This window comes from Armatimonadota bacterium (assembly GCA_031081585.1).
GTDB classification, from domain to species: domain Bacteria; phylum Sysuimicrobiota; class Sysuimicrobiia; order Sysuimicrobiales; family Humicultoraceae; genus Geohabitans; species Geohabitans tengchongensis.
Map to the genome: position 1 here is coordinate 1 of JAVHLY010000001.1, position 57,671 is coordinate 57,671.

Annotated in this window: 51 protein-coding genes and 3 tRNA genes (1 of these 54 running past the window's edge); 47 read left to right on the forward strand and 7 right to left on the reverse strand. The window is 73.4% G+C overall.

Annotation, left to right across the window (positions count from 1 at the left end; translation table 11 throughout):
* On the reverse strand, positions 1–755 hold a 755-nt coding region (locus RB146_00005; GenBank protein MDQ7827365.1), incomplete at its 3' end, for a PfkB family carbohydrate kinase.
* A 1-nt stretch (position 756) separates the two neighbouring features.
* Entirely contained in the window at positions 757–1,953 is a 1,197-nt protein-coding gene (locus tag RB146_00010) for an MFS transporter (GenBank protein ID MDQ7827366.1), read from the reverse strand.
* Between the two features lie 60 nt (positions 1,954–2,013).
* Between RB146_00010 and RB146_00015 the strand changes: the two genes are divergently transcribed.
* From RB146_00015 to RB146_00135, 25 genes are all read left to right on the forward strand, one after another.
* A complete protein-coding gene (locus RB146_00015) occupies positions 2,014–3,105 on the forward strand; it encodes a PfkB family carbohydrate kinase (protein MDQ7827367.1) in 1,092 nt (363 codons plus the stop codon).
* Positions 3,102–4,442 (forward strand): amidohydrolase family protein, encoded by a 1,341-nt coding sequence (locus RB146_00020; protein ID MDQ7827368.1) that lies wholly within the window; start codon positions 3,102–3,104, stop codon positions 4,440–4,442. The genes RB146_00015 and RB146_00020 overlap by 4 nt, the downstream gene beginning before the upstream one ends.
* 896 nt (positions 4,443–5,338) lie before the next feature.
* Positions 5,339–5,731 carry an amidohydrolase family protein gene (locus RB146_00025; protein MDQ7827369.1) on the forward strand — a complete coding sequence of 131 codons (393 nt, stop codon included), beginning with the start codon at positions 5,339–5,341 and terminating at the stop codon, positions 5,729–5,731.
* A gap of 59 nt (positions 5,732–5,790) precedes the next feature.
* Positions 5,791–6,717, forward strand: coding sequence for a nucleoside hydrolase (locus RB146_00030; protein MDQ7827370.1), 927 nt, complete (start codon positions 5,791–5,793; stop codon positions 6,715–6,717).
* Between the two features lie 210 nt (positions 6,718–6,927).
* Complete coding sequence (rpsF, locus tag RB146_00035) at positions 6,928–7,365, forward strand: 30S ribosomal protein S6 (GenBank protein MDQ7827371.1); 438 nt, start codon at positions 6,928–6,930, stop codon at positions 7,363–7,365.
* A 37-nt stretch (positions 7,366–7,402) separates the two neighbouring features.
* Complete coding sequence (gene ssb / locus RB146_00040) at positions 7,403–7,801, forward strand: single-stranded DNA-binding protein (GenBank protein MDQ7827372.1); 399 nt, start codon at positions 7,403–7,405, stop codon at positions 7,799–7,801.
* Positions 7,802–7,838: 37 nt separating this feature from the next.
* Positions 7,839–8,093 carry a 30S ribosomal protein S18 gene (gene rpsR, locus RB146_00045; protein MDQ7827373.1) on the forward strand — a complete coding sequence of 85 codons (255 nt, stop codon included), beginning with the start codon at positions 7,839–7,841 and terminating at the stop codon, positions 8,091–8,093.
* A 277-nt stretch (positions 8,094–8,370) separates the two neighbouring features.
* Positions 8,371–9,339 carry a YybS family protein gene (locus RB146_00050; GenBank protein MDQ7827374.1) on the forward strand — a complete coding sequence of 323 codons (969 nt, stop codon included), beginning with the start codon at positions 8,371–8,373 and terminating at the stop codon, positions 9,337–9,339.
* A 34-nt stretch (positions 9,340–9,373) separates the two neighbouring features.
* Positions 9,374–9,823: a 50S ribosomal protein L9 gene (rplI, locus tag RB146_00055; protein MDQ7827375.1), complete on the forward strand. Its 450-nt coding sequence runs from the start codon at positions 9,374–9,376 to the stop codon at positions 9,821–9,823.
* Positions 9,824–9,830: 7 nt separating this feature from the next.
* Positions 9,831–11,726 (forward strand): Lon family ATP-dependent protease, encoded by a 1,896-nt coding sequence (gene lonC / locus RB146_00060; protein ID MDQ7827376.1) that lies wholly within the window; start codon positions 9,831–9,833, stop codon positions 11,724–11,726.
* 228 nt (positions 11,727–11,954) lie between these two features.
* Entirely contained in the window at positions 11,955–14,396 is a 2,442-nt protein-coding gene (gene dnaB / locus RB146_00065; protein ID MDQ7827377.1) for a replicative DNA helicase, read from the forward strand.
* A 22-nt stretch (positions 14,397–14,418) separates the two neighbouring features.
* Positions 14,419–15,822, forward strand: a complete 1,404-nt coding sequence (locus RB146_00070; GenBank protein MDQ7827378.1) for a family 10 glycosylhydrolase — start codon at positions 14,419–14,421, stop codon at positions 15,820–15,822.
* Positions 15,823–15,854: 32 nt separating this feature from the next.
* Positions 15,855–17,402 carry a carboxypeptidase M32 gene (locus tag RB146_00075; GenBank protein ID MDQ7827379.1) on the forward strand — a complete coding sequence of 516 codons (1,548 nt, stop codon included), beginning with the start codon at positions 15,855–15,857 and terminating at the stop codon, positions 17,400–17,402.
* On the forward strand, positions 17,399–21,238 hold the full coding sequence (locus tag RB146_00080; protein MDQ7827380.1) for a PAS domain S-box protein: 3,840 nt from the start codon (positions 17,399–17,401) through the stop codon (positions 21,236–21,238). The genes RB146_00075 and RB146_00080 overlap by 4 nt, the downstream gene beginning before the upstream one ends.
* A 64-nt stretch (positions 21,239–21,302) precedes the next feature.
* A complete protein-coding gene (locus RB146_00085) occupies positions 21,303–21,662 on the forward strand; it encodes an STAS domain-containing protein (protein ID MDQ7827381.1) in 360 nt (119 codons plus the stop codon).
* Between the two features lie 60 nt (positions 21,663–21,722).
* On the forward strand, positions 21,723–22,979 hold the full coding sequence (hisD, locus tag RB146_00090; protein MDQ7827382.1) for a histidinol dehydrogenase: 1,257 nt from the start codon (positions 21,723–21,725) through the stop codon (positions 22,977–22,979).
* Between the two features lie 286 nt (positions 22,980–23,265).
* Positions 23,266–24,327, forward strand: a complete 1,062-nt coding sequence (locus RB146_00095) for a radical SAM protein (protein ID MDQ7827383.1) — start codon at positions 23,266–23,268, stop codon at positions 24,325–24,327.
* A gap of 117 nt (positions 24,328–24,444) precedes the next feature.
* The gene (locus RB146_00100) at positions 24,445–25,581 is read left to right on the forward strand and encodes a citrate synthase (GenBank protein MDQ7827384.1); all 1,137 of its coding nucleotides are present in this window, start codon (positions 24,445–24,447) and stop codon (positions 25,579–25,581) included.
* A gap of 208 nt (positions 25,582–25,789) precedes the next feature.
* On the forward strand, positions 25,790–27,976 hold the full coding sequence (locus RB146_00105) for a histidine kinase (protein MDQ7827385.1): 2,187 nt from the start codon (positions 25,790–25,792) through the stop codon (positions 27,974–27,976).
* On the forward strand, positions 27,954–28,622 hold the full coding sequence (locus RB146_00110; protein ID MDQ7827386.1) for a response regulator transcription factor: 669 nt from the start codon (positions 27,954–27,956) through the stop codon (positions 28,620–28,622). Before RB146_00105 ends, RB146_00110 begins: the two co-directional genes overlap by 23 nt.
* A 196-nt stretch (positions 28,623–28,818) precedes the next feature.
* Positions 28,819–29,301, forward strand: a complete 483-nt coding sequence (locus tag RB146_00115) for a plastocyanin/azurin family copper-binding protein (GenBank protein MDQ7827387.1) — start codon at positions 28,819–28,821, stop codon at positions 29,299–29,301.
* Between the two features lie 15 nt (positions 29,302–29,316).
* Complete coding sequence (locus tag RB146_00120) at positions 29,317–29,766, forward strand: cupredoxin domain-containing protein (protein ID MDQ7827388.1); 450 nt, start codon at positions 29,317–29,319, stop codon at positions 29,764–29,766.
* Complete coding sequence (locus tag RB146_00125) at positions 29,763–30,665, forward strand: 4Fe-4S dicluster domain-containing protein (protein ID MDQ7827389.1); 903 nt, start codon at positions 29,763–29,765, stop codon at positions 30,663–30,665. The genes RB146_00120 and RB146_00125 overlap by 4 nt, the downstream gene beginning before the upstream one ends.
* Positions 30,662–32,230, forward strand: a complete 1,569-nt coding sequence (gene nrfD, locus RB146_00130; protein ID MDQ7827390.1) for an NrfD/PsrC family molybdoenzyme membrane anchor subunit — start codon at positions 30,662–30,664, stop codon at positions 32,228–32,230. The genes RB146_00125 and nrfD overlap by 4 nt, the downstream gene beginning before the upstream one ends.
* A complete protein-coding gene (locus tag RB146_00135; protein ID MDQ7827391.1) occupies positions 32,214–32,867 on the forward strand; it encodes a carboxypeptidase-like regulatory domain-containing protein in 654 nt (217 codons plus the stop codon). Before nrfD ends, RB146_00135 begins: the two co-directional genes overlap by 17 nt.
* Here the strand turns inward: RB146_00135 and RB146_00140 are convergent.
* Entirely contained in the window at positions 32,818–33,612 is a 795-nt protein-coding gene (locus RB146_00140; protein MDQ7827392.1) for an alpha/beta fold hydrolase, read from the reverse strand. The two genes, RB146_00135 and RB146_00140, sit on opposite strands and share 50 nt — an antisense overlap.
* A gap of 53 nt (positions 33,613–33,665) precedes the next feature.
* Here RB146_00140 and RB146_00145 point away from each other — a divergent pair, with 53 nt between their 5' ends.
* From RB146_00145 to RB146_00195, 11 genes are all read left to right on the forward strand, one after another.
* Positions 33,666–34,232: a metallophosphoesterase gene (locus tag RB146_00145; GenBank protein ID MDQ7827393.1), complete on the forward strand. Its 567-nt coding sequence runs from the start codon at positions 33,666–33,668 to the stop codon at positions 34,230–34,232.
* Positions 34,233–34,402: 170 nt separating this feature from the next.
* Complete coding sequence (locus RB146_00150; GenBank protein MDQ7827394.1) at positions 34,403–35,116, forward strand: sigma-70 family RNA polymerase sigma factor; 714 nt, start codon at positions 34,403–34,405, stop codon at positions 35,114–35,116.
* Between the two features lie 43 nt (positions 35,117–35,159).
* Positions 35,160–35,936, forward strand: a complete 777-nt coding sequence (locus RB146_00155; GenBank protein MDQ7827395.1) for a histidine kinase — start codon at positions 35,160–35,162, stop codon at positions 35,934–35,936.
* A complete protein-coding gene (locus tag RB146_00160; GenBank protein ID MDQ7827396.1) occupies positions 35,911–36,621 on the forward strand; it encodes a LytTR family DNA-binding domain-containing protein in 711 nt (236 codons plus the stop codon). The genes RB146_00155 and RB146_00160 overlap by 26 nt, the downstream gene beginning before the upstream one ends.
* Before the next feature lie 100 nt (positions 36,622–36,721).
* Entirely contained in the window at positions 36,722–37,510 is a 789-nt protein-coding gene (locus RB146_00165) for an SDR family oxidoreductase (protein MDQ7827397.1), read from the forward strand.
* A gap of 49 nt (positions 37,511–37,559) precedes the next feature.
* On the forward strand, positions 37,560–38,243 hold the full coding sequence (locus RB146_00170; GenBank protein ID MDQ7827398.1) for an alpha/beta fold hydrolase: 684 nt from the start codon (positions 37,560–37,562) through the stop codon (positions 38,241–38,243).
* A 164-nt stretch (positions 38,244–38,407) separates the two neighbouring features.
* Positions 38,408–38,485 (forward strand) — tRNA-Glu (locus RB146_00175).
* A 214-nt stretch (positions 38,486–38,699) separates the two neighbouring features.
* The gene (locus RB146_00180) at positions 38,700–40,166 is read left to right on the forward strand and encodes an ABC transporter substrate-binding protein (protein ID MDQ7827399.1); all 1,467 of its coding nucleotides are present in this window, start codon (positions 38,700–38,702) and stop codon (positions 40,164–40,166) included.
* 177 nt (positions 40,167–40,343) lie between these two features.
* On the forward strand, positions 40,344–41,381 hold the full coding sequence (locus tag RB146_00185) for an ABC transporter ATP-binding protein (GenBank protein ID MDQ7827400.1): 1,038 nt from the start codon (positions 40,344–40,346) through the stop codon (positions 41,379–41,381).
* 3 nt (positions 41,382–41,384) lie between these two features.
* Entirely contained in the window at positions 41,385–42,332 is a 948-nt protein-coding gene (locus RB146_00190) for a sugar ABC transporter permease (GenBank protein MDQ7827401.1), read from the forward strand.
* Entirely contained in the window at positions 42,329–43,276 is a 948-nt protein-coding gene (locus RB146_00195) for a carbohydrate ABC transporter permease (protein MDQ7827402.1), read from the forward strand. The genes RB146_00190 and RB146_00195 overlap by 4 nt, the downstream gene beginning before the upstream one ends.
* A 78-nt stretch (positions 43,277–43,354) precedes the next feature.
* On the opposite strand, the gene RB146_00200 is transcribed toward RB146_00195, so the two are convergent.
* The gene (locus RB146_00200) at positions 43,355–44,602 is read right to left on the reverse strand and encodes a DUF1343 domain-containing protein (protein MDQ7827403.1); all 1,248 of its coding nucleotides are present in this window, start codon (positions 44,600–44,602) and stop codon (positions 43,355–43,357) included.
* A gap of 145 nt (positions 44,603–44,747) precedes the next feature.
* Here RB146_00200 and RB146_00205 point away from each other — a divergent pair, with 145 nt between their 5' ends.
* Entirely contained in the window at positions 44,748–45,251 is a 504-nt protein-coding gene (locus RB146_00205) for a hypothetical protein (protein ID MDQ7827404.1), read from the forward strand.
* Positions 45,252–45,260: 9 nt separating this feature from the next.
* Here the strand turns inward: RB146_00205 and RB146_00210 are convergent, their stop codons facing one another.
* Together RB146_00210 and RB146_00215 are read right to left on the reverse strand one after the other, a co-directional pair.
* Positions 45,261–46,622 carry a glycosyltransferase family 39 protein gene (locus tag RB146_00210; GenBank protein ID MDQ7827405.1) on the reverse strand — a complete coding sequence of 454 codons (1,362 nt, stop codon included), beginning with the start codon at positions 46,620–46,622 and terminating at the stop codon, positions 45,261–45,263.
* Positions 46,623–46,699: 77 nt separating this feature from the next.
* Positions 46,700–47,407: a uracil-DNA glycosylase gene (locus RB146_00215; protein ID MDQ7827406.1), complete on the reverse strand. Its 708-nt coding sequence runs from the start codon at positions 47,405–47,407 to the stop codon at positions 46,700–46,702.
* A 54-nt stretch (positions 47,408–47,461) separates the two neighbouring features.
* On the opposite strand from RB146_00215, the gene RB146_00220 reads away from it, so the two are divergent.
* From RB146_00220 to RB146_00240, 5 genes are all read left to right on the forward strand, one after another.
* Positions 47,462–47,536: transfer RNA gene (locus RB146_00220), tRNA-Val, on the forward strand.
* A gap of 280 nt (positions 47,537–47,816) precedes the next feature.
* Complete coding sequence (locus RB146_00225; protein ID MDQ7827407.1) at positions 47,817–49,394, forward strand: ABC transporter substrate-binding protein; 1,578 nt, start codon at positions 47,817–47,819, stop codon at positions 49,392–49,394.
* Positions 49,395–49,397: 3 nt separating this feature from the next.
* A complete protein-coding gene (locus tag RB146_00230) occupies positions 49,398–50,405 on the forward strand; it encodes an ABC transporter permease (protein MDQ7827408.1) in 1,008 nt (335 codons plus the stop codon).
* A gap of 79 nt (positions 50,406–50,484) precedes the next feature.
* Positions 50,485–51,297: an ABC transporter permease gene (locus RB146_00235; GenBank protein MDQ7827409.1), complete on the forward strand. Its 813-nt coding sequence runs from the start codon at positions 50,485–50,487 to the stop codon at positions 51,295–51,297.
* Positions 51,298–51,651: 354 nt separating this feature from the next.
* Entirely contained in the window at positions 51,652–52,755 is a 1,104-nt protein-coding gene (locus RB146_00240) for an aminopeptidase (protein MDQ7827410.1), read from the forward strand.
* A gap of 96 nt (positions 52,756–52,851) precedes the next feature.
* On the opposite strand, the gene RB146_00245 is transcribed toward RB146_00240, so the two are convergent.
* A complete protein-coding gene (locus RB146_00245; protein ID MDQ7827411.1) occupies positions 52,852–53,124 on the reverse strand; it encodes a hypothetical protein in 273 nt (90 codons plus the stop codon).
* A gap of 688 nt (positions 53,125–53,812) precedes the next feature.
* Between RB146_00245 and RB146_00250 the strand changes: the two genes are divergently transcribed.
* From RB146_00250 to RB146_00270, 5 genes are all read left to right on the forward strand, one after another.
* Positions 53,813–53,935, forward strand: coding sequence for a hypothetical protein (locus tag RB146_00250; GenBank protein ID MDQ7827412.1), 123 nt, complete (start codon positions 53,813–53,815; stop codon positions 53,933–53,935).
* Between the two features lie 100 nt (positions 53,936–54,035).
* A tRNA-Thr gene (locus RB146_00255) sits at positions 54,036–54,111 on the forward strand.
* Between the two features lie 167 nt (positions 54,112–54,278).
* Complete coding sequence (locus RB146_00260) at positions 54,279–55,121, forward strand: TetR/AcrR family transcriptional regulator (protein ID MDQ7827413.1); 843 nt, start codon at positions 54,279–54,281, stop codon at positions 55,119–55,121.
* A gap of 34 nt (positions 55,122–55,155) precedes the next feature.
* Complete coding sequence (locus RB146_00265) at positions 55,156–56,748, forward strand: efflux RND transporter periplasmic adaptor subunit (GenBank protein MDQ7827414.1); 1,593 nt, start codon at positions 55,156–55,158, stop codon at positions 56,746–56,748.
* On the forward strand, positions 56,748–57,671 hold the 5' end (the start) of the coding sequence (locus tag RB146_00270; protein MDQ7827415.1) for an efflux RND transporter permease subunit. Its footprint extends 2,271 nt past the window's final position; the window shows 924 of its 3,195 coding nt (coding positions 1–924); it begins with the start codon at positions 56,748–56,750; its stop codon lies beyond the right edge, outside the window. The genes RB146_00265 and RB146_00270 overlap by 1 nt, the downstream gene beginning before the upstream one ends.

Genomic DNA, 57,671 nt, shown 5'->3' on the forward strand with positions numbered 1-57,671 from the left:
GCCCACCCCACGAGCAGCCCGCCGCCGTAGGCGTTCCCCGCCCCCGTGACGTCGACCACCGGTCCCAGGGCGACGGCCGGCACGTGCACTGGGGCGGCGTCCCCCCGCGCCTGCACGAGCGACCCCGCGCGTCCCAGGCGGACCGCCGCCAGGGCGGCGCCGGCCTCCAGGAAGGCGGTGAGCCACGCCTCGGGCGGCTGCGGGCCGAGCAGCGTGCGGCACTCCTCGCCGTTGGGGCAGACGATGTCCACCCGGCGCAGGAGCGCCAGCACGGTGCGGCGGTGCTCCGGCACCATGTGCCAGGGTGCGGGCTCCCAGCAGACGGCGGCGCGGCGGGCCCGCATGGCGGTGAGGAGCGCGTCCACGTGATCGAGCTGGGCGGTGTGCAGGTGGAAGCCGCGCGCGTCCACGAAGGGGGCGAGCTGGTCGGGGGTCGGCAGGAAGGCGGGGAACTCGTCCCGGGGCGAGCGGAAGATCTCCGTGCGGTGCTCGTCCGCGTCGTAGAGCTGCCAGGCTCTCGGCGTGGCGCGGTCGAGGCGGCGGATGGCGTGCAGGTTCAGGCCCAGCGCCTCCAGCGCGGCCCAGTGCTCCGGGGGGAAGTCCCGGCCAATGCTGCCGACCAGCGCGACGTCGGGGCCCCACAGGCACATCCCGGCCGCGGCGTGCGTGGCGCCGCCGCCCAGCACGCCCTCGAAGAGCCGCCCGTCCGCCGCCCGGATGTCGTCCACGATGATCGAGCCGACGGCGACGAACACGCTACCCTCCCGGGGTGCCGTCTCCGGCGCGCAGCGTCCGCGATGCCCGGGCGGGCGACGAGGCGGCGCCGATCGGGCCCGCGCGGGGGAGCCGCAGGAAGATCAGGCAGCTCACCCCCGCGGCGAGCGCGCTGGCGGCGAAGACGGTTGACGCCCCTCCCCATCCGTACACCGCCCCGGCCAGTGCCGTGCCGATACCCGGCCCGAGGCCCATCAGCGCGGCGCCGTACAGCGCCTGTCCGGTCGTGGCCCAGCCCGGGGGCGTCAGGGTGCGCACCAGCACCACGCCGGCCACTTCCAGCCCCGCGATGGTCACGCTGTGGAGGAGTTGCAGCGGGAGGATGGGCCACGGGGACGCCAGGAGCGCGTAGAGCGTCCAGCGGATGGGCAGGGCCAGGAACCCGGTGCCCACCATGGCGGACAGCCCGAAGCGTTCGATGAGGCGGTGCATGCCGGCCATGAGCGGCACCTCGCCGAGGGCCGCGACGGCAAAGGCGGCCCCGACGGTCCAGGCCGGACTGCCCAGGTCGCGGAGGAAGACGGCGAGGAAGGTGTTGTTCACGCCCAGGCCGGCGCCGGCCAGCACGGCGGCGGCACAGAGTCGCCACAGGCGCGGGTCGGCGGCGCCGCGCAGGGCCAGGCGCGGCGCGGTGAGCCGGCCGGGGGGCGCAGGCAGGGCGAGGGAGAGCGCCGCGGCGGCGAGCATGACGACGGCATGGACCGGCAGCACGTGCTGGGGATGGCTGCGCACCACGGTCGCCCCCAGCGCGAAGACCGCCAGGGCGAACCCCAGAGAGCCCCACAGGCGGATCCGTCCATACACGGCTTCCTGGGCCCTCAGGTGGGCGAGCGCCATGGCGACGGCGATCGGCAGCACGGCCGCCCGACAGGCAGCGAACGCCACCGTGGCGGCGAGCAGCGTGGCGGAGGTCGAGGCGGTCCACAGGGCGAGGGAGGCCGCCGCGGTGCCCAGGCAGGCCGAGGTGAGGAGCGCCCGGGGCCGCTCGGTGAGGTCGGCGAGCAGGCCCCACAGCGGCTGGGCGACGACCTGGACCACCGGCAGCAGGCCGAGCAGCCAGCCGGTCGCAGCGGGGGTGAGGCCGCGGTCGAGGAGGGCCACGGCGATGAAGGTGATCGCGGCGATCCCCGTGTAGACGGTGGCGAAGAAGGCCCAGAAGGCGGCGGACGACGCCCGCATCGAGCGCACTGTTCCACCGGAGGTGCAGAGGTTCCTGGACGCCGTGGGGTGGGAGCGGTCATGAGGGCGACGCAGCGCTCCGGGTCGCGCCCGGTGGACGTGGTGGCGGTCGGCGCCGCCGCGGTGGACCTGGTGATCCGCACGCCCCGCCTGCCCCGGTTCGACGAGAAGGTGACCGGGGCGCTGGTGGGATGGTTGCCGGGCGGGACGATGGCCAACGTCGCCTGCGCCCTCAGCCGGCTGGGCGGACGGGCCGTCTGGGTCGGGACGGTGGGCGCGGACCGCGGCGGCCGGCTCCTCCTGGAGGACTTCCGCCGCCACCGGGTCGACGCGCGCCTGGCCGTCGTCGATCGGCGTCAAGCGACGAACATGACGGTGATCTTCCTCCCCTCCCCCCATGAGGGATCACCCGATGCAGGATCATCGCGCCCGTCCCGCGGCTCGGCGCCGGCACAGGCCCGGTCCGGCGCCGTGGCCCCCGTGTCCGGGGCCGAGCGGGCCATCGTGGTGCTCTCCACCGCCCGCGACCGCCTGCCGCCCCCGGATCGGTGGCGCCGTCTGCTGGCGCGCGCGCAGTTCGTATACCTCTCCCCGCACGACGCGGCACTCGCTCGGCGCGTGGTCGCCACGGCGCGGCAGCAGGGGTGCGCGGTGGCGCTGGAGGTGGAGCCCACTGCCGCCCGCGCCCTTCCGGCCATCGACCCGTTGCTGTCCCGCGCGGACCTCCTGGTGTGCAACCGCGGCGGTCTGGCCCTGCTCGTCGGGTGCCGCCTCCGCAGCCGGCGCGATGCGGCGGCGGAGGCGGCGCACCTGCGCGCGCGGGGCCCGGCCCTGGTGGCGGTGACCCTGGGGGCGGAGGGGGCGCTGCTGGCCACCGCGGAGGGTGTCCTCGTCCAGGCAGGCTTCGCCGTCCCGGCCGTGGACACCACCGGCGCAGGTGACTGCTTCGGTGCCGCCCTGCTGCTGGCGCTGGCGCGACGGTGGCCGCCCGCACGGGCCCTGACGTTCGCCACCGCCGCCGGCGCCCTGGCCACGACGGGCGTCGGCCCGCGCGGCCACCTGCCGACGCGCGGCGAGGTCCGCCGGCTGGCCGAACGCGGCGCCCCGCCGCGCCTGATCCCCGTGGGATTCGGGCCGCGGCGTCGACCATGACCCGCGATCCGGCCCGACCGTACCGCACCCACCCGCCCGCAGCGCCGGTGCCGCTGGCGGCGCGACCGGCCCGGCGGCTCGTCCTGCGCGGAGGGCGCGTCGTCGATCCGGCGACGGGCCGCGACGGCGTCGCCGACGTGGCCATGGTGGCGGGGCGCGTCGCGGCGGTGGCCTCCGACATCCCCCTGGAGCGCGACGACCGGGTCGTGGACGCCGAAGGCCTGCTCGTGCTCCCCGGGCTAGTGGACCTGCACTGCCACCTGCACGACCTCTTCGACGTCTCCACCCGGCCGATCGAGGAGGCCGTGGTCCACGGCACCGTGCTGGCCCTCTCTCCCGGGGCCGGCAACACTTTCATGGCGCCGGCGCTGCTCGGGGCGGAGGTGGACCGCGGCCTGCCGCTCCACGTGGGGTGCTACCTGGGCATACCCGCCGTGCTGGGGACGCGGGCGCGTGTCGGCGACCTGGTGGCCTACTTCCGCGGAGAGCTCCCGGCCGACGCGCAGAGCGCCCTCATCACCCGAAATCCCCTGACGAATGCGCTGGGCCGCCTGGCCGTCGGGCTGAAAGACCACATGGGCCACGCCATCCTCACCGACGAGGCGCTGGAGGCGGCGTTCACCGTGGCTGCCGGCGCCGGGCTCGTCCTCATGTCCCACTGCCAGGATCCGGAGCACGCCGAGCGCGTGGTGGCCGTCGCCAGTGGCCGGCCCGTGCTCCTCACTCACGCCACTGCGGCCGGGGGAGGCACCCACGGCGAGGCCCGGGAGAGCCTGGCCCGCGTGCTGGCTCTGGCGGCTCGCCCCGGCGTGGCGCTGGACTTCACCACGGCCCACCTGCGGGCGGGCGGCGGCCTGCGCGACGGCCTCCTCATCGATGAAGGGGCGCGACGCGTGGCCCTGGAGGCGCTCGCCCGGGGCGAGGTGGCTATCCTGACCTCCGACGGCCCGTGCAATGCCACGATGAAAGGGTTCGGAGACAGCTCTGCCAACATTCCGTGCCTGCTCGATCTGGTCGCTGAGGGCGTCCTCTCCCTCCCGCAGGCGGTGGCGACCATGACCGCCAACCCGGCCGCGCTACTGGCGCGCCTGACGGGGCAGACGTGGTGGGTCGAGGAGCTGGGGCACCTGGGCGTGGGGGCGCGGGCCAACGCGGTCCTGGTCCACCCGCGCGAACGCCACGCGGTGATGACGGTCGTCGAGGGCACGGTGGCGGCCTTCGAGGGGCGGGTGGTGCGCAGCGCCGCCGGCGTGGGCGGGTGGGCCGCCCGCACCGGCCTCCTCCCGCGCCTGGGGGTGGGCGACCTGCCGATCTTTCGCCGGATGCCGGTCCAGTGAGATGCCTGCGGGCGCGATGAGGGACTTACATGCGTGAGGTCAACATCGCTGGTCTGCTGCGCGACGGGTGCGACCTGCTCATTCGCGACGTGACGGTCGTGGACCCGGGACCACCGGGCTCTGTCAGAGACGCGCTCCGCATCCTGCCCCGCCACGACGTGGCCGTGCGCGGCCGCCACATCGCGGCCGGTCTCCCGACCGGTGCGGTCCCCCCCTGCCGCGGCCCGGCAGGTCGTCGACCCGCCGGCTGGATCGGCGCTCCTGCCCGGGCTGGTGAACGCCCACGCCCACATGACCATGGTGCTCCTCAGGGGCGCCGCCGAGGACGTGCCCGTGGAGGCATGGTTCAACGAGCACATCTGGCCGATGGAGAGCGCGCTCACCCCGGACGACGTGGCCTGGGGTGCCCGTCTGGCCGCGATCGAGCTGCTGGAGGGCGGCGTCACCACCGTGGCCGACCACTATTTCGCCATGGACCGCATTGCCGAGGTGGTCGCCGAGAGCGGGCTGCGGGCGCACCTGGCCTGGACGATGTTCGGGCGGGACGTTCGGGCGGGACCCGGTGGGGGAGCTCCGGCAGAGCGAGGAGTTCGCACAGCGCTGGCAGGGCGGGGCCGCAGGGCGCATCGCCGTCTGGCTGGGACCGCACGCGCCCTACACCTGCCCGCCCCCGTTCCTGCGACAGGTGCCCAGTGCGGCACGGCGGCTGGGGCTTGGCTGCCACATCCACGTGGCGGAGACGCCGGACCAGGTGGCGCGGAGCCTCCAGGAGCACGGCATGAGCCCGGTGCGCCTGCTCGAGGCGGTGGGCCTGATGGAGGGTCCCCTCCTCTGCGCCCACGCCGTCCACGTCACCGACGAGGAGATCGGGCTCCTGGCCCGCACGGAGAGCGGCTGTGGCCCACTGTCCCAAGACCTTCCTCAAGCTGGCCGCGGGGATCGCGCCGGTCGTCAGGATGCGCCGCGCCGGAGTGACGGTGGCGCTCGGCAGCGACGGTGCCGCCAGCAACAACACGCTCGACCTCCTGGAACAGATGCGCCTGGCCGTGCTCCTCCAGAAGCACCAAGGGGAGGACGCCACCGCACTGCCGGTGGCGGAGGCCCTGGCGCTGGTCTACGCCACCCGAGCCTCGGACGTCCACACGGTCGTCGTGGACGGGCGCGTCGTGGTGGAGGACGGACGCATCCGCACGCTGGACCGGGAGGACGTCCTGCGCCAGGTCGAGACCCGCGCGCAGCGGCTGGCCCGGCGGGAGGGGCGCCGCCCGCACCAGACCTACCAGGCCTGAACGGCCGGAGCGGCGACCCACCGCACGAGCCGATGAGTCGGGAAGAGCGGGAGGGCATCATGGAGCGATTGATCATCGACACGGACACCGCCTCGGACGACGCGGTGGCGCTGCTGATGGCCCTGCGCTGGCCGCAGGTCCACGTGGAGGCCATCACCGTGGTGGCCGGCAACGTGCCGCTGGAGATGGGCAGCCGCAACGCCCGGTACACCGTGGAGCTGTGCGACCGCGAGACGCCGGTCTACGAGGGCGCCGCCCGCCCCCTGCTGCGGGAGCCGTCGTGGGCCTTCTTCTTCCACGGCACCGACGGCCTGGGGGACGTGGGCTACCCGCCCCCGACGCGCCCTCCCGCGCCGGGGCACGCGGTCGACGCCCTCATCCGCCTGATCCGCGCCGCCCCCGGCGCCTACACCCTGGTGACGCTGGGCCCGCTGACCAACATCGCTCTGGCGCTGCGCCAAGCTCCCGACCTGGCCGCTGCGGTCCGCCAGTGCGTCGTCATGGGCGGAGCGGCCTGCACCGTGGGGAACATCACGCCCGCCGCCGAGTACAATATCTGGGTCGACCCCGAGGCGGCCCGGATTGTCTTCCACTCGGGGATGCCCATCCTGATGGTGGGATGGGAACACTGCCGGGGCGCCGCCGCCCTGGACGACGCGGACATGGCGCGCCTCCGCGCCATCGCCACCCCTTATGCCGCCTTCGCGCTCGACTGCAACCGAACCGCCCTGCGGGCCAGTCGGGAGTGGCTGGGCGAGCCCGGGCTGACCCTGCCCGACCCGGTGACGATGGCCATCGTCCTCGACCCGGCCGTCTGCACGGCGCGCAGCCGTCACTACGTGGACGTGGAGACCCAGAGCGAGCTGACCCGGGGGATGACCGTCGTGGACCGCCTTGGAGTCACCCGTCGCCCGCCGAACGTGGAAGTCTGCTGGGCGATCGACCCCCAGCGCTGGAAGGCCGTGCTGGAGGCGGCGCTGCGCTGAGGTCCTCGTCCGAGATCTTCCGGCGACGCCCCAGCGGTCCGGCTGGGGGTCTCGTGCGGGCATGGGAATTTTTCTTGTGCCCCCCGTACAAGGGGCAACGGATGCCGATGCTATAATTGGCTGTCAATCGAGACTCCTGCCCTCGCCGCCCCGGAGGGGTTCGGCAGGGCCTCACGGCGCCCGGGCGCCGGAGTCCAGAGGAGGGATGGCATGCGGCAGTATGAGCTGATCGGGATCGTGCGTCCCGACCTCGAGCCCGACGCCGTCCAGGCCGTGGTGGAGCGCATCGGCCGACGGGTCGCCGAGGCCGGCGGCACCGTGGACGTCGTCGACGTCTGGGGGAAGCGGCGGCTGGCCTACGCCATCGGCCGGTACCGGGAAGGGATCTACTTCCTGCTCCGGTTCACGGTGCCGAAGGAGGCCGTACCCGAGCTGAAGCGCCTGACGCGCATTATGGACGAGGTGATGCGCGCCCTGATCGTCGTGGCGCAGGGACCGCTGCCGGCGCCGAAGGCTGCGCCCGAGCGGGGCACTGAGCCGGTGCGGGCCGGCGAACCGGGACGGGCCGGCGCCGACCGGGGGACCGAACCTAGCCGGGCGGCCAAGACGGCGGAGCCCGCTGGAGAGGCGGTCCGGCCTCCGGCATGAGTGGAGCGCCGTCAGCACGGCGCGAGGGGGGAGGACCATGTTGAACCGCATCATCCTGATCGGCCGGCTGACGCGCGACCCCGAGCTGCGCTACGTGCCGAGCGGCCAGCCGGTGGCGTCGTTCACCCTGGCGGTGGACCGCCCGTTCACCAACCAGGCCGGCGAGCGGGAGACCGACTTCATCGACGTGGTGGCCTGGCGCAAGCTGGCCGACCAGGTGGCGCAGCACCTGACCAAAGGCCGGCTGGTCGCGGTCGAAGGGCGGCTGCAGATCCGCAGCTACGAGACCCAGGAGGGGCAGAAGCGCAAGGTGGCCGAGGTGGTGGCCGACGCGGTACGCTTCCTCGACCGGAAGGCGGCGCCGGTAGCAGCCGGGGCCGTCGCCGCTGCCGAGGAGGGGGAGGAGTTTGGGGGGGCCGACGACGTGCCCTTCTAGCCGCCCTCAGAGGTGAACCAGGGAGGAGCATCGATTCATGGCTGAACGTGAGGAGCGGGCGCGGAAGCCCTGGCGCGGCCGGCGCCCGCGGCGAAAGGTGTGCGCCTTCTGTGCGGAGAGGGCGACCTTCATCGACTACAAGGACGCCGGAAAGCTCCGCCGCTATGTGACGGAGCGGGGGAAGATCGTGCCCCGACGGGTCTCGGGTACCTGCGCCCGGCACCAGCGGGCGCTGGCGGTGGCCATCAAGCGGGCCAGGGAGCTGGCGATGTTGCCCTACACCAGCGAATAGGGGCGATGGGCGGAACCGTCCTAGGGCGCTGGTCAAGTATTCGAACAAAAGTTCGTATATCTGGGCGCAGAGAGCCTGGCCGAGTGTTCGGATAGCCGGGCTCCCAGGGGCGGGCTACCATGAGGAGGCGGGGGATGACCCCCGCCTCCCGTGCGTTGACCCGAGGGCCATGTCCAGGATCCGCAGTGAAGCGAGCGTCTCCGTCAGGGGGGCTTCCACTCCCGCCAGGGGGACGTCCACCCGCGGCCTGACCGAGGGGGCCATCCAGGCGGCGCTGGTGACCGTCCTCGCGCTGGGTGCGCGGTACGTCCCGCTGCTCGCGGTCGTCACGACCTTCCTCATCCCGCTGCCGCTGGCCGTGCTGGTCATCCGCCACGGGATCCGCCCCGCCGTGCTGGCCGCCGTCGTGGCGGGCCTCATCGCCGGGGCGCTCGCGGGCCCGCTGACCGGGTTCGGGATCCTCGCCACGGTGGCGCCATTGGGCATCGTGCTCGGGCTGGGCGCGCGTGCCGGCCGCTCGGCGCCGGCGCTCCTCGGGATGCTCACGCTGGTCTCCGTGGCCGCCCTCCTCCTCAACCTGGTGCTGACCCTGGCGCTGGCCGACGTCAACCCCTACCAGGTCATGATCGAGTCGATGCGGCGAGGACAGGAGGCGAGCGAGGCCTTCTACCGCCGCCTGGGCATCCCACCGGAACAGCTCGAGGCCACCAGCCGGCAGGTCAGGCAGGTCCTGGCGCTGATGCCCCGCCTCATCCCCGTGCTGATCGTGCTCGGTGGGGTGATGAGCGCCTGGATCAACTACCAGGTGGCCCGGGCCGTCCTGGGCCGGCTGGGCTACACCTTGCCGGCACTGCCGCCGGCCTCCACCTGGCGCCTCCCGGCCTATGTGCTGTGGCTCCTCCCGGCGGGCCTCCTCTTGACGGCCACCGCCGGCCCGGTGCGGCCCCCGGAGGGCGAGACGGCTCCGCCGATGGCGATCCCAGCCGTGGTGGGGCTCAACATCCTCTACGGGGTGCAGATGGCCTTCGCCGTCCAGGGCATCCTGGTGGCCTGGGTGGCCCTGCGGCGGTACATCCTCCTGCCGTTCCTGCGGGTGGTGATCCTGCTCTTCGTGGTGCTGAACCCCGTGCTGGGGGTCGTCGTCACCCTGGCCGGCATGGCGGACTCGGTCTTCCGCCTGCGGGAGCGGCTCGACCCGAGCCTGGCCCGCAGCACACCGGCTGCGGGCGCGGAGGTCCGGTCGTGAACCGCGCGGGCCTGATGCGAGGCGAGGTTTGGCCGTGAAGGTGATCCTGCTGCGCGAAGTCCCGTCCCTGGGGGCGGCGGGGGCGCTCGTCGAGGTCAAGGAGGGCTACGCCCGCAACTACCTCTTCCCGCGCGGGCTGGCGCGCGAGGCCACCGAGGGGGCCATCCGGGCACAGGAGCAGGCGGCGCGCGCGGCGCAGGAGCGCCGAGCCCGCGAGGCCCGGGAAGCGGACGCCCTGGCCCGGGCCCTGGAGGCGCTCGTCCTGGAGGTGCCGGCCAAGGCGGGCGCGGAGGGGCGGCTCTTCGGCGCCGTCACCGCGCAGCAGATCGCGCAGGCCCTGGCGGCCCGCGGACACGCGGTGGACCGGCGGCAGGTCGTCCTCCCCCATCCGGTCAAGACCCTGGGGATCCACCACGTGGAGGTGCGCCTCCCGCACGGGCGCACGGTCACCCTGACCGTGAACGTCGTCCCGCTCGGACGGTGATGGCGTCATGCCCCGTCGATTTGCCCGTCGCCAGACCCTGCCGCAGAAGCTCCGCGGCACCGAACACCTGAAGCGCCAGGTCCAGGCCCTCTACGGGGTGCTCGCCAGCGTCTACGGCCAGGAGGCCCTGGCCGCCCGCGCCGCCGAGACCCAGAGCGACGCGCTGATGCGCAGCCCCCGCCTGCGCGACCGCATCCTGGCGCTGCAGCGGCTGGTGGGCCACGACGGGCAGACACCCCCGGCGGACGAGGCCGACCTCTCGGCGGCGCTGGAGGCGGTGGAGGATCGGGTAGCCGACCTCATCGCCCGCAAGAACCTCACCGCCGAGCTGGAGCGGCGGGTACAGGAGCGACTGGAGGAGCAGCGGCAGGCGCTCATCCGCGAGTTGCGGCTGGAGCTGCTGCGGGAGGCGGAGGGGGTCGAGACGCCGCTCACCGAGCGGAAGCTCCAGGACCTCGAGCGCCTCGACCGGATCAGCCTGGCCCGCTCGGTCCTCGAGCAGCTGCGGCCGCGCACGCTCGGCCAGGTGGTCGGCCAGGAGCGGGCCATCCGGGCGCTGCTGAGCAAGCTGGCGGTCCCCTTCCCCCAGCACGTCATCCTCTACGGTCCGCCGGGGGTGGGCAAGACGACGGTGGCGCGGCTGGTGCTGGAGGCGGCGAAGCGGATGCGCACCACCCCCTTCGGTCCCGACGCCCCCTTCGTCGAGGTGGACGGCTCCGCGCTGCGCTGGGACGGCCGGGACGCCACCGACCCGCTGCTGGGGGCCGTGCACGACCCCATCTACCTGGGCGGGCGGCGCGACCTGGCCGAGAGCGGCATCCCCGAGCCCAAGCTCGGCCTGGTCACCAAGGCCCACGGGGGCGTGCTCTTCATCGACGAGATCGGCGAGCTCGACCCGATCCTGCAGGCGAAGCTGCTCAAGGTGCTGGAGGACAAACGAGTCTTCTTCGAGTCAGCGTACTACGACCCCTCCGACCCCCACCTGCCGCAGTACGTGCGCCGCCTCTTCGAGCGCGGGGCCCCCGCGGACTTCATCCTCATCGGGGCCACCACCCGCGAGCCGGACGAGATCAGCCCGATGATCCGCTCGCGCTGCGCCGAGATCTTCTTCGACCCGCTCTCGCCGGAGCACATCCGGCGCATCGTGCGCCAGGCGGCGCGGCGGCTGGGCGTGGAGATCGCGCGTCAGATCCCCGACCTGATCAGCGAGTACACGGTGGAGGGGCGCAAGGCGGTGAACCTGCTGGCGGATGCCTACGGCATGGCCCTCCACCGCCGGGGCGGCCGCGGGCGCGTGCGCATCACCCGGGAGGACCTCCTGGAGGTGGTGCGGACGAGCCGGCTGGCCCTCTCCGCCCCGGTGCGCGGGCAGGAGCGCACCGAGGTGGGGCGGGCCTTCGCGCTGGGGGTGGTGCACTACGTCGGCTCGATCATCGAGATCGAGGCCAGCGCCTTCCCCGCCGCACGCAAGGGCCAGGGGACGATCCGCTTCAACGAGACCGCGGGGACGATGGCCAAGGACGCCGTCTTCAACGCCGCCTCGGTGCTGCGCCGCATGGCCAACATCGACATCGCCCACTACGACCTGCACGTGAACGTCGTGGGCGGCGGCCTCATCGACGGCCCCAGTGCCGGGCTGGCCATGCTGGTGGCGATGATGAGCGCCATCCAGCAGCGGCCGCTGCGCCAGGACGTGGCCATGACCGGCGAGGTGAGCATCCAGGGGAAGGTCCGGCAGGTGGGGGCCATCCCGGAGAAACTCTACGGGGCCCGCCAGGCCGGCATGCGCAAGGTCCTCATCCCGGCCGAGAACGCCCAGGACGTCGGGCAGCCCCCGCGCGGGCTCGAGGTGGTGCCGGTGGCCACGGCCGCCGACGCCCTCCCGCACGTCTTCGCGAAGTAGTTGTCCCCAGCCGTCCACAGGTTGTCCACCGGGTTATCCCCTCAACACCCCCCTGAAATCCCGTAGTTGTCCCCAGAGATTCCCTCATCATCCACAAGGGAATCCCCAGGGCCAGGAGGCAATCCCCTAGCCCGGAGTACTCCCCTCGCCGCAGGCAGAAGGAGGACCCCGTAAAAGCGCGAACATGTGTTCGATTACAGGGACGAGACAACCCGGAGGCCGTCCTCGATGCGCGTCATGCCGCTGGAGCGCATTCCCCCCCAGAGCCTCGAGGCCGAGCAGAGCGTGCTCGGCTCAATGCTCCTGGAGCGGGATGCCATTGCCAAGGTCGTGGAGATGCTGCGGGGGGAGGACTTCTACCGCGACGCCCACCGCCGGATCTTCGAGGCGATCACCGACCTCTTCGAGCGGGGAGAGCCGGTGGACCTGATCACCGTCACCGATCGCCTGCGCGCGCGGGGGCAGCTGGAGGACGTGGGCGGCGCCGCCTACCTGACCGCGCTGCTCGACGCCGTGCCGACGGCGGCCAACGTCGAGTACTACGCCCGCATCGTCCTGCAGAAGGCGCTGCTGCGCCAGCTCATCCACGCCGGCACCGAGATCGTCGGGCTGGGCTACCGCGAGGAGCAGGACGTCGAGGTCCTGGTCGACCAGGCCGAGAAGCTCGTCTTCGCCATCGCCAACCGGCGCATGCAGGTCGACTTCGTCCCCATCCGGGACGTCCTGCGGGAGTCCTTCGACCGCATCGACCGCCGCTACCAGGACAAGGGGACGGTTACCGGGGTCCCCACCGGGTTCACCGACCTCGACCGGCTCACCGCCGGGTTGCAACCCGCCGACCTGGTGATCGTGGCCGCCCGGCCCGGCATGGGCAAGTGTTTGAAGTACGATGCCGAGGTCGTCGACCCGTCCACCGGCGCGCTGCGCACCATCCAGGAGATCGTGGGGGCGCGCCAGGCTTCGCTCCTCACCCTCGACGACACCATGCACCTCACCGCCGCCGCCCCCGGCGCCTTCGTCGACGACGGGATCAAGCCGGTCTTCCGCGTCACGACGGGCAGCGGGCGGATGGTGGAGACCACCCTCACCCACCCCTTCCTCACCCCGCACGGCTGGCGCGCCCTCCACGACCTCGTCCCCGGCACGCTCATCGCCGTCCCGCGGCGCCTGCCGGTCTCCGGCACCCTCGACCTGCCGGCCTATGAGGTCTGCCTGCTGGCCTACCTGACCAGCGGCCGGCTGCCGCTCTCCCCCAGGCTGGCCACCGACTTCACCGACGCCCTGGCAGCGGGAGAGGCCCTGCTGGCCCGGCCGGCGCCCCTGCCCGTCCCGCCGGTGCCCCCGCCCGCCGCCGTTGGGCCGGACCCGACGGCGGGGGCGCCGCGGGACGGTGGCGCTCGCGAGCAGGAGGAGGGTCCCGGGCGCCGGCCGGGGGTGGGGTCCAGGCGCGGCGCGGCCGCCATCGCCGGCGGCGCGGATGCTGCGGCGGTGGTGGAGGTGCTCTACGCGCGCTACCCGACGCTCCGCGGCGAGGCGGGGCAGCGGGCCGTCCCGCCGGAGGTCTTCCTCCTGCGCCGGGAGAAGCTCGCCCTCTTCCTCAACCGCCTGCTGGCGTCGGCCGGCACGGTGACGGTCGAGGGGGAGGCGGTGAGCCTCACCGCCGTCCTCCCCTCCGTGCGCGCGGCCCGGCAGGTCCAGCACCTGCTGCTGCGCTTCGGCGTGCCCGCCGCGGTGAGCGGCACGGAGGTGCGGGTGGGGCCGGCGGCGATGCCGGTGCTCCTGCGCGAGGTGGGGCTCCTGGGGCAGGAGCGGCTGCGCCGCTGGGCCCGGAACCAGCAGCGGGCCCTGCTGGACGACGTCGACGTGATGTGGGATCCCATCGTGGCCATCGAGGAAGTGGGCTCCTTCCAGGTGTACGACCTCACCGTCCCCGGTACCCACAACTTCGTGGCCAACGACGTCTGCGTCCACAACACCACCTTCTGCCTGAACGTGGCGGTGGAGGCGGCGGAGCGCGCCGGGCCGGTGGCCATCTTCAGCCTGGAGACCAGCACCGAGCAGCTGGTGCAGCGGCTGCTCTGCGCCACGGCCCGCGTCGACGGCTCGAAGCTGCGCACGGGGTTCCTGTCGGAGGCGGACTTCCAGCGGATCGGGCGGGCCATCGCCGAACTGGACGACCTGCCGATCTTCATCGACGACAGCCCCGGGATCACGGCCATCGAGATGCGCGCCAAGGCCCGCAAGCTCATGGCCGAGCACGGCCTCAGCCTGGTGATCATCGACTACCTGCAGATGATCCAGTCCTACCGGCGCACGGAGAACCGCACCCAGGAGATGTCGGAGATCGCCCGCGCCACGAAGTCGCTGGCCAAGGAGCTGAACGTCCCGGTCATCGGCATCTCCCAGCTCTCCCGGGCGGTGGAGATGAGCGCGGACAAGCGCCCCCAGCTCTCCCACCTGCGGGAGACGGGGGAACTGGAACAGGTGGCGGACCTCGTCCTCTTCATCTACCGGGAGGACTACTACAACGAGCACACCGACCGGAAGAACATTGCCGAGATCCGGGTGGAGAAGCACCGCAACGGCCCCACCGGCAAGGTGGAGCTCTACTTCCAGAAGGAGTTCAACCGCTTCGAAGACCTGGCCCGTCGCCGGGGAGGGCCGCCGTGACGGCGGGGCCCGAGTCCGGACGATGGCCACCGGTCCCCCGGGGCGGCGGGCGCCGCGTCTCCGCCTGTTCCTCCTGCCCTGCGGCCCCCTCGCGCTGGTCCTCGCCTTGTCGCTCCCGCCATCCACCGCCGCCCCGGGGCCGCTGCCGCGCCGCGCGCTGTGGATCGAGGTCTCGGCCAACCTTTGGGCGCTGAGCACCGTCGAGGGGATCCGGGCCATCGTGGCCCGGGCGCAGGCGGCGGGGTTCGACACGCTCATCCCGGAAGCGAAGAACGCCTGGGGCTTCGTCCTCTACGACTCGGCTTTCGCCCCCCACATCCGCGCCTCGCACCTGCCGCGCGCGGGCTACCCGCCGCCGGCGACGTGGTACCCCGCCGACCACGACGCCCTGGCGGTGCTGGTCCGCGAGGCGCACGCCGCGGGGCTGCGGGTGCACGCGGCGGTGAACGCCTTCGGGGAGGGGCTGACCTGGACCGGGCAGGGGCCGGCGCTGGAACGCCCGGGGTGGCAAGCGGTGCACGTCCAGCCGGGGCCGGACGGCACCCGCTTCGTCCCCGCGGCGGAGGCGGGCGAGGCCATCGTCTTCGCCAACCCGGCCCACCCCGAGGTGCAGCTCTACGAGCTCGCCGTGATTTGGGAGGTCCTCAGCCGCTACCCGGTGGACGGGCTGGTGCTCGACCGGGCGCGCTACCCCGACCTCACCGCCGACTTCTCCGACCTCTCCAGAGAGCGCTTCGAGGCCGCCACCGGCCGTCCGGTGGCGCGCTGGCCCGACGAGGTGCTGACCTGGCAGGCGGGCCCCTCCACAGACCCGTCCGGATTCCGCCTCATCCCCGGCCCACGCTTTGCCGAGTGGGTGGCGTGGCGGGCGGGGGTCATCGCGGCGTTCGTCCGGGCGGCGCGGGCCCTGGCCAGGGCGCTGCGGCCGGACATCCCCGTGGGCTACTACGTGGGGGCCTGGTATCCGGAGGCCTACCGCACGGGACAGAACTGGGGGAGCGGCCCCGCGGCCCGTCCTACCGGCCGGACCGATTGGTGGAGTCCCGCCTGGGAGGCGGCCACCCTCCTGCCGCACCTCGACTACGTCCTGGCCGGGCTCTACTCTCGCCCCGTCTCCCCCTGGGAAGCGCGGCGGCAGGGGGGCGCCTGGTGGCGCTCGGTAACCGGCGGGGCCCGGCTGGCGCGGGCGGTCGCCGGCCTGGTGCCGGTGATCGGCAGCGTGTGGCTGGACCTCTACCGGGACGATCCCGCCGCGGGTGAGGCGGCGCTGCGGGCGGCGCTCCGCCACACCGCCGGGCTCATGGTCTTCGACCTCTCCGACGTCGAGGGGGGCGGATGGTGGGAGCGCCTGCGGGCGGTTGCAGGGATCGTGCCTGCAGGGCATCCTGAGGCGGGGCCGGCTGCGCCCTCCCCGGACGACCGTTGACGGTCCCCCGCACACTGGACAGGAGCAGAGTCATGCCTGAGGCCACATCTGCCGTCCAGCGCTTGCGCGAGCACCTGGCGCCGATCGTCGACATCCACGGGGCGCTGGCCATCCTGGGGTGGGACCAGCAGACCTGCATGCCGCCCGCGGCGGGTCGGACCCGGGCGGAGCAACGTGCCACGCTGGGGCGGCTGGCCCACGAGCTCTTCACCAGCGCGCAGACGCGCGAGCTACTGACCGCGGCGGAGCGCGAGGTCGACGGGCTCGACCCCGACAGCGACGAGGCGCGGCTGGTGCGGGTGGTCCGGCGCGACCTGGACCGGGCGCTGCGCCTGCCTGCGGAGTTCGTAGCGGAGCGTGCGCGAGCGGCGGCCCTCAGCGTGGAGGCGTGGCGCCGGGCCCGGCCGGCGAACGACTTCGCCGCGTTTGCGCCGTGGCTGGAGCAGATGGTCACCTACGCCCGGCGCACCGCCGACTACGTGGGCTACCAGGACCACCCGTACGACGCCCTCCTCGACTCCTACGAGCCGGGCATGACCGCCGCCGAGGTGCGCGCGCTCTTCCACCGGCTGCGCGAGGCCACAGTGCCCCTCGTGCGGGCCATCGACCGGCGCGGGGCCACGGTCGACGCCGCGTTCCTGCGGCGGGAGTACGACGAGGCACGTCAGGAGGCGTTCGGGCGGGAGGTGGCCGCCGCCTTCGGCTACGACTGGGATCGGGGCCGGCTGGACCGGGCCCCCCACCCCTTCGCCAGCGGCGCCGGGCGCGACGACGTGCGCATCACGGCCCGGTACCATCGCCGCTACCTGCCCACGGGGATCTTCAGCATCTTCCACGAGACCGGCCACGCCCTCTACGAGCAGGGGACCGACCCCACCCTGGCCCGCACCCCGCTCGCCCGCGGGGCCAGCCTGGGGATGCACGAGTCGCAGTCGCGGTTGTGGGAGAACCTGGTGGGGCGCAGCCGGGCCTTCTGGCGCCGCTACTTCCCCACCCTCCGGGAGCTCTTCCCGGAGGCGCTGCGGGACGTCGACGTGGAGACCTTCTATCGGGCGGTGAACCTGGTCGAGCCGGGCCTCATCCGCACCGAGGCGGACGAGGTCACCTACAACCTGCACATCATCCTGCGCTTCGACCTGGAGGTGGCGCTGCTGGAGGGCGCCGTGCGCACCGCGGAGCTGCCGGAGGCGTGGCGGGCCAAGATGCTCGAGTACCTGGGGCGCGCGCCGGCGACCGACGCCGACGGTGTCCTCCAGGACATCCACTGGGCGCAGGGTTCGATCGGCTACTTCCCCACCTACACCCTGGGGAACGTCATCTCCGCGCAGCTCTTCGCCGCCGCGCGCGCCGCGCTGCCCGACCTGGAGGCGCAGATCGAGCAGGGCGCGTTCGCCCCGCTGCTCGGCTGGCTGCGGGAGCACGTCCACCGTCACGGGCGCAAGTTCCTGCCGCGGGAACTCCTGGAGCGGGCCACCGGCCAGGCGGTCACCCTGGAGCCGTACCTGGAGTATCTCTGGAGCAAGTACGGCGACATCTACGGCGTGGCCCGCGTGCCCGAGCCCAGCGGTGCTCCCGCATGAGCGTCCGGCGCCGAGACCTCCGGCTCTCGCTCCCCTGGCAGCTCCTGGCCGGGCTGATGACCGCTGGCGCCGCGGGGTTTGGGGTGGGCGAACTCCGCGAGCTGGTCCCGTCGACAGGCCTCCTCTTCCTCTTCATGCCGCCCGTGGCCGCCGTGGCCTACGCGCTGGGCGTCTGGGCCGGTCTCGCGGCGGCCCTGACCTCGGCCGTGGCCGCCGCGGTGCTGGTCCTGCCGCCGGGCGGCGCCATCGCGGGGTCGGGGGCGCTCCCCCTGCTGGGGACCTACCTCGCCGTCACCGGGGCAAGCGCCGTCGTGGCCGCGCTCGCCCGACACATCGTGCGGCAGCGGTCGGGGCTGCTCGCCCTCGAGCAGGAGCGGCGCCGTCAGCAGAGCGCGCTGGTGGAGCTGAGCCAGCGCGCCCTGGTCGGTGGAGCACTGGACGGCCTCCTCCAGGCTGCGGCCGAGCTCCTGGCCCGGGCGCTGGACGTCCAGTACGTCGAGGTCCTGGAACGGCTCCCCGACGGCCAGGCTCTGCGCCGGCGGGCCGGCCTGGGGTGGCGCCCGGAGCTGGCGGGGGAGGTCACGGTGGACGCGGGGCCCGGGACCCAGGCCGGGTTCACCCTGCTCGCCGGTGACGCCGTGGTCGTCGAAGACTACGCTGGTGAGAGCCGCTTCGCCCCTGCGCCGCTCCTGCGGGCACACGGGGTGTGCAGCGGGATGAGCGTCCCCATTCCCGGGCTGGAGCGTCCCTTCGGCGTGCTCGGCGTCTACACCGCGCGCCCGCGCCGCTTCACCCTGGACGAGGTGCACGTACTGCGCAGCGCCGCCTACGTGCTCGCTGCTGCGGTCGACCGCGAGGCCGCCGCTCAGGCGCTCCGCCGCAGCGAGGAGTGGTTCCGGGACCTGGTGGAGAACGCCACCGACGCCGTCTACACCCACGACCTCACCGGCACGATCCTCTCGGTGAACGCCGCGGGGGCGCGCATGCTGGGCGCCCAACCGGAGGAGCTCGTCGCGCGCGACATCTTCGAGGTCGTGGCCCCCGAGCACCGCCAGCGGGCCCGCGAGATGCTGCAGCAGAAGCTGGCCGTGGGAGGGACGACACGCTACGAAGTCGACGTCCTGGCCCGCGACGGACGGCGCGTCACCCTGGAGGTGCACACGCGCCTCGTCACCGGGCCGGAGGGCGTCCTGGCGGTGGCGGGCATCGCCCGCGACATCGGAGAGCGCAAGCGCGCCGAGGAGGCGCTGCGCCGCCAGACCGAGCTGTACGAGGCGCTGCTGCGGGCCCTCGGGGAAGTGGGCGAGGGCTTCCTCATCCTGGAGGGCGAGCGCGTCGTCTACGCCAACGAGGCGTGTGTCCGACTCAGCGGGTATACCGTCGAGGAGCTCCTGGCCCTCCCGTCGGTCCTGTCCCTGGCCGCTCCCGACCAGCGATCGGTGCTGGAGGCGCGCCTGGCCCGGGCGCTGGCCGACCGGCCCACCGAGGACCACTACGAGACGGCCATCCTGCGGAAGGACGGCCGGCGCGTGGAGCTCGAGGTGGGGGTCCGGCGGCTGCGTGCGGGGAGCACCGTGCGCTTCATCGTGGTCGTGCGCGACGTCACGGACCGCAAGCAGGGCGAGGCGGCGCAGCGCTTCCTGGCCGACGCGTCGGGGTTGCTGGCCGGGTCGCTCAACTACCGCAAGACGCTGGCCCGTCTGGCGGACCTGGTCGTCCCGTACCTGGCTGACTGGTGCAGCGTCTACATCCTCGAGCCCGGCACGGAACGTCCCCAGCGCCTGGCGGTGGCCCACGCCGACTCCGCGCGGCGCGCCGTGGCGCAGCAGCTGCTCCACACCCGGATGGCGCCCAAGGCGCCGGTGGTGGAGGCGATCCAGCGCGGCGAACCGGTCCTCCTCCCCCACGCCACCGCAGAGGCGGTCGTCCAGGCGACGGCCGGCAGCGAAGAGGTCGCCCTCTTCCGGGCGCTCGGCACGCGTTCCCTTCTGACCGTCCCGCTGCGCGCCCGCGGCCGGACCTTCGGGGTCATCGCCTTCGTCTTCGGCGACTCGGGGCGCACCTACACCCCGGCGGAGCTGGCAGTGGCCCGGCAGCTGGCCGAGCGCGCCGCCGTGGCGGTGGACAACGCCCGGCTCTACCGGGAGGCGCGCCGGGCGGCCCGGCGGGAGCGCGAGACCCGGGTGGCGGTCGAGCAGGCCCGGGCGCGCCTGGCCTTCCTCGCCGAGGCGAGCAGTCTGCTGGCCACCTCGCTCGACTACGCCACGACCCTGCGCCGGCTGGCACGCCTGGTCGTGCCGCAGGTGGCCGACTGGTGCGTCGTCCACGCCCTCGAGGAGGACGGGACGGTGCGGCGCCTGGATGTCGCCCATCGCGACCCGCAGCGGGAGGAACGGGTGCGCAGCTTCCTGAGCCGCGATCCGGCCATCGCCCCTCCCGCCGCCTCGCCCCTCGCCAGGGTCATCGCCTCCGGCCGCACGGTGCTGGTGCCCGAGGTCACGGAGGAGTGGCTGCGCACCGTTGCCCCAAACGAGGCGGCCCTGCAGCTCGCCCGCGACCTGGACCTCCGCGCCGTCCTCGCCGTCCCCCTCATCGCCCGCGGCCGGGTGTTGGGCGCCATCACCCTGGCCATGGCGGAGTCGGGGAGGAGCTTTGCGGACGAGGACGTCGCGCTGGCCGAAGAGCTGGCCCGCCGGGCCGGCATCGCCGTCGACAACGCCCGCCTCTTCGAGCGCGAGCGCTTCATCGCCCGCACCCTGCAGCAGGCCTTCCTGCCGGCGGAGCTCCCCCAGGTGCCTGGCCTGTGGCTGCACGCCGCCTACCTGCCGGGGGGCACCGCCGCCGAGGTCGGCGGGGACTGGTACGACGCCTTCTGGCTGCCGAACGGCGGGCTGGCGCTCTCCATTGGCGACGTGACCGGACAGGGCGTCGAGGCCGCGGTGACGATGGGCCAGGTCCGCCAGGCCATCCGCGCGGCCGCCTGGGACGAGGAGCGTCCCTCCGCCGTCCTGGCCCGTGCCGCCCGCCTCCTCTCCCTGAGCAGCCCGGAGAGCATGGCCACCGTCCTGTTCGGAGTGCTCGACCCGGTGACCCGCACCCTGACCTACGCCTCGGCCGGCCACCCCGGGCCGGTGCTGGCGAGCGCCTCGGGTGTGCGCCTCCTCCCCGCCAGCGGGCTCCCGCTGGGGATCCGCCTGGGCGGGCGGTTCCGGGACCACCAGGTGGTGCTCGAGCCGGGAGACCTGCTCGTGGTCTACACCGACGGCCTCATCGAGCTGGACCGCAACGCGGTCGACGGCGAGCAGGCACTCCTCCGTGCGGCGGCGGCGGCGCGTGACGACCCGGCCGCCGACCGGGCCCGCCGCATCGTGACCCAGGTCCTCGGCGACCGCCGGCCGCCCGACGACATCGCGCTGGTGGCCCTCACCGTGGCGCAGGTCCCGCTCTCGCACTTCACCCTGACCCTGCCGGCCATCCCCGGCGCCGTCCCGCTGGTGCGCCAGGCGCTGAAGCAACTGGCCGAAGCGATCCGCCTCCCGCCGGAGCGCAGCGGGGCGCTGCAGATCGCCGTCGGCGAGGCGGTGAACAACGTCGTCGAGCACGCCTACGGCATCACCCCCGGCCCGCTGCGCGTCCAGGCGACGGTCGAGGCGGGAGCGCTGCATGTGGTCGTGGAAGACGAGGGGCGGTGGCGCCCGGCCCGCGCGGACGGGGGCGGCCGCGGCCTCGCCGTCATGCGGGCGCTGGTGGACCGGGCGGAGGTGGCACCGAGTGCGCAGGGGACGCGGGTGCACGTGGTGCTGGCGCTCGCCGGCGCCCCCACGCCGGCCCCCTAGCCGAGGTCGGTGTGGGGAGCGGGGCGGTGGCGGTGGGCGGTGTGCGAGGCGGGGGAGGGCGGGGATGACGGCGCAGGGGGAGTTCGGCGTCGAGCACGAGCGGGGCGTGCCGGTGGTGCAGGTGAGCGGCGAGGTCGACCTGACCAACGCGCACGAGCTCGAGGCGGCGCTCGACCGCGCCGCCCGGGCCGAGTACGGCGCGGTGGTGGTCTCGCTCGTGCAGGCGGTCTACTTCGACAGCAAAGGGGTGCGGGCGCTGCTGCGCGCCGCCGACCGCCTGGCCACGATGCGCCAGCGCCTGCTGGTGGTGGCGCCTTCGGGGAGCGTGCTGCGGCGAATCCTGGAGATCGCCGGAGCGCCCGAGGCCCTGCCCACCTTCGACTCCCTGGAGGAGGCCCTCGCCTCGGCCACCGGCGAGGCGTGAGCCCGTGAGCCGGCCGGCCCGGCCGCATCCGGGCGGGTAGCGAGGGCCGGCCGCCGAGCGATGAGCCCGGTCTGGTACAAAGCCCCCGACCCCCATCCGGGTCCCGACGAGGTCGCGCAGGTTGTGGCCGGCATCCTGGCGGATGTCCGCGCCCGCGGGGATGCAGCGGTGCGCGAACACACGCGGCGCTTCGACGGCGTCGACCGTCCCTCGCCGGTCGTCCCCCGCCAGGCGGCCCTGGCCGCGCTGGACGGGCTCGACCCCCTCACCCGCGAGGCCCTGCAGTGGGCGCACGACCACATCGCCGCCTTCGCCCGGGCCCAGCGCGACGCGCTGCATCCCCTGGAGGTCGAGGTGGAGCCCGGCGTGCGGGCGGGCCACCGCCTCCTCCCGGTCGGGGCGGCCGGGTGCTACGTCCCGGGCGGACGCCATCCGCTCCCCTCCACCGCGCTCATGACCATCGTGCCGGCGCGCGTCGCCGGGGTGCGGCGGGTGGCGGCCTGCGCCCCACCCGGCCCGGACGGCCAGATCCACCCCGTGACCCTCGCCGCCATGGCCCTCGCCGGCGCCGACGAGATCTACTGCATGGGCGGCGCGCAGGCGGTGGCCGCGTTGGCCTTCGGCACGGCCACGGTCGCCCCGGTCGACGTCGTCGTGGGTCCGGGCAACCGCTACGTGGTGGAGGCGAAGCGGCAGGTCTACGGCACCGTCGGTGTGGACCTCCTCGCCGGCCCCTCCGAGGTGTGCGTGGTGGCCGACGGGAGCGCGGCCCCCGAGCTCGTCGTCGCCGACCTGCTGGCCCAGGCGGAGCACGACCCCGACGCCCGGGCGGTCCTGGTCACCACCGAGGAGCGGCTGGCGCAGGTGGTAGTGGAGGTGGTCGCCGCGCGCCTCCGCACGATGCCCGCCCAGGCGGCGGCCCGCCGGGCCTGGGAGGGGCGCGGAGAGGTCATCCTGGTGGCCGACATTGTGGAGGCCGCGAGCGTCGTGGACCGCCTGGCTCCCGAGCACGTCCTGCTCCACCTGCGCGACCCGGCCCCGCTGGCGGAGCGGCTCACCGCCTACGGGGCCCTCTTCGTCGGACCGAACAGTGCGGAGGTCTTCGGGGACTACGGCGTCGGTCCCACCCACGTCCTGCCCACCGGGGGGGCGGCCCGCTTCGCCTCGGGCCTCTGGGTGGGGCACTTCCTGCGGGTCGCCCCCTACCTCGAGGTCTCTCCTGCGGGGGCCGCCGCGCTGGTCCCCGTGGCGACCCGCCTGGCTGAGATCGAGGGGTTACCCGGCCACGCCTACGCGGCCCGGCTGCGCCTGCCCTGAAATCGGGCCTGGGCTTGACTACGAACATATGTTCGCGCTAGGGTGGTGCTGAGGGAGATCCACTTCGGCTCTGCGATCCGTCCCGGGCGTCCAGTGTGGAGGACGGGTTTTGGCGTGGAAGCTCACCGATCGTACGCCGCCGAGCTGCGGTCGCGCGGGGAAGAGGCTGAGTGATTGGGTGATGATACACGGCGCTGCGGCAGAGCCTCACGGACTCCCGCTCATTGCGGCCGCGGCGGAGGCGGCGCTGAACAGGCTCGCGGCAGAGGCAGGCCCGCCGGTCGCCGTGAGTGCCCCGTCGACGGTCACGCCTCGCCTCTTCCACCCTGTCGGCGAGCGGTCGACTCCAAGGGTGCAGTGGGTCGAGGTCAGGGTCAGGTCCGTCCTCAACCGCGTCCGCGGCATGCCCTTCCGCTGGTCCATCAACCCCTACCGGGGATGCCAGATGGCCTGCACCTACTGCTTTGCGCGGGTCACCCACTGGTACCTCGACCAGGACGGCGTGGGGCAGTGGTCCTCGCGCATCTTCGTGAAGGTGAACGCCCCGGAGGTCCTGCGCCGGGAGCTGGCACGTCCCACGTGGCGGCGGGAACAGGTGCACATCGGCACCGCCACCGACCCGTACCAGCCCGCTGAGGGCGCCTACCGCCTCACCCGGCGCATCCTGGAAGCCCTGCGCGACTCCGACACCCCCGCGGCGCTGGTGACGAAGTCGACGATGGCCGTGCGGGACGTGGACGTCCTGGGGCAGCTGGCCGCCGGGCCGGGTGCCTTCGTCTACTTCACCGTGACGACCGTCGACCCGGTCCTGGCCCGGGAGCTGGAACCCGACGCGCCCCCGCCCCAGCGGCGGCTAGAGGCCATGGCACGCCTGGCCGACGCCGGCATCCCGGTGGGCGTGCTCCTCGCCCCGGTGCTCCCCGGCATCACCGACCGCGAGGAGCAGCTGGCCGCGGTGGTCGAGGCCGCGCGGCACTACGGGGCCAGGGCGCTCTCCACCAACACGCTCTACCTGGGGGAGGTGACGCGCGAGGCCTTCTTCGCCTACCTGACGCAGCGGCGGCCGGCGCTGGTCCCGGAGTACGAGCGGCTCTACCGCGGGACGTACGCACCCCGGAGCTACCAGCGGCGCGTGCGCGAGGTCGTGGCTGCGCTGAAGGCGCGCGCCGGGTTCAGCACGTCCCCGCAGGCGTCAGCCCGTCCCGGGCCCACTGCGGGCCGCGGAGCGCGCATGCGCAAGGGGGCGCCTGGGCGTCCTGAGGCGGTGCTGCTGCGTTCGGCAGACGGCCGGGTGCGCCAGACGGCCCCGGCGCTCGAGGTGCGCCAGACCGTGCTGGCGCTCGGGTGACTCCGGCCGGGTGCCCACCCCGGTGCGCCCGCGCCGGCGGCCGATCCCGCCGGCGGCACTTCCGTTGACAGCCCCAGAGACCCTCCCTACGCTAGATTCGCCAAGGAGGGACACCGCGTGTCGCAGGGGGCGCGTCCGCAGGTTCAGGCCGGGCTGGAAGGGGTCGTCGCGGCGGCCTCCGCCATCTCCTTCGTCGACGGTCAGGAAGGCCGGCTCCTCTACCGCGGGTACGACATCCACGACCTCGCCGAGCACAGCACCTTCGAGGAGGTCGTCTACCTCCTCTGGCACGGCGAGCTGCCCACCCGGGCCCAGCTCACGGCGCTGCGTCGCGAGCTGGGGGAGGCCCGGGCCCTCCCCGACGGGGCGCTGCGGGTGCTGCGGGTCCTGCCGGCCAACGCCGACCCCATGGACGCGCTGCGCACGGCCACCTCGGCGCTCGGTGCCCTGGATCCGGACGGGCGTGCGCCGGCGGTGGAGGCGGCGCGGCGCATCGCCGGGCGGCTGGTGGCGCAGTTCCCCACGGTGGTGGCCGCTTTCCACCGGTTGCGCCAAGGACTCGACCCGGTCGCTCCCACCCCCACCCGCGGGCACGCCGCCGACTTCCTGGCCATGCTCTTCGGCCGTGAGCCCGAGCCGGAGCTGGCACGGGCGATGGACGTCGCCCTCATCCTCCACGCCGACCACGAGCTGAACGCCAGCACCTTCGCCGCGCGCGTCACCGCCGCCACCCTCTCCGACATGTACGCCGCCGTCACCTCGGCGGTGGGGACGCTCAAGGGGCCGCTCCACGGCGGGGCCAACGAGGACGTCATGCGCGTGCTGCAGGAGATCGGCCGCCTGGAGCGGGTGCGCCAGGTCGTCCACGCGAAGCTGGAGCGCAAGGAGAAGATCCCCGGCTTCGGCCACCGCGTCTACCGCACCGAGGACCCGCGGGTCCGGCACCTCCGCCGCCTGGCCCGGGAACTGGGAGCGCGGGCCGGCGACCTGACCTGGTTCGAGCTGACCCGGGCGCTGGAGGAGGTGGTGCGGGAGGAGAAGGGCCTCTACCCCAACGTCGACCTCTACTCCGCCGCCACCTACCAGGCCATGGGGATCCCCATGGACCTGTTCACCTCGGTCTTCGCGGTCAGCCGCATCAGCGGCTGGACCGCCCACGTGCTGGAGCAGTACGGCGACAACCGCCTCATCCGGCCGCGCGCCGAGTACATCGGGCCGCAGCGCCGGGCCTACGTCCCGCTCGACCTGCGCTAGCCGCTGCCGCCGCCATCTGCCTGCCGGACGACCGGTGGCGGGGTGCGCCTCCATGGCTGCCAGGCCGGGAGAGGCCCGAGGCGAGTGGTCGGGCGCCGGCCGGATGGACGCATCGGTCCAGGGTCCGATAGTCCGATCCCGGTGTGGGCCGTAGGCTGGAGGTAGGCCGTGACGTTGGCCTTCGGGATGGGCGACGGCCGGGGGCGCGATGAGCCTGCGCCGACGGATCATGGTGCTGGCGGCCATCGGGATGGTGGCCGCCACTGCGCCGTTGGGGCTCATGGGCGTCGGGATGCTCCGTGCCGCCACCGAGCGCGTCCTGGCCGAACGGCTCGCCCTGACGCGGGTGACGGCGGAGCACCTCGACGGGCGGCTGAGCCGGAGCCGGGACCACCTGGTGGTCCTGGCGCGCCTGGTGGCGGCCGCGCGGGCGCGCGGCCGTCTCGGGGAGATGCGCCCCGTCCTCGCGGCCATCACCCTCGAGTCCACAGTGTTCACTGGCGGAGTCCTCCTGACGGACGCCGCGGGTGAGCTGGTCTTCCAGGAACCCGGCACCGACGCTCTGGCGTTGTCCCGTCAGGACCTGCGCCCGGTGATCCACCAGACCCTGAGCACGGGGCGACCGGCCGTCAGCACGCTGCTCCGCACGGCCGGCAGCCTCCCCGTCGTCGTCATGACGGTGCCGGTTCCCGGTCCGGGACCCCGGCCGGCGGGAGTGCTGGCCGGAGTGATCAACCTGGCGGACCCTGCCCTGCAGACGTTCGTGGAGGGCATGGCCGTCGGCACCACGGGGCACGCCGTCGTCGTGGATGCGGACGGCGTCGTCCTGATGAGCACCGACCGCAGGGAACTCTTCACGCGGGGCGAGCACCCGGAGTTCTTCATCCGGCACATGCGGGCACGGAAGGCCGCCGTGGGGCCGACGGAGGACCGCGAGGGGCACGCCATGGCCTTCGTGCCCCTGACGACGGTGCCCTGGGGCGTCGCGGCCGGCCAGGACGAAGAGGAGACCTTCGGCCCGATCCGGCGGCTGCGCGACCGCATCGTGCTCTTCGGGCTGGCGGTGCTGGCCGCCGCCCTCCTCTTCGCGTGGGTGGACACCGGGGCGGTCGCCGCCCCGCTGCGGTTGCTGCAGGAGAACGCCGAGCGCATTGCCCGCGGCGACCTGGGGCGTCCCGTGGACGTGCAGCGGGGCGACGAGATCGGCGCGCTGGCGCGGAGCTTCGAGACGATGCGGGTCAGGCTCCTGGCCTCTCTGGAAGAGATCCAGCGCCGGGCCGTCGCCTCCCAGGCCCTCTACGAGGTGGGCACCGAGGTGTTGAGTCTGCGGGACCGGGATGCGGTGCTGCGTTCTGTCGCCGCCCGTGCCGCCTCGCTCCTCCGGGCCGACGTCGCCGTCGTGTGCCTGTTCGCCGGGCGGGGCGACCGGGCCGTCGTGCGCGCGGCGTCCGGCCCGGCGGCCGGCGCCGTCGCCCGGGGGAGCACCTTCCCGGTGCCGGCCGGTGATCTCCAGCAGGGCTGCGTGACCTGTGCCAACATCGACGCGGCGCTCCGCTCGTCGCACCTGGCGGTGCCGCTCACCGTCGGTCGCCGCACGGTGGGTGCGCTCTGTGTCGCCTCCTCCACTCCACGGACCTTCTCCCCGGAGGACCGCGAGATCCTCAACGGCCTGGCCAACCTGGCCGCTATCGCCGTGGAGAATGCACGGCTGCAGGGGCAGGTGCGGTCACTGGCGGTCGCTGAGGAGCGCGAGCGCATCGCGCGGGAACTCCACGACAGTGTTGGCCAGGTGTTGGGCTACGTCAACACCAAGGTCCAGGCAGTGAAGCTCCTGCTGGAGGCCGGGAAACTGCCGGAGGCCCTGGCACAGCTGGGGCAGCTGGAGGACGCGGCGCGCACGAGCTACGCTGACCTGCGGGAGGCCATCCTGGGGCTGCGCACCGAGATCTCGCCCCACTGCCGGCTGGTGGACGCCTTGCGGGAGTATGTCAGCCGTTTCAGTGAGCTGAGCGGTGTGGAGACCCGGTTGCTCGTCGAGGGCGATCCTGCCGCATACCTCGTGGACCCGCCCGTCGAGCTCCACCTGATCCGCATCGTCCAGGAAGCGCTGGCCAACGTCCGCAAGCACGCGCGGGCCCGGCGCGCCTGGGTCTGGTTGGTGGAGCGGGGAGGGACCCTGATGGTGTCCGTCAGCGACGACGGCGTGGGGTTCGACCCGGCCCGCGTCGGCGGGGGGCTGTGGCCGCGGTTCGGCTTGCAGACCATGCGCGAGCGGGCGGAAGCCATCGGCGGTTCGTTCGCGGTTCGCCGCCGCGACGGCGGGGGTACGGTGGTGAGCGTCTCCCTGCCCGTGCATCGCGGGGGACCTGTGGATGCGCGTGCTGCTGGTGGATGACCATCCCCTCTTCCGCGACGGCCTCCGAAGCCTGCTCCAGGCCCGGGGCGTTCAGGTCGTCGGCGAAGCCAGCGACGGGCAGGAAGCGCTCGAGCGCGCCTGGCAGCTTCGGCCCGACGTGGTCCTGATGGACATCACCATGCCCCGGATGGATGGCCTGGAGGCCACGCGGCTCATCAAAGCCCGGATGCCCGACGTCAAAGTCGTCATCCTGACCGTCTCTGACGAGGACCGGATGCTCTTCGAGGCGATCAAGAGCGGGGCGCAGGGCTACCTGCTCAAGAACCTGCGGGCTGACGAGTTCTTCGACCTGCTGAGTGGGATCGAGCGAGGCGAGGCTCCCATCACCCGCCGCCTGGCCAGCCGCATCCTGGAGGAGTTCGCCCGGGAACCCGGCGGCCCGAGCCGACCCGGGACGCACGACGCGCTCACCGAACGGGAGCGCGACGTGCTCCGCTGCGTCAGCCAGGGCGCTTCCAACCGCGAGATCGCCGTCATGCTTCGCATCTCGGAGAACACGGTCAAATACCACATGAGGAACATCCTGGAAAAGCTGCACCTGCGGAACCGCGCCGAAGTGGTGGCCTACGCGGCCCGGCGGGGATGGCTCCCGCCGGAGCGGCCCCCGGACTCCGACCCGCCCTAACCCCGGCGCGGGAGGGCCCCGCCGGGTCCGGCCCCGCCCTACCCGAACGGGTAGGGAGCTTGCCCACCTGCCTGGAGGGTCTGCACCACCCGTCCCCCTGCCCACTGGTGCGTTGTGGGCGGCGACGCGACCGCCTACCGTCGAAGCGGGCCGGCGCAGGAGCGCCGTCCACGTACCTCAGCGGAGGTGAGCAACGATGGGGCGTGCAGTGGGGCTCGCCACCATGGTGCTCGTCCTGGCTCTCCTCGTGGGTGCTGCCACCGCGGGCGGCGGGCGGCAGGTGACCGTCACCATGGGCGAAGACGGCCCGCGCATGTTCTTCCGCCCGGCTCGGATCGTGCTGGCGTCGGGCGTCGAGACGGAGCTCGTCCTGGTGAACCGCGGCAGGCTGAAGCACGAGTTCATGGTGTACGCGCCGCCGAAGCCCGGCATGTCGCGGGACGCCCTGCACGAGTGGGCCGAGGACAACAACTACTTCAAGGGCCTTGAGGTCACCGTGGAGGGTAGCGGGCTGGAAGTGGAGACCAGGGAGCTGATCGAGATCGAAGTCGCCGCGGGGAAATCCGCGGAAGTGAAGTTCACGCCGAAGAAGACCGGAACGTTTGAGATGGCCTGCCTGATCAAGGATCCGGTGGACCACTACCAGGCGGGGATGCGAGGCACGCTCGTGGTGAAGTAGTGGAGGTGCGGCGCCATGGGGCAGAGAGCGGTCACCGCCAGCGCGGTCTTCGTGGCGGTCCTGGCGACGGCGGCGGCCATCTATCTGGTGGATCAAGGGTACCGCCCGCCCATCTCGGCCGCGCCGCCGGTGACGCCGGAAATCCGCCGGTTCGACCTCTACCTGCACGCCTTCGAGGTGGGGGACCGCCCCGTCTATCACTGGATGCCGCCGACGCTGGTCGTCAATGCTGGCGACCCGGTGATGCTGCGGGTGATCAACGCCGACCCTGACAGTGCCCACGGGTTCGCCCTGGGCGCCTTCAACCTCGCGGTCCCCAGCATCCCGCCCGGGCAGGCCACCACCCTCCGCTTCCGGGCCACGCGGCCCGGTGTGTACCACTTCGGCTGCGCCCTCACCGGCTGCGCTGCGGATCACGCCAGCCAGGTGGGCCAGCTCGTCGTCCTGGGCGACACGCCGCCGTGAGGGTCTCGCGACGGTCCTTCCTCAAGCTTGCCGCCGCCGCCGGGATGGTCGCGGCATGGGCGGTGGGCGAGCCGGCGGCTCCGGTGCGCCGCCCGTGGGTGGGGGCGGGCCGCGGCGTGCCGGCCCTCGCCCGCAGCACGGGCCAGGCCGGTCGGCCACGTCGCTGGGTCATGGTGGTGGACCTGGCCAAGTGTGACGGCTGCCAGGAGTGCACCCGGGCGTGCACCGCCATGCACCGCGTCCCGCCAGGACAGGAGTGGATTCGGGTCTACGAGATGCGGGACGAGGCCACCGGCCTGGCCTACTGGCTGCCGCGTCCCTGCATGCAGTGCGACAACCCGCCGTGCGTGAAGGTCTGCCCGGTCAGCGCCACGTGGAAGCGCGACGACGGCATCGTCATGCAGGACACCAGCCGGTGCATCGGCTGTCGGTACTGCATCGCCGCGTGTCCCTACCAGGCCCGGGCCTTCAACTGGCTCGAGCCGGCCGCCACCCCCGAGCGGACCGGGGAGGCGTACGACCCCGAGTGGAACCGCGTGCATTTCAAGGGCACCACGGAGAAGTGCATCTTCTGCCCCGCCCTGATCAAGGAGGGGAAGCTTCCCGCCTGCGTGGCAGCCTGTCCCATGGGTGCCATCTATTTCGGCGACCGTGAGGAAGACGCCGTGACCAACTCCCAGGGCGAGACGGTCCGCTTCTCGGCGCTGGTGACCGAGCAGGCCGGCTACCGCCTGTTGGAGGAGCTGGGCACCGAGCCGCGCGTCTACTACCTGCCGCCGCGCCAGCGCCTCTACCCCGCGCCGCCGGCGGAGCCGGCGGCGGCACCTGTGCCGGCGGCGGCGCCGCGACGGACCGTTCCGCCGGACCGGCCTGGCGCCGTCGGAGGTGCGGTGCCATGAGCAGGCCGCCTCACCACGGGTTCTCGGACCGCGAGGAGCGCCTGCTCGCCTCGCTGTCGGCGGGCGGAACGGGCTTCTCCGCCTTGATCGGGGGGCTGCTGGCGGTGGTCGTCTGGGGCCTGGTGGCGTATGCCACGCAGCTGCGCCACGGCCTGGGCGTCACCGGTCTGCGCGACCACGTCCTGTGGGGCGTCTACATCGCCAACTTCGTCTTCTTCATCGGCGTCAGCCACGTGGGCGCCCTGATGTCGGCCATCCTGCGTCTGACGGGCGCCGAGTGGCGGCGCCCCATCACCCGCATGGCGGAGGCCATCACCTTTGCCTCCCTCCTGATGGGAGCCCTGATGCCGGTGGTGGACATGGGGCGACCAGACCGGTTGCTGACCCTCATCGGGCATGGCCGACTGCAGTCCCCGATCCTGTGGGACATCCTGTCCATCACGACCTACCTGACCGGCAGTACGCTCTTCCTCTACGTGCCCATGATCCCCGACCTCGCCCTCCTGCGCCACCGCTACGCCGGGGGCCCCGCCTGGCGCCGGCGGCTGTACACCCTCCTGAGCCTCGGGTGGCAGGACACCCCCGCCCAGCGCCACGCCCTGGAGACCATCATGCGGGTGCTGGCGGTGATGATCATCCCGATCGCCGTCTCCGTGCACACCGTCGTCTCCTGGATCTTCGGCATGACGCTGCGCGCAGGCTGGAACAGCACCATCTTCGGTCCCTACTTCGTCTCGGGGGCCCTGTTCAGCGGGGCCGCGGCGGTCGTGACAGCCATGGCGACGTTTCGGTGGGCCTACCACCTGGAGGACTACATCACCGAGGCGCACTTCCGGCGCATGGGCTACTTGCTCATCGCGCTGGGGCTGGCGTACGGCTACTTCACGTTCGCGGAGTACCTGACGCCCGCCTACAAGATGGCGACCGCCGAGCGGGGGTACCTCACGGCCGTCTTCAGCGGTCCCTTGGCGCGGCTGTTCTGGTTCACGCAGCTGACTGGCATCTTGCTCCCGGTGCTCCTCCTCACCCTGCCGCGGATCGCCTGGGTGCCTCGGCTGCACAGGGTACCGCTGTTGCGACCGCGGCCGGCGCTGGCGGCAGCCGTCACGTACGCCGTCGCCACCGTGGTCCTGTCCGCCGCCGGCCCGCGCATGACGATGGCCCGCGTGAACCTGACCGCGCTGATCCCACCGTGGGCGCTGCCGGCGCTGGTCCTCTGGCTCTTCCTGGCCTGGCTCCCCGTCTTCCACGTCCGGCCCATCGCGGCCGCCGTGGTCGCTTCGCTGCTGGTGAACGTCGGCGCATGGCTCAAGCGCTACCTCATCATCGTCCCGACGCTGCTCAACCCCTTCCTGCCCATCCAGCGTGCACCGACTGGGTGGGCCGCCTACCAGCCCACCTGGGTGGAGTGGTCGATCACGGCCGGCGCGCTGGCGGGTTTCGCGCTCATCTACATCGGGTTCAGCAAGGTGTTCCCCATCATCCCCATCTGGGAGACGCGCCAGGAGCCCGCGCCGCTCCGCCCGGCCGGCCAGGAGGGGGTCCCCGGTGTCCCGGCGCTTTAGCGCTAGCGCGCTGATCGCCGGCCCGGGGGGGGTCTGGCTGGGCCTGGCGGTGGCGGCGCTGTTCGCCTGCCCGGCGTGGGCCGCCGAGCCGGCCCGCATCACCCTGGAGGTGGCGGGCCTCGAGGACGCGCGGTGGATCATGGCCGTGGTCACCGACGCGACAGGCGCGCCGGTGCCCGAGGCGCTCATCGTGTTCAAGGCCCGCACGACCTTCGGCTGGCTCCTCCTGGAGGAGCGATCGACGGACGCCGCCGGCCGGGCGCGGATGGGCCTTCCCGCCGGCGTGCGGGCGACGGCGATCCGAGCGGAGAGCGCGGACATCGGGCAGGTGCACGCGACCGTGCGCGTGGGTGGACCGTCCCCGGCCACTCCGCGGGTGCGACCGGACCGCGACGTGCTCAGGGCCCTGAGCCCGCAGCCGGGCGTGATCAGTCCCTATCCCGTGCCGGCGCAGGTGGCGCTGCTCGCGGCGGTCCTGGGCGGGATCTGGGCGACGTATGGGTATGTGGCCTGGCTCCTGTGGCGCATCCGCACGTCCGGTCGGTCGCAGGGCGTGAGGGCGCCGGCGTCCCCGGAGCGGGAACCGCTCACTGCTCGGCTTGGGTGGCCTCCAGGAAGGCGTGCAGGGCTGTCGTGAACGCTTCCGGCGTCTCCAGGTTGCTCAGGTGGCCCGCCTCCGGCAGCACGATCAGCCGGCTGTTCGGGATGGCTGCGGCCATGGCCCGCGCGACCTCCGGCGGGGTGACCGAGTCCTCCTCCCCGACGAGGACCAGGGTGGGCACGGTGATCTGGGACAGGAGGGGACGGCTGTCGGGACGGGCCGCCAGCGCCCGCAGGGTGGCCGCCAGCGCCCGCGGATCCGCCGTCGCCGCCAGTGCCTCCACGGTGGCGACGACGTGAGGACGGCGGGCGCGGGTCGTAGGACCCACCAGCCCGCCGACGAAGTCGCGCAGGGCCTCGCACCCCTCCTGCGCGACGCGCGCGGCCAGCGCCAGGCGGCGCGCCCGGCCCTCCTCCGTGTCCGGCTCGGCTCGCGTGTCGGCAAGGACGAGCCGGGTGGCGAAGGTCGGCGCCTGCTCCAGCAGCCGGAAGGCCACGTAGCCGCCCATGGAGAGACCGATCACGGTGGCCCGGGCGATGCCCAGTGACGCTGCCAGCGCCCTCACGTCGGCGGCGAGCTGCGCCAGCGTCACCTGGTCGCTGACGGAGGACTCCCCGAAGCCGCGCAAGTCCACGGTGAGCACCTGAAACCGGTCGCGCAGTCCGGCGACCTGGGGCCGCCACATGCCCCGGTGGAGGGGGAAGCCGTGCAGGAAAAGGAGGGGCTCGCCGCTCCCCTCCAGGTCGTAGCCCAGCGTCACCCCGTCCACGGTGCGTCGCATCGTGCCCTCCTCCTCGGGCGGGCTGCCGGCATGCCCTTGCTATCATACAGACCGTGCGGATCCTGGCCTGTGCCGACCTCCACGGACGGCCGGCTCGCGTGGCGCGGGTCCGGGCGCTGGTCGCCGAGCACCGCCCCGATGTCCTCTGTCTGGCGGGAGACCTGACGCACGCTGGCAGCGGCTCCGGGGCCCTCCAGCTGCTGGAGACCCTGGACGTGCCCATCGTGGCCGTGTCGGGGAACATGGACGACGCCCACACCGTGGAGGCGATGCGGCGGCGCGGGGTCCTCCTCGGCGACTCCCCCCGGGTCATCGGTGGGGTGACCTTCGCCGGCCCCGAGGTGGCCGGGCCCTGCGACGTGCTGGTGACGCACGAGCCTCCCGCCGGCGTGCTGGACCGCGTGGGCACCGGCCGGCACATCGGCTCCCCGGCGGTGCGCGCGCTGATCGAGCGCTGGCAACCGCGGCTGCACGTCTGCGGCCACGTCCACGAGTCGCCGGGCGTGGTCCGCCTGGGCGCCACGACGGTCGTGAACTGCACGCTGGGCCGCGACGAGATCGCCGGCGCCTTGGCCGTCCTCGAGGGCGAAGCGCTGGACGTGCGCCTCCTCCCCCCGTAACTACTCCGCTCCCCATCGGTGGGTGGGCCCGGTCGTCGGACTGCAGGCCCGCCGCCCACCGCCCTGGTGCGGCCGTTCGTGCTCCCTTCCGGCTAGTTGTGCGTCACAGTGAGACCGCGGAGAGCGGGCGGTGCAAGCATGGCCTCACACCGACGAGAGGTCAACCAGCCGTGGGAGAGCCGGGGAGGGACGCGCGGAGCGGCGCGGGCCAACAGACGCTCCCGGCGGCGGAGACGCTGCTGCCGCTCGTCCGGGGGATTGCCCGGGGCGTGGCGCAGGCGTTGCCGCCGTCGGTGGAGGTGGACGACCTCGTACACGACGGGGTCGTGGGGTTGCTCGAGGCGATCGGGCGGTTCGACCCGTCGCGCGGCGTGGACTTCAGCACCTACGCCACCTACCGCATTCGGGGAGCCATCCTCGACGGCCTGCGCGGGCGCGACCCGCTCCCCCGCAGCCTGCGCCGCCAGCTGGGCGCGGCGCCCCGCGCATCGGCCCCGCTGGCCGTCGTGCCGCTGAAGGTCGTCCCACTGGATGCGGCCCTCGTCCTCGCCGGCGACGACGGGCAGCCCGAGGAGGCCCTGCTGGCCGAGGAGTTGCGGGCCGAGGTGGAGCGAGCCCTGCGCGCCCTCCCCCCGCGCCACCGGCGGCTCCTGGCCCTGCGCTTCGGCCGGGGGCTGCGCCTGCGGGAGGTGGCCGCCTGCTTCGGGATCTCCATGACGCGCGCAGCGGAGCTCCAGGAGCGGGCCATCCGCCGGCTGCGCACAGCCCTGGCGGTGGAACACCCCGACGGGCTCTCCCCGAACGGCAAGCCGCGGCGGCGCCGTCCTGCAGCCAACGCCGCTCCGAGCGTCCCGCCGGGCGAGCCAGCCACGGTTTCCAGGTGACCGCCTGGAGGGCATAGTGGCCCGCCAGGGTTGGGGAGGGAGCATGGCCGGGCGCGAGGGAGGCGTGTGGTCTGCTCCGGATGCCGTGGCCGCGGTGGAGCAGATCCACGCCCACTTTCTCTGCAACGCCCTCACCGCGGTCCAGCTCTGGGTGGGGACACACCCCCGCCTCGCCGAGCAGCTCATCGGGTTGCTGGCCGGATACGTGCAGGCCCGGCTCACCCCGGCCACGGTCGTCCCGCTGCGGCACGAGCTCGAGGTCGTGCTCACCTACCTGGCCCTCGAGCGGGTGCGACTGGGACCACGTCTGCGCACCCGGCTGGCCATCGCCCCCGAGACGCTGACGGCCGCCATCCCGCCGCTCGTCCTCCAGCCGCTGGTCGAGAACGCGGTGATCCACGGGGTGAGCGCCCGGCCGCTGGGCGGCACGGTGGAGGTGCACGCCTGCCGGCGGCGAGATCGGCTGCTCCTCCTGGTGGCCGACGACGGGCTCCCGGTGGCCGCCGACGGGAGGGTCGCCGACGGGCATCGAGCGCAGCGGGCGTGGCTCGGCGGAGGGCGATCACGACCCGGCCCGGGGCTGGCGCTGCGCAACGTGCGCCGCCGGCTGCACCTGGCGTACGGTCGGCAGGGAGCGGTGCGCGTGGTGCGCCGCCTCGGACGCGGGTGGCTGGCGGTGGCGAGCCTGCCCTTTGAGGAGGCCGGAGAGACGGAGGCGACCGCAGAGACGGTGGGACCGCCGGCGTGGCCGGAGGAGCGCGGGCAGCGTGCGGAGCAGGGGCACGGAGGGGCGGATGCGGGCCCTCGTGGTGGACGATGAGGCAGCGGGGCGCCGGCTGCTCGGCCGGCTGCTCCGCGATCTGGGGCACGCGGTCGTGGCCGAGGCCAGCACCGGCGCGGAGGCACTGGCCGTGCTGGCGCACCGGACGGTCGATGCCGCCTTCCTCGACATCCGGCTCCCGGACCTGGACGGGCTGGCGGTGGGGGATCGGTGCCGGCGGGCCGGGATCCCGGTCGTCTTCGTCACCGGGTTTCCGGACTACGCGCTCCCCGCCTACGACGTGGCGGCGGTCGACTACCTGGTGAAACCACCGACCCTCGACCGGCTGGGGCGGGCCCTGGCTCGCCTGCGCGCGGCCGGGGAACAGACAGCGTCCCAGGGCGGGGCCCCGGACCGGCTGTGCCTGCGCGTGGATGGCGAGCACCGCCTCATCGCGGTGCGCCACGTGCTGGCGGTGCGGGCCGACGGTGCCGTGGTCACCCTGTGGCTTGAGGAGGGGTCGCTGCGGGCCCGGGTCCCGCTCGGGCGCCTGGAGCAGCTGCTCGTGCCCCACGGCTTCTTCCGCTGCCACCGCGCCTACCTGGTGAACCTGCGCCGGGTGCGGCGGATCGTCGCCTGGTCGCGCGAGGCCCACAGCCTCCTGCTCGACGACGCACAGGAAACCCTCATCCCCCTGGCCAAATCCCGCAGGCGGGCGCTGCGCGCGTTGCTCCTCTGGCCTTAGACTGCCCGGGGCGCCGGCGCAGGGTCCCCTCTGCGGCGTGCCCGCGCGCGGTCCACGCCGGAGGTCTCGGGCAGGCCGGTTCACCGGTGGGGAGGCAGGGATGGACCTGGGGATCCGGGGACGGGTGGCGCTGGTCACCGGCGCGAGCCGCGGCCTGGGACGGGCCGTGGCGGTGGCGCTGGGGCGGGAGGGCGCGCGAGTGGCTCTGGCCGCACGCTCGGCCGAGGCGCTGCGGGCAGCGGTGGCCGAGGTGCGCGGCGTCGGCGGCGAGGCGGTGGACATCGTCGCGGACGTGGCCACCGCGGAAGGGGCCACCCGGGCCGCGGAGGAGGCGGCGCGGCTGGGCCCCGTGGAGATCCTGGTGGCCAATGCCGGCGGCCCGCCCGCGGGAGCCTTCCTCGAGGTGGACGACGCGGCGTGGGAGGAGGCCGTCCGCCTCACCCTGCTCAGCGTCGTGCGCCTCTGCCGCGCCGTCATCCCGGGGATGCGTCAGCGACGGTGGGGGCGGATCATCGCCGTGACTTCCTACGTGATGAAGCAGCCCCTGCGCGGCCTCGTCCTGAGCAACAGCGTGCGCCTGGCCGTGGCGGGCCTGACGAAGACGCTGGCCGACGAGCTGGGTCCCCACAACATCCTGGTGAACACCGTCTGTCCAGGCCCGATCGCCACCGACCGGCTGGTAGCCCTCACCCGCACGATGGCGGCGCGCCAGGGGATCTCCGAGGAAGAGGCAACGCAGCGCCTGTGGACCGACGACCTCCCACTAGGACGGCTGGGGCGGCCGGAGGAGTTCGCCGCGGTGGTGGCCTTCCTGGCCTCGGAGCAGGCCAGCTTCGTCACGGGGACGGTGATCCAGGTGGATGGCGGCAAGATCCGGGGGGTGCTGTGAGCGGCCGCGCCCCGGGGGTGCCGGACGGCCGTGGGGCCGCGCGCGTGCGGTGTGGCGGTGGGCGGGTGGGCTGCTCCTCCTGGCCACCGTGGGGGTGCTGGCCGCCCCGGTCCTGGCCCGGGAGGCGATCGCCTTCCGCGCCGACGACGGGGTGCTCCTCCGCGGCCATGCCTTCGGCACGGGGTGGGGTGTCGTGATCTTCTCCCACATGTACGGCACCGACCAGCGCATCTGGTTCGACCTGGCCGAAGCGGCCGCACGGCGCGGGCTCACCGCCGTGACCTACGACTACCGGGGGATTGGCCGGTCGGCGGGCCGCTTCGTCATCGCCCAGACCTGGCGCGACGCGGTGGCGGCGGTCGACCTGGTCCGGCGGCGGGGCTCGGACCGCCCGGTGGTCCTGGTGGGCGCGAGCATGGGCGGGACGGTCTCGCTGCGCGCGGCCGCGGAGCGGCCGGTGCAGGGGGTCGTCGTGGTGGCGAGCGGCATGCGCTTCCGGGGCCTGGACGTGCGGCCGCACCTAGCGGCGCTGCGCGCGCCCAAGCTCTTCATCGCCGGCAGCCGGGACGAGCCCTTCGCCACCAGCGTGCGCACGATGTACGCGCGCACGCCGCCGCCCAAGGCGCTGCGCCTCTACCCGACCGCCGCCCACGGGACCGACCTCTTCGGGACACGCCACGGGCCGGCGGTGCGGCGGGAGATCCTGGCGTTCGTGGTCCGCCACGCGCGGTAGCCGGTCCGCCCGGAGGCCGGGCGGCCCGTCACGGGTTCAGAGCCAGCCTGTCGCGGGTTCAGGGGCAGCCCGGCGGGCGTGGCGTCGGCGACTGTCACGGCCGGTGTCATGGGCAGCCTCCACGCGGCGTCGATGGTATACTGAGAAGCGCGTCCTGTTGCTTGGCCCCCATCGTCTAGCCAGGCCTAGGACCCCGGTCTTTCAAGCCGGTAACGCGGGTTCGAATCCCGCTGGGGGCACCATGGTCCGGCTGCGCATCGCTCCCATCCCTCGCGGGCCCCGTCATTGTCAATGCCCGCCCGTTCCCTCTATACTTGCTAAAAAATCCCGTTGTGTCGGGTTTGTCAGGCGACTTGGCGCTGCGGGCCGCGGCCGTCGGGAGGGGCGGTCCCGACGGCCTGCGGTCCTGGGGAGCATCTGCGGTCCACACCGATGGATCGAGGAGGTGGGCGGGGAGTGAGTGAGCCGCAGGAGAAGTGGGTCAAGGTCGCGGACGGGCGCTGGCGGCGCCTCTCCCGACGCGACTTCCTGAAACTGGCGGTGGCTGGTGCGGCCGGGGCAGGGCTCGCCGCCACCGGCACCGCGGTCTTCGGTCCCACCATCGTCCGCGCCCAGCCGCGCACGCTGCGCATCCTGACGTGGAGCCACTTCGTGCCGGCCTTCGATGCCTGGTTCGACCCCTGGGCGGAGCGATGGGGACGAGAGAAGGGGATCCAGGTGACGGTCGACCACATCTCCTTCGCCGACATCGTCCCCCGGGCGAACGCGGAGGTCGCGGCGCAGCAGGGCCACGACCTCTTTTTCTTCCTGTCGCCCCCGTCGGCGTTCGAGCCACAGGTACTCGACCTGACCGACATCAACCGCGAGGCCGAGCGGCGCTACGGCCCCATGGTGCCGCTCGTCCGCAAGTCCGTCTACAACGCCAACACCCGTAAGTACTTCGGCTTCTCCGACAACTGGGTGCCCGACCCGGGCGACTACCTCAAGAGCGTGTGGACGGCCGTGGGCTTCCCCAACGGCCCCGCCACCTGGGACGACCTGCTCGTCGCCGGGCGGCGCATCAAGGAGCGCTTCCGGGAGATCCAGATCCCCATCGGCATCGGCTTCTCCCAGGACATCGACTCCAACATGGCCACCCACGCCATCATGTGGTCCTTCGGGGCCTCCGAGCAGGACGCCCAGGAGAACGTGACCGTGAACACGGAGGAGATGGTGCGCGCCGTCGAGTACGGCGTCCGCCTCTTCCGCGAGGTGATGAACCCGGCGGTGCTCAGCTGGAACGCCGCCAGCAACAACCAGGCGCTGAACGCCCGGCAGACGGCCTACATCCTGAACTCGATCTCCGCCTACCGTACGGCCCAGGACAACAACCTGCCGGTGGCGGACGACATCCACTTCGTCCCGGCCCTGCGCGGGCCCCGCGCCCGGTGGGCCAGCGAGCACGTCATGGGGGTGTGGGTGATCTGGCGCTTCGCCCGCAGCCCCGACCACGCCAAGCAGTTCCTCCTGGACCTGGTGGACAACTACCGGGAGGCGGTGCTGGCCAGCAAGCTGTACAACTTCCCCTCCTTCATGGGCTCGGTGGCGCCGCGCAACGTCCCGGTGGCCCAGAGGCCCGACGAGGGGCGGAAGTGGGTGCGGGCGGCGGTGCTGCGGGACCCCTTCGGGTCGAAGCCGGAGAACAAGCTGGCGGTCCTGGCCGACGCCGAGGAGTGGTCCACCAACCCCGGTCACCCGGGCCCGGCCAACCCGGCCATCGGCGAGATCTTCGACACCTTCGTCATCCCCGACATGTTCGCCAAGGCCGCCACCGGGCAGCTGAGCCCGCGGGACGCAGTGCGCGAGACGGACCGGCGGGTGAAGGCGATCTTCGAGAAGTGGCGCCGCGCCGGGCTGGTGGGCGGCGGGACCCGGGACCGGTAGGCGGATCGGGGACGGCACCTGGGCCCGGCCGGCGGGACCGCCGGACGGGACTCGGGGTCCGTCAGGTAACGGCTGACGGCGGCGGGGGTAGTCCGGGGGGGCCCGCAGGCGGGAGGCGGGTCCCGCGGACGCCCCCGCCGCTGCGCCCGGCGCCGGTGATGGGGTGAAGGGGCAGCGATGGGGTACGTGGAGACGCACGACCTGCACAAGCACTTCGGCGAGGTGCGCGCCGTCGACGGCGTGAACCTCGATGTCGCCGAGGGGGAACTCCTGGTCCTGCTGGGCCCGTCGGGGTGCGGCAAGACCACTCTCATGCGCATGATCGCCGGCCTGGAGACGCCGACCTCCGGCCGGATCGTCATCGGCGGGGAGGAGGTGGACGAGGACGTCCCGCCGCGCGCCCGCGGCGTGGCCATGGTCTTCCAGAGCTACGCCCTCTACCCGCACAAGACGGCCTTCGGCAACATCGCCTTCCCGCTGGAGGCGCTGGGGCTGGCCCAGGCGCAGATCGCCGAGAAGGTGGACGCCGGCGCCCGCATGTTCGGCATCGGCCACCTGTTGCGGCGCCTGCCTCGCCAGCTCTCCGGCGGGGAGCGGCAGCGCGTGGCGCTGGCCCGGGCGGTCGTGCGGGACCCGCGGGTCTTCCTCTTCGACGAGCCGCTGAGCAACCTGGACGCCCAGCTGCGGGCCATCGCCCGCTACGAGCTGAAGGAATTCCAGCGGCAGATCGGCACGACGACCATCTACGTCACCCACGACCAGGTGGAGGCGATGGGGCTGGGCGACCGCATCGCCGTGATGGATCGCGGGAAGGTGCGCCAGATCGGCACGCCCCAGGAGGTCTACGACTACCCGGCGGACACCTTCGTCGCCACCTTCCTGGGCTCGCCCCCCATGAACCTGGTGGAGCACGACAGCGAGACGCTGCTGGGCTTCCGCCCGGAGCACTTCCTCCCCCGGGAGGTCTTTCCTTCGGAGGAGCCGGTGGTGACCTTCCACCTGCGCGTGCGCCAGATCGAGCACCTGGGCGCCGACCGCCTCCTCTACGGGACGCTGGAGGAGCAGGCGCGCCGGGACCAGACGGTGATCGCCGCCCTGCCGGTGACGATCCGCACCCCCATCCAGGAGGGGGAGGTGTACCGCTTCGCCGTGCCGCAGCGGGCGCTGCGCACCTTCGACCGTGCTACCGGCCGCGCCCGCGACGGCGCCCGCTGACCCATGGCGTTGCGCCGCCAGGCCGGGGAAGCCGCGCTGGCCCCGCCGCGGGTCGTCGCGCCGCGGCGCACCCTGGCCGACCGGGAGGACCTGCTGGCGCGGATCATGCTCACGCCGGCCCTCCTCTACGTCCTCCTCCTGGTGGGGCTGCCCTTCGTGCTGGCCATCCTGCTGAGCTTCAGCGCCGCCACGGCCGGCAGCCTGGACTTCACCTGGGTGGGGCTGCGCAACTTCGCCCGCTTGCTGCCCGACCCGCAGTTCCGCCTGGCGCTGCGCAACACGTTCCTCTTCACCGCCGTCTCCCAGGCCATCGTCATCCTGCTGGCGGTGGTGGCGGCGAACGTCCTCGACGCCGCCTTCATCGGCCGCCGGGCGGTGCGCTTCCTCCTGCTGCTGCCGTGGGCGGTGCCGGTCTCGCTGGCGGCCATGGCCTGGACCTGGATCTTCGACTCCACCTTCAGCGTGGTGAACTGGACGCTCAAGGTCCTGGGGCTGCTGCAGGGGTGGCTCTACTGGTTCGGCGACCCCACCCTGGCGATGATCGCCATCATCACGGTGCACGTCTGGCGGATGTTCCCCTTCGCCACGGTGATCGTGCTCGCGGGGATGACCGCGCTGCCCCAGGAGATCCGGGAGGCGGCCGTGGTGGACGGGGCCGGCTTCTTCCGCCGGCTCTTCCAGGTGCAGCTGCCCCTGCTGCTGCCCATCGTCACCGTCTCGGTGCTCTTCGGAGTGGTCTTCACCGCCACCGACCTGGGCGTGGTCTGGCTGCTCACGCGCGGCGGCCCCTACAACAGCACCCACGTGCTGGCCACGCTGGCCTTCCAGCGGGGGATCCTAGCGGCCGACCTGGGCCAGGGGGCGGCCATCGCCCTCTTCCTGCTGCCGGTGCTGGTGGTGGTGGCCTGGGTGATGCTGCGGACGGCGCGGCGGACCGAGGTGGGCGGATGAGGCGCTGGCAGTCGCGTGACGCCCGCGCCGCGTCAGTGGCCACGCTGCGGGGGACGGGACGGCCAGCCGGGGTTGCCCCGCGCCGGCGGCGGCGGGCCGTCCGTGCCCTCAAGCGCACCGCCCTCTACCTGGCGGCGCTGGCCTTCACCCTCTTCGCGGTCTTCCCCTTCTACTGGATGTTCCTCACCGCCTTCAAGACCAACCGCGACCTCTACGTGGGGGCCACCAACCTGCAGCACATCCCCTGGATCTTCAACGAGCCGCCCACCCTGCAGCACGTGCGCCTCCTCTTCCTGGAGACCCAGTACCTGGTGTGGGTGCGCAACACGGTCCTGGTCGGGGCGCTGGTCGTGCTCATCACCCTGCTGGTGGCGGTGCCGGCGGGGTACGCCCTGGCGCGCCTGGCCGGGCGCTGGGGCGAGCGGCTGGGCATCGCCATCTTCCTCACCTACCTCATCCCGCCCACGCTGCTCTTCATCCCCTTCGCCCGGGTCATCGCCATGCTCCACCTGCAGAACACCCTGTGGGCGCTGGTGCTCATCTACCCCACCTTCACCATCCCCTTCTGCACCTGGCTGCTCATGGGGTTCTTCCGCGCCATCCCGCGGGACATCGAGGAGCAGGGGATGATCGACGGCTACAGCCGGCTGGCGGTGATCCGCCGGGTGATGTTCCCGCTGGCCGTCTCCGGGATCCTCACCGCGGCCATGTTCGCCTTCACCCTGGTGATGCAGGAGTTCGTCTACGCGCTGACCTTCATCAGCGCGGTGGGGCGGATGACCGTCAGCCTGGGGGTGCCGGTGGCGCTGGTGCGGGGGGACGTCTTCTACTGGGGCTCGCTGATGGCGGCGGCGCTCATCACCAGCATCCCCATCGCCATCGTCTACAACCTCTTCATCGACCGCTTCATCCAGGGCCTCACGGCCGGCGCGGTGAAGGGCTGATCCGCCGGCCCGCCGGCGCCGCCGGGCGCCATCCGCCCGCCCGGCCCGGCGTCCGCCCACGCGGACGGGGCCTCCCGGTCACTCGTACAGGAGGTAGCGGCTCCGCAGCGCCTCGAACCGGCGCAGCGCCGGTTGCCAGCGCGCCACGATGGCCTCCGCGGGCAGCCCGCGCGTGAGGTCCACCCGCACCTGCTTGGTCCCCCAGACCACGTCGAAGAGGGCCCGGCCGCGGCGGGGCAGCCGGAAGCGCAGCTGCCCCGGGTGGAGGTCGCGGATCTCCGCCAGCACGTAGACGGTCGTGGTGGCCGGGCGGAAGGCGGCGCGGTCCGTCACGTGCAGCCGCACTCCGCGCCACACCCGTCCCGTGCGCGGGTGGGGGACGGCAGAGGGGGAGAAGCGCACCCCCGGCAGCCCGCGGCGGTTGAGGCGGGCGGCCAGGCGCTCGCCGTCCATCCAGGGCGCCAGCACCACCTGGAAGCGCGAGGTGGTGGCCACCCCGTTCCACAGGTTCGTCCCGTCGAGCGGGCCGGTGGCGGCGTAGTAGAAGGGGGCGTCGGCGTGGGTGAGGCCCGGGGAGGGGTTCACCCAGGGCAGCCCCGTCTCGGTCCAGGGCATGCTCCGGCTCCACCCCTGCATGGGCACGACGGTGAGCTGGGCGCCGATGCCGAAGGCGTCGTTGTACAGGCGGGCGAGTTCCCCGAGCGTCATCCCGTGCACCAGCGGGATCGGGTAGAGCCCGATGAAGGAGCGGAAGGCGGGCTCGAGCACCGGGCCGTCGACGACGGTGCCGCCGAGCGGGTTGGGCCGGTCGAGGACGACGACGGGCTTGCCGGCCTCGCGGGCGGCCGCCATCACCAGCGCCATCGTGGAGGCGTAGGTGTACGGGCGCGTACCGGCGTCCTGCAGGTCGACCACGAGGACGTCCACGCGCGCCAGCATCTGCCGCGTCGGCCGGAAGGCGCCGCCGTAGAGGCTGTACACCGGCGTCCGCGAGGGGAGGATCGCCCCCGGTGCGCCGCCGATGTGGGTGCTGGCCACGGGGACGCCCGCGCCCGCACTGCCGTCGAACCCGTGCTCGGGGGCGAAGAGCGCGGTGAGGCGCACCCCGGGCGTGCGGGCCAGCGCCGCCGCGGTGAGGTCGCCCGCGGCGGTCGTGCCGGCCAGGTGGGTGACCAGGCCGACGCGCTTGCCAGCGAGCGGTGCCGGGTCGGTGAGCAGGGTGTCGGCCCCGAGACGGACCTCGGGGCGGAGGTCCGACCCGCCGGCCCACAGCGCCGGGCCCCACGACCAGAGGACCAGGAGGACGACGACCGCGACGAGACGCAAGACGCGAGGGCTCCGAGACCGGTCACGCGCCGGACCGTGGACCGGTGGCGCGTTGGTCGGTAAGATTCGGTTGATCGCTGACGGGTTCCTGCCCAGGCCCGCCGCCGCGTAGACGTCTCGTGCAGCCCTGAGGAGGTCTCCTGTGGTGACGCTCCCTCCCGAGGCCTTCGAGGCCAACGCGCAGGTGGACCGCCTGCGCCAGGCGGCGTTGGTGGTGCGGCGCGTCGCTGGCGAACTGCGCTACCACCCCGCCACCGGACTGGCCCGTCGGCCGGAGCCGCCCTTTGAGGAGGCGCTGCGCACGCTGCACGAGGTCCTGGGGGTGGTGCGCCGCCTGGCCGACCGCTTCGACGCGGAGGAGGCCGCCATCCGCGGTGCCGAGCCGACCGCGCTGGAGGAGGTGCGCGCGGGGCACCAGCGCGTGCGCGAGCTGGCCGGAGCCCTGGCGGCGGCGCTGCGCGTGCTGGAGGAGGTGCTGGCCCATCCCGAGCGCGCGCCGCTCGATGCGCCCTACGGGCTGGGGGCGCCGCGCCGTCCCCATCCGGGCGCGCAGGCCACCTGGGTGGCGGAGCGCGCGGAGAGCCTGGCCCGGGAGCTGGCGTACGTGACGGCGGTGAAGTCTTCAGCCATTCGCGCAGCGAATGGCTGACCGCTTCGTCTACCGCGCCGTATACCCCCGGTAGATCGCAAAGCTCCGGCACCGGTAGAGCACCGCCTCCTGTCCCGGGCGCAGCGCGAACGGCCCGACCCGCCGGATGTCCCGGCAGTACAGCCGGAGCGCCCGGTTCCACTCCCCGCCGTCCACGTCCACGTAGACTGCGTCCTGGCCGATGAACTCCCCCGGCCGCCGCAGCAGCGCGTAGTAGTCGTGCAGGGTGGTGACCGGCACCCGGCCCCACAGGCGGTAGGTGAGCTGGCTGGCCGCCTGGTAGCCGTCGATGAGGATGAAGGCGGGACGCGGTCCGCTGCGCGCCGCCGCCGCCGCCGCGGCAGCCAGCCCGTCCCACCGACCATTCCCCTCGCGGATGGCCGCCCGGTACGGGTCGACCATCAGCACCACCCCGGCGACCGTGAGCGTGGCCACCGTGAGCGCGGCTGTGAGCCCCGCGGCCACCAGGGCCCCGCGCCGCGCCGCCGGCCGCAGCTGGGGCCAGAGGGCACCGAGGGCGACCGCCGCGCTCAGGTAGGCGGGGGAGGGCCAGTGGGGTTTCGCGCGCGCGGCCAAGGCGCTCACCACCACTGCCCCCATGAGCGGCAGCGTCGTCCACGCCAGGTACCGCCAGGCGGGTGCAGCCGCCCGGCGCAGCGCCTGCCCGGCCGCGGCCACGAGCCAGGGGGCGATGGGGCCGAAGTAGCCCAGCTGGGAAGCGGCGAAGAGCGCCAGGTTGATGGCGGGCAAGCGCGGGGTGATCCACACCGGCCCGGCCAGCGCGGTGCGCACCGTCGGCCAGCCGTGCCCGGCATTCCACACCGCCGCCGGGATGACGAGGCCCGCGGCCGCCGCGACCCCGACGTACCACCAGGGGTCGCGCAGGCTGCGCCGCCAGGGACCGGTGAGCCAGGCCCCGGCCAGTCCTGCGGCCAGGAGGAGCGCGGTGAGCTTGCTGAGCACCGCCGCGCCCACCGCCGCGCCGGCGGGCAGCCACCACCAGCCGCCACGCCTCAGGGCATACCAGCCCGTCCACAGCGCCAGGAGCCAGCAGGTGCCCAGCGGCCCGTCGGGGAAGGCGAGGGTGCTCGCGGTGGCGACGATGGGCAGGATGCTGACGACGACGGCGGCGCGCACGCCGGTGCGGGCGTCGAAGAGCGCCCGGCCCACTCCGAAGGTCAGCACGGGCAGCGGCGCGCTGAGCACCAGGAAGGGCCAGCGGATCCCGATGGCACCGTCACCGGCCAGCCGCGTGCCCAGCGCCACCAGCACCGCCACCATGGGCGGGTGGTCCGGGTAGCTCCAGGCCAGCCGGCGGGACCAGACCCAGTAGTAGGCCTCGTCGTCCATCACCGGCAGCAGCGCCGCCATCAGCGCCCGCGCCACCGTGCCGGCGAGGACCAGGGCGAGGAGGACCGCAAAGGCGCGGCGCGGTAGGGCGGGCGGACTCAGCAGAGCGCTCTCGCCCGCAGGAACACCCCGACCAGCATGTCCACCGTGAGGCGGCCGGTCTGGGTGTTCTGGCGGCTGGGGTGGTAGGTGTCGAGGAGGGCCAGCGAGCGCGCCCCCCACGGCAGCACCACTTCCGCTCCGTGGGCGAAGGCGGGGCGCGGGCGCGGCACGGTCACCCCGGCGCTCTGCGCCGCCGCCAGCACCGCGTCGTGGGCCAGTCGCCCCAGTGCCACGACGACGCGGAGGTGGGGGAGCGTCACGAGCTCCGTGCCCAGGTAGTCGCGGCAGCGCGCCACCTCCTCCGGGGTGGGACGGTTGTCCGGCGGGGCGCAGCGGACCGCCGCCGTGAGCCACAGGTCCCGCAGGCGCAGGCCGTCGTCGCGCGCCACCGAGGTGGGCTGCGAGGCGAAGCCCGCGGCGTAGAGCGCGCGCATCAGGGTCGCCCCGGCGCCGTCCCCCGTGAACATGCGCCCGGTGCGGTTGGCCCCGTGCGCGCCCGGCGCGAGCCCGACCACCAGCACGCGCGCCTGCGGGTCGCCGAAGCCGGGGACGGGCCGGCCCCAGTAGACCTGGTCGCGGTAGGCGCGCCGCCGGACGCGGGCGACGGCGCGGCAATACGCCCGCAGGCGGGGGCAGCGGTGACAGCGGACGATGGCCGCCGCCAGCGCCTTCAGCACCGCCGCCGGTCCCACGGCGGCGGCCACCCCGGCCTTCCTTGACGCTCCGTTCGCCCGCATCCTACAATGAGCGTGCGTCGTGGGCGGTTAGCTCAGCGGGAGAGCGCATGCTTCACACGCATGAGGTCGCAGGTTCGAGCCCTGCACCGCCCACCACCCCGCATCTGTCACGCGGTTTCGCATTTTTGCCCCTTCGGTTATTCACAGAAAACGGCAGGCGCTCACCCCTTTCACGACACGGTCGAGGCGTTCCTGCTGGCGAGGCGGGTCGCTGGGTGCACCGAGCCGCGCTCGCCGTGCGCTGGCGCTGCTGCGCCCCTTGTCAGGCTGCGCATCGGGTCACCACCCGATCGAGCGGACGGCCATCAGGTTCTGGAACCGTCCCGACGAAATCGTTACACTAGTGCCATTCATAGGCAGTAAAGGAGGAAGGCCTATGCGCCCAAGGCTCGCCGTTGTCGTGCTTCTGGCGGCGCTATTCTGGCCCTTCGGGACCGGAGGGTTTGCCGCACCGGCTCGGGACACGTTGGTCTACGTTTCGGACATCAGCGACATGATCTCCCTGGATCCAGCTGTGGCATACGAGTTCAGCGGGATCCTGGTGGCCCAGAACGTCTATGACACGCTGGTCGCCTTCGAGGGTGAGGATCTCTCCACGCTCAAACCCCGGCTGGCTACCTCCTGGAGGATCCGCGACGCGGGGAGCGCATGGAAAGTCACTTTCAAACTGCGCCCGGGTGTGCGGTTCAGCACCGGCCGCCCCCTCACGGCCAGGGCGGTAGCCTTCTCGCTGGACCGCGTCATCGCCCTGAACAAGTCCCCCGCCTTTCTCCTCAAGGATGTCGCCGGGCTGAAGGAAGGAGACACCAAAGCCATCGGCAACGACACGGTCGAAGTCACCCTGCCCAAGACGGCCAGCCCCCAGGCCTTCCTCTCCATCCTCACCTTCACCGTCGGGGCCGTCGTCGATCCGGAGGAAGCCCTGGCCCATCAGAGCGGGACCGACCGGGGGGAGGCCTGGCTGCGCAACCACTCTGCGGGCACCGGGCCTTACAGGCTAGAGCGGTGGGATGCGGAGGCGCGGGCCGTCCTGGTGGCCAACCCCAACTACTGGGGACCCAGGCCCAAAGTCTCGCGTGTCATCATCCAGCACGTCCCGGAGACCAGCACGCAGAAGTTCATGGTGGCCTCGGGCGACGCCGACATCGCCGCCAACCTCACCCCGGAGCAGGCCCGGGAGATGGCGGGGGACCAGAATGTGAAGATCCAGCGTGGCAAGCTGCTGCAGCTCGTCTACATCGGCATGAACGTCAAACACCCGCCGCTGGACAAGGCCCAGGTACGGGAGGCGATCCGCTGGAGCATCGACTATGACGGGATCGTGCGCAACCTCCTGCGGGGCGAAGCCCGTAAAGTGCAGACCATCATCCCGGAGGGGCTGTTCGGCTTCAACCCGGCCACGCCGTTCCAGCAGAATCCCGCGCGGGCCAAGGCCCTGCTGAGGGAGGCGGGCCTGGGTGGCGGGTTCACCGTGGAACTCCTCGTGCCCACAGGGCCCGCTCCTGGCGGAGTGAAGTGGTCAGACATCGCCGCCAAGGTCCAGAGCGACCTGGCCAAGAGCGGGATCACCCTGCAGATCAAGGAGACCGCACAGGCGCAGCTGCTCAACATCTACCGCGCCCAGAAGGGCCAGATGGTCCTGATCCTCTGGGGGCCGGACTTCCCCGACCCGGACGGCAATGCGACACCCTTTACCGATTTCGCCGCCAAGTCCATCGCCTGGCGCAACCAGTACGATGACCCGGTGGCGGCCCGGCTCGCCAAGCAGGCGGCCCTGGAGACCAACCGGAGCCGGCGGCTGGCGCTGTACAAGCAGCTCACCGACAGGGTGCTGCACGAAGGCCCGTACGTCGTCCTCTACCAGCCGACGACCCGGTTTGCGCTGCGGAAAGGCGTGCAGGGATTCGTCTGGAACCCGATGGCCTTTGCCGAGTTCCGCACGGTCAGCAAGTAGGATGTGAGCCAGTACCTCCTGGGGCGGATCGCCTCCACGGGGCTGGTCCTCGTGGGGGTCTCCGCCCTCACGTTCTTCATCGCCCACGTCGTCCCGGCCGACCCGGTCCTGGTCGCCCTCGGCGAGCACGCTCGCGAAGACCAGATCCAGGCCTACCGCCGCGCCTACGGACTGGACCGTCCGGTCCTGGTCCAGTACCTGCTCTACATGGGCCGCCTGGCCCAGGGAGACCTTGGCGTCTCGATCCGCACGCGGCGTCCCGTCGCCGATGACCTGCGCGAGTTTCTCCCGGCCACCATCGAGCTGGGGACGGCGGCCTGGGTTGTCGCCCTCCTCCTCGGCGTACCTGCGGGGATCGTCTCGGCGATCTACAAGGACCGGCTCTTCGACCACCTCTGCCGCATCGCCGCGCTGATGGGCGCCTCCATGCCCGTGTTCTGGCTAGGGCTCCTGCTGCTGGGCAACGTCTACTATCGTCTGCGCTGGCTTCCCGGACCCGGCCGGCTGGACATCGCCCTCAGCCCCCCGCCGTCGCGGACGGGGCTGCTGCTGGTCGATGCCCTGCTCGCGGGCGACGGCGCCGTCTTCGGCAACGCCCTCCTCCACCTGGTCCTGCCCGGCCTGACCCTGGGCCTCTTCTCCACTGCCGTGGTCGCCCGGATGACGCGCTCCGCCATGCTGGAGGTGCTCTACCAGGACTACGTCCGAACGGCCTGGGCGAAGGGGCTCCCCGGACGCCGGGTAGTCCTCCGGCATGCCCTGAGGAACGCCATGATCCCGACCCTGACCATCATCGGGATCGCCTTCGGCAATCTGCTCTCCGGAGCCGTACTCACGGAAACCGTCTTCGCCTGGCCCGGGCTGGGGCGCTACGCCACCACCTCAGCGGTCAGCCTCGACTTCCCCGCGGTCGTGGGCGTGACGCTCGTCGCGGCCGTGATCTACACCCTTGTCAACCTCGTGGTCGACCTGCTGTATGTGCGTCTCGACCCGCGGGTGCGTTATGACTGACCGTAGGCGTATGACCGAGCACACGGCCGGTCCGCCTGTCCGCCAGCCCGTACGTCGCCGCCGCGGGATGCTCCGCGGGATGGGACGCAGCCGCCTGGTGACCGCGGGTGCGGTCGTCGTCCTGGGCTACGTCCTGGCCGCCGTCGCGGCGCCGCTGCTGGCCCCCCACCCGCCGCTGGCCCAGTCCCTGGACCACCGGCTGGAACCGCCCCAGCCGGGGCATCCGCTCGGGCTCGACCAGCTCGGGAGGGACATTGCCAGCCGGTTGTTGTTCGGCGCGCGGCTATCGCTGCTCGTCGGCCTGGTCGTCGTCGCCCTGGGCGGCAGTCTGGGGACGGCGGTGGGCGTGCTCGCGGGGTTCGCCGGGGGGCGCATCGACCACGTCCTCATGCGCATCACCGACGTCTTCTTCGCCTTTCCCCCGCTCATCCTGGCCATGGCCATCGCCGCCGCCCTCGGCCCCAGTCTGGTCAATGCCATGGTGGCCATCGCCCTGGTGACCTGGCCGGTCTATGCACGCCTGAGCCGCGCGCAGACGCTGGTGTTGCGCCGGCAGGAGTTCGTGGAGGCGGCCCGCGCCGTCGGTGCCAGCGACCTCCGGGTCATCACACGGCACTTGCTGCCCAACACGCTCTCCCCGCTGATCGTGCAGGCCTCCTTCAACATGGGCGAGGCGATCCTGATTGCCGCCGGCCTGAGCTTCATCGGTTTCGGCGCGCAGCCGCCCACGCCGGAGTGGGGGGTGATGATCAGCGAAGGCCGGGACTACATCACGACCCAGTGGTGGGTCCCGACCTTCCCTGGCTTGGCCATCCTCTTTGCCGTGACCGGGTTCAACCTCGTTGGCGATGGCCTGCGCGACCTGCTGGATCCGCGTCTGCGCGGCCGCTGAGCGGGTATCGGTGCGTGACGAGCGGGTGAGATCCACTCGCCCGCCCGGAGGCTCTCGCGGTCCGCAGCAGGACTACATCACCGGAAACCGCGAAGCATGAGCGCGGCTCCATCGTCGGGAATTCGGCACGCACCATCACCGGGGGAAGGTGACCAGTCATGGTCAGGGGGGGTCATGCAGGCAAGTGGCCTGGGAGAGGAGGTGAAGGAGATACCGCCCTCATCCATCGACGGTCACGCCCGCGGTTCCTGCGCCGCCATCCGGTGACGACGTGCGCCCCTGTCCTGTGACACGGCCGGCACGGCGGCAACGGGCCGCAGCCGGCTGCACCCCACCCGACCGAGGAGGTTCCCCATGATCGACCCGCGGCTCCAGAAGCTCGCCCGCGTGCTCGTCCACTATTCGGTGAAGGTCCGCCCGGGACACCTGGTGCGCCTGAGCGGTCCCATGGTGGCGGCGCCCCTGCTCGGCGCGCTCTACGAGGAGGTGCTGCGCGCCGGCGGCCACCCGCTCGTCCGGGTGGGGCTGGAGGGCGCGGAGGAAGTCTTCTACGCCCTGGCCTCCGACGAGCAGCTGGCATTCGTCTCCGAGGTCGAGCGGGTGGAGGTCGAACGGGTGGACGCCCACATCGGCGTCTGGGCCAACACCAACACGCGCGCCCTCACCAACGTGGACCCGCGGCGGATCGCCCGCCGGCAGGAGGCGTGGCGGCCAATCCAGGAGCGGTTCCTGGAGCGGGCCGCCGCCCAGGCCCTGCGCTGGTGCGGCACCCAGTTCCCGACGGCCGCCGACGCCCAGGAGGCGGACATGTCGCTGCGGGAGTGGGAGGAGTTCGTCTTCGGGGCGGGGATGCTCGACCAGGAGGACCCCGTGGCGGCCTGGGAGGCGATGGGGCGCGAGCAGGAGCGCCTGATCGCCTACCTGGAGCGGTGCGGCACCCTGGAGCTGCACGGACGCGACATCGACCTGGTCGTCGGGATCCGGGGGCGCAAGTGGATCAAGGCCGCGGGGGAGTACAACTTCCCGGACGGGGAGATCTTCACCGGCCCGGTCGAGGACGACGTGGACGGGCGCGTGCGCTTCTCCTTCCCCGCCGTCTCCCAGGGGCGGGTGGTGGAGGGGGTGGAGCTGGTCTTCGAGCGGGGGCGCGTGGTCCAGGCGCGCGCCGACCGGGGCCAGGACTTCCTGCTGGCGATGCTGGAGGTGGACGAGGGGGCGCGGAGGCTCGGGGAGTTCGCCTTCGGGCTCAACGAGCGCATCACGCGCTTCACCAAGCACATCCTCTTCGACGAGAAGATCGGGGGGACGGTGCACATGGCGCTGGGGAGCGGGTATCCGGAGACCGGGTCGCGCAACCGCTCCGGTCTGCACTGGGACCTCATCTGCGACCTGCGGGAGGGGAGCGAGGTCCGCGCCGACGGCCAGGTGATCTACCGCGACGGCCGCTTCCTGATCTGAGGGCGTGCGCGGCGGGCCGGCCCCGCGACCGGCGGGGGCCCTGGCCTGCCCGGCCTGGGGCGGTCGACGCTCGCGCCGGAGCAGCGGCCGGCGGGGTCAGGCGCGCTCGAGCTCGTCGATCAGCTCGTCGAACATGCTCTGCGTCTCCGCCGTGACCTCGTCGGCCATCTCGGCGTAGGCGTCGTGCTCCTGGGCCTTCGTCTGGATGTTGTCGAGCATGTTGGCTTCGATCTCCCGCAGGAAGGCCACGATGTCCTCCCGGGGGAACTCGCCGAACTCGCCCGCCTTCACCCGACGCACGAACTCATCGAGGCCCCGGAGCTCCACGAGGCAGAGCTGCTCGTAGATCTCCCACAGCCGTTCCACCATGCCTCCCGCCCCCCAATGGAGTCGTGCACGTCATCGAGGTCGGGTCGTCGTCTCGTCTCGCTCTTCGCGCACCCGGCGGAGATTCCTCTCGGCATTCCCCCGGCGTGGGGAGGGCGCTCCGGCGTGGGAGAGGGGCACGGGGCTCCCTCAGGGGCGCAGGAGCACGGCCCGGACGGGGCTGCGTCCCGGCCGCGCAGCCGCAGCGGCAGGGCCACCAGGACGTAGGACCCCTCCTCGACGTCGCTGAGGTCGATCGTCTCCAGCACCGCCACGCCGGCGGCGAGGAGGGTCGCGTGCATGGGGAGAGTCGTCCCCGGCGCGCGCTCCACCGTGAGGTAGTCGAGGCCCACCAGCCGCACCCGGCGGTCTGCCAGGATCGCGGCCGCGCCCGGATCGAGGTGGACGCAGGCGTCGGTGACCCGGCCGGCGCGGAGCAGAGCGGAGTTGCGCGTGCGGAAGAGGAGCCGCTCACCCGGCTGTGGGGCCAGGCTGCGGACGACGCCGGCGTCGATGACCCCGGCAAGCTCTCGCGGACCACTCCCCCGGCGCCATAGCGCTCACCCCCACCACCCTTTCCCCGCCTTCGGGCGCTCCCCTTCGCGGGCTGCCCTTCGGGGAGTCGAGGCGCGGCGGCTGCCGGGGCGCCCTCCGCTTCACCCTGACGAAGGGGACCTTCAGCCACACCGACGTGCTGCCCGCCGCCATCCTGCGCGACCCGTTGCAGGCCCGCCAGCGCGTCAACCTGATCGTGACCCGGCTGAGCAAGCAGGTGGAGCGGGCCCACCTGGAGGAGGCGGGGCGCGGGTCGTAGGTGGGCGGCTGCGAAGTTGCATCGCCGGCCCCGGTGGTGGCTCACGGCGCGGCGGCTCTGCTAGAATGGCTGTGGTCTCCGCTCGAGGAGCTGCCAGCGGGCCGGCGTAGCTCAGTCGGTAGAGCGGCGCACTCGTAATGCGCAGGTCAGGGGTTCGAATCCCCTCGCCGGCTCCAGCGATGTCCGCGGATCGGTCCTGCGCAGAGACCTCGTCGGTGGCGCGTCCTGCTCGACCGTCGCGGCCTCGTCCTGCTGAACCCCCTCGCCGTCCTGCTCATTCCGGTGACCCTGGTGGACGGGGATTGTTGACCGACCGGTCGGTCAGCTATACTGGGGCGCGCCCATGACCGCCCGCCCGGCCCTCGCCGCCCGGACCCGCGCCGCCATCTTGGGCGCGGCGCGGCGGCTCTTCGCGCGCCGGGGCTTCGCCGGCACGGCCGTCCGGGAGATCGCCGTGGCGGCGGGCGTCTCGAAGGCGCTCATCTACCACCACTTCCGCGACAAGGACCGCCTCTTCTCCCTGCTACTGGCGCAGGCGGCGGGGCTGGTGCGCCGGGAAGTCGTGGCGCTCCCGCCGGAGGAGCCGCCGGTGCGGCAGATGGCCCGGCTGATCCTCCAGTACCTGCGCTTCGCGGAATCCCACCCGGACCTGCTGCGCCTCCTGCTGCGGGAGGAGGCGCACGGCGAGGCCGGGCGGGCTCCAGCCCTGCTGGCGCGGCTGCGCCGGGAGGAGCAGGCGGCGTTCGAGGCGGTGATCCGGCGCGGCGTCGCCGCGGGGGCCTTCAAGGAGGTCGACCCCGCCGTCTCTGCCTCGGCGGTGGCGAGCGCCGTCCGGCTGCTGGCGGCGGCGTTCGCCGGGGCGCCGCACCTCACGGCGGACGGCCGGCGTCCCCCCGCCGTGGAGGTGGCGGCCAATGCGCTCGACATCCTCCTCAACGGCCTGGCCCGCCGGCCGCACCCGCGGCGCGAGGTCGAGACCCTGCTGACCGGTATGGCGGGCCCCGCCCATACCCCGCCGCGGACCTCGCGCCCGAGCGGCGCTCGCGAGGCGAGCAGCGCAGCCACGGCGCGGGCAGCACGGGGGCGCGGGAGCGGGAGGCCGCGGCGGGGGGGCGCAGGATCGGTGGGACCGGCGGAACAGGAAGCGGGCACGGTGAACGGGCGTTCACCTCACTTGAACGTCTGAGGGGTCGGGCGCACCGCCCGCGGGAGGCATCGGCGTGAGGGCTCGGGTCTGGTGGATCGTCGTGGTCATCGTCCTGGCGGCAGGGGGAGCGCTGCTGGTCGGACGGGTGCGGCCCCGCACCGGCGCGCAGGTGGCTGCGCCGGCACCGGGCGCGACGGCGTCCGGGCCGGGGCCGCAGGCGGCATCTCCGGCGGCGCTGCCCGTGGAGGCGGTGCGGGTACAGCAGGGGACCATCGAACGGCGCGTGGCCGTGAGCGGCAGCGTCACCTCGGTGCAGCTGGTCCGCCTCTTCGCCAAGCGCTCGGGCCAGGTGGTCGCCGTCCTCGTCCGGGAGGGTGACCGCGTCGCAGCTGGGCAGGCGCTCGTGCAGCTCGACACGACCGACGCCGCCATTCGCGTCCGGCAGGCCGAGGCCGCCGCGCGCGTCGCCGAGGCCCAGTACGCCCTGGTGGCCCAGGGAACCCGGCCGGAGCAGGTGGCCCAGGCCGAAGAAGCGGTGCGGCAGGCGCGCGCGCAGGTGCGCGCGGCCGAAGCCCGTCTGGCGCTCCTGCGTGCCGGCGCCCGGCCGCAGGAACGGGAGCAGGCGCGCCAGGCCGTCCGCCAGGCGGAGAGCGCCCTGGCCACGGCCGAAGCCCAGCGGCGCGCCGCGCTCAGCGCCGCCGAGACGGCGGAGGCCCACCTGCAGCGCATGGAGACGTTGCTGCGCGAAGGGGCGGTGGCCCAGGTGCAGGTGGACCAGGCGCGGCTGGAGGCCGAGCGGGCCCGCGCCCAGGTCCGCACGGCCGAAGCCCAGGTGGCTGCGGCCCGCGCGCAGCTGGAGAGCGCGCGCCAGCAGGCCAGCCTGGTTGAGAGCGGTCCCCGCGCGGAGGAGGTCCAGGCGGCCGATGCGCAGGTGGCGCAGGCGCGCGCCGCGCTGCGGCAGGCGGAGCAGGCGCTGCTGCTGGCGCGGCGGGGGGCGCGGGCGCCGGAGGTGGCTGCCGCCGCGGCCCAGCGCGACCAGGCGCGGGCTGTGCTGGCCGAGGCCCGGCAGGCCCTGGCCGACCTCACCCTGCGCGCGCCGTTCGCGGGCCGGGTGGCGCAGGTCCGCGTGGCGCGGGGGGACCTGGTGACCGCAGGGGAGTTCGGCCAGCCGGTGGTCGTCGTCTACGACGACCGCGCCCTCGAGGCCGAGGTGACGGTCGGCGAGCGCGAGGCGCCGCTGGTGCGCCCGGGACAGCCGGCCGTGCTGCGGGCCGAGTCGGCGGGCGGGGCGGCGGTGTCCGCGGTGGTGCGCACCGTGGCCTTGCTGGCCCAGCCCGGCAGCCGCACCGTCAGCGTCCGGCTGCGGCTGGCCGCGCCGCCCCCGGGCGTGCTGCCCGGGACCTTCGTCCGCGGGGCCATCGCGGTGGAGCGTCGCCGCGGCGTCCTCACCGTGCCCCGGGCCGCCGTCCGCCGGGTCGACGGCCGGGACGTCGTCTGGCTCGTCGAGGGGGGCGTGGTGCGGGTCCGTCCCGTGGCGGTGGGCCTGATCCAGGACGCCCGGGTGGAGGTGCGGCGCGGCGTGCGGGCGGGCGACCTGGTGGTCACGCTCGGTCCCGAGGCGGTGACGGAGGGCACACGGGTCACCGTGGTGCGGGAGGTGCGCTGATGTCGCTGGCCGCCCTGGCGGTCCGCCGCCAGGTCCTCGTCCTCATGGTGATCGCGGGCCTGCTCGTCCTGGGCCTCATCGCCTACGGCCGCCTGCCGGTGGAGCTCTTCCCCAACGTGCAGTTCCCTTTCGTCAGCGTCGTCACCGCCTACCCGGGGGCCGGGCCGGAGGAGGTGGAGCGCCTCATCACCCGGCCGCTGGAGGAGCAACTTAGCTCGCTGACCAACGTGCGCACCATCCGCTCGATCTCCGCCGAGGGCGCCTCCACGGTGGGCATCGAGTTCGCCCTGGGGACGGACATCGACGCGGCGGCCGCGGACGTCCGCCAGCGCGTCGACCTGGTGAAGGCCGGCTTCCCCCGGGACGCGCAGGATCCCATCGTGCAGAAGTTCGACTTCAGCGCCCTGCCGGTGGTGCTGCTGGGGGTGAGCGGGCCGAGCGGGCTCGGGTTGCGCGAGCTGGCCGAGGAGGTGATCAAGCCGCGCCTGGAGCGCGTCCCCGGCGTCGCCGCCGTCACGGTCTCGGGAGGCCGCGAGCGGGAGATCGAGGTGGCGGTGGCGCAGGACCGCCTGCGCGCCGAGGGGTTCACCATCGACCAGGTGGAGGAGGCCTTGCGCCTGGCCAACCTCAACATCCCGGCGGGTCGCCTGCGGGCGGGGGACGAGGAGTTCCTGGTGCGGGTGGTGGGGCAGTTCGGCCGCGTGGAGGCCATCGGGGACCTGGTCCTGCAGCGCGGCGACGGCTACACCATCCCCCTGCGCGCGGTGGCCGAGGTCCGGGAGACCTTCCGCGAGCCCGATCAGTTCACGCGCCTCAACGGCCGGGACAGCGTGGGCCTGAGCGTGCAGAAGCAGGCCGGGGCGAACACCGTGGAGGTGGCCGAGGGGGTGCGGCGGGTCGTCCGCGACCTGCGTGGGATCCTG

What these genes read in the sequence shown, in the direction of transcription:
- rpsR (MDQ7827373.1), top strand. Translation starts at nt 7,839, where the DNA reads ATGGCTGAACGTGAGGAGCGGGCGCGGAAGCCCTGGCGCGGCCGGCGC.
- hisD (MDQ7827382.1), top strand. Translation starts at nt 21,723, where the DNA reads ATGAGCCCGGTCTGGTACAAAGCCCCCGACCCCCATCCGGGTCCCGAC.
- RB146_00245 (MDQ7827411.1), bottom strand. Translation starts at nt 53,124, where the DNA reads ATGGTGGAACGGCTGTGGGAGATCTACGAGCAGCTCTGCCTCGTGGAG.
- RB146_00190 (MDQ7827401.1), top strand. Translation starts at nt 41,385, where the DNA reads ATGGCGTTGCGCCGCCAGGCCGGGGAAGCCGCGCTGGCCCCGCCGCGG.
- RB146_00020 (MDQ7827368.1), top strand. Translation starts at nt 3,102, where the DNA reads ATGACCCGCGATCCGGCCCGACCGTACCGCACCCACCCGCCCGCAGCG.
- RB146_00030 (MDQ7827370.1), top strand. Translation starts at nt 5,791, where the DNA reads ATGGAGCGATTGATCATCGACACGGACACCGCCTCGGACGACGCGGTG.
- dnaB (MDQ7827377.1), top strand. Translation starts at nt 11,955, where the DNA reads ATGCGCGTCATGCCGCTGGAGCGCATTCCCCCCCAGAGCCTCGAGGCC.
- RB146_00115 (MDQ7827387.1), top strand. Translation starts at nt 28,819, where the DNA reads ATGGGGCGTGCAGTGGGGCTCGCCACCATGGTGCTCGTCCTGGCTCTC.
- RB146_00235 (MDQ7827409.1), top strand. Translation starts at nt 50,485, where the DNA reads ATGGGACGCAGCCGCCTGGTGACCGCGGGTGCGGTCGTCGTCCTGGGC.
- ssb (MDQ7827372.1), top strand. Translation starts at nt 7,403, where the DNA reads ATGTTGAACCGCATCATCCTGATCGGCCGGCTGACGCGCGACCCCGAG.
- RB146_00070 (MDQ7827378.1), top strand. Translation starts at nt 14,419, where the DNA reads ATGGCCACCGGTCCCCCGGGGCGGCGGGCGCCGCGTCTCCGCCTGTTC.
- RB146_00155 (MDQ7827395.1), top strand. Translation starts at nt 35,160, where the DNA reads ATGGCCGGGCGCGAGGGAGGCGTGTGGTCTGCTCCGGATGCCGTGGCC.
- RB146_00105 (MDQ7827385.1), top strand. Translation starts at nt 25,790, where the DNA reads ATGAGCCTGCGCCGACGGATCATGGTGCTGGCGGCCATCGGGATGGTG.
- RB146_00075 (MDQ7827379.1), top strand. Translation starts at nt 15,855, where the DNA reads ATGCCTGAGGCCACATCTGCCGTCCAGCGCTTGCGCGAGCACCTGGCG.
- RB146_00010 (MDQ7827366.1), bottom strand. Translation starts at nt 1,953, where the DNA reads ATGCGGGCGTCGTCCGCCGCCTTCTGGGCCTTCTTCGCCACCGTCTAC.
- RB146_00185 (MDQ7827400.1), top strand. Translation starts at nt 40,344, where the DNA reads ATGGGGTACGTGGAGACGCACGACCTGCACAAGCACTTCGGCGAGGTG.
- RB146_00260 (MDQ7827413.1), top strand. Translation starts at nt 54,279, where the DNA reads ATGACCGCCCGCCCGGCCCTCGCCGCCCGGACCCGCGCCGCCATCTTG.
- RB146_00015 (MDQ7827367.1), top strand. Translation starts at nt 2,014, where the DNA reads ATGAGGGCGACGCAGCGCTCCGGGTCGCGCCCGGTGGACGTGGTGGCG.
- RB146_00085 (MDQ7827381.1), top strand. Translation starts at nt 21,303, where the DNA reads ATGACGGCGCAGGGGGAGTTCGGCGTCGAGCACGAGCGGGGCGTGCCG.
- RB146_00165 (MDQ7827397.1), top strand. Translation starts at nt 36,722, where the DNA reads ATGGACCTGGGGATCCGGGGACGGGTGGCGCTGGTCACCGGCGCGAGC.
- RB146_00160 (MDQ7827396.1), top strand. Translation starts at nt 35,911, where the DNA reads ATGCGGGCCCTCGTGGTGGACGATGAGGCAGCGGGGCGCCGGCTGCTC.
- RB146_00240 (MDQ7827410.1), top strand. Translation starts at nt 51,652, where the DNA reads ATGATCGACCCGCGGCTCCAGAAGCTCGCCCGCGTGCTCGTCCACTAT.
- RB146_00225 (MDQ7827407.1), top strand. Translation starts at nt 47,817, where the DNA reads ATGCGCCCAAGGCTCGCCGTTGTCGTGCTTCTGGCGGCGCTATTCTGG.
- RB146_00110 (MDQ7827386.1), top strand. Translation starts at nt 27,954, where the DNA reads ATGCGCGTGCTGCTGGTGGATGACCATCCCCTCTTCCGCGACGGCCTC.
- RB146_00195 (MDQ7827402.1), top strand. Translation starts at nt 42,329, where the DNA reads ATGAGGCGCTGGCAGTCGCGTGACGCCCGCGCCGCGTCAGTGGCCACG.
- RB146_00140 (MDQ7827392.1), bottom strand. Translation starts at nt 33,612, where the DNA reads ATGCGACGCACCGTGGACGGGGTGACGCTGGGCTACGACCTGGAGGGG.
- RB146_00080 (MDQ7827380.1), top strand. Translation starts at nt 17,399, where the DNA reads ATGAGCGTCCGGCGCCGAGACCTCCGGCTCTCGCTCCCCTGGCAGCTC.
- RB146_00210 (MDQ7827405.1), bottom strand. Translation starts at nt 46,622, where the DNA reads ATGGCGGCGCTGCTGCCGGTGATGGACGACGAGGCCTACTACTGGGTC.
- RB146_00120 (MDQ7827388.1), top strand. Translation starts at nt 29,317, where the DNA reads ATGGGGCAGAGAGCGGTCACCGCCAGCGCGGTCTTCGTGGCGGTCCTG.
- nrfD (MDQ7827390.1), top strand. Translation starts at nt 30,662, where the DNA reads ATGAGCAGGCCGCCTCACCACGGGTTCTCGGACCGCGAGGAGCGCCTG.
- lonC (MDQ7827376.1), top strand. Translation starts at nt 9,831, where the DNA reads ATGCCCCGTCGATTTGCCCGTCGCCAGACCCTGCCGCAGAAGCTCCGC.
- rpsF (MDQ7827371.1), top strand. Translation starts at nt 6,928, where the DNA reads ATGCGGCAGTATGAGCTGATCGGGATCGTGCGTCCCGACCTCGAGCCC.